At 66.4% G+C, this 57671-nt stretch carries 49 protein-coding genes (2 of these 49 only partly in view); 21 read left to right on the top strand and 28 right to left on the bottom strand.

Annotation, left to right across the window (positions count from 1 at the left end; translation table 11 throughout):
• From ACSF9G_RS22535 to ACSF9G_RS22525, 3 genes are all read right to left on the bottom strand, one after another.
• Positions 1 to 167, bottom strand: the start of a protein-coding gene (locus ACSF9G_RS22535; RefSeq protein ID WP_436644401.1) for a branched-chain amino acid ABC transporter ATP-binding protein/permease. 2344 nt of this gene lie to the left of the window's left edge; only the first 167 of its 2511 coding nucleotides appear in the window; it begins with the start codon at positions 165 to 167; its stop codon lies off the left edge, out of view.
• A gap of 4 nt (positions 168 to 171) precedes the next feature.
• Positions 172 to 1047, bottom strand: a complete 876-nt coding sequence (locus tag ACSF9G_RS22530; RefSeq protein ID WP_436644400.1) for a branched-chain amino acid ABC transporter permease — start codon at positions 1045 to 1047, stop codon at positions 172 to 174.
• Between the two features lie 70 nt (positions 1048 to 1117).
• Complete coding sequence (locus ACSF9G_RS22525; RefSeq protein ID WP_436644399.1) at positions 1118 to 2362, bottom strand: ABC transporter substrate-binding protein; 1245 nt, start codon at positions 2360 to 2362, stop codon at positions 1118 to 1120.
• 188 nt (positions 2363 to 2550) lie between these two features.
• On the opposite strand from ACSF9G_RS22525, the gene ACSF9G_RS22520 reads away from it, so the two are divergent.
• Both ACSF9G_RS22520 and ACSF9G_RS22515 read left to right on the top strand, forming a co-directional pair.
• Complete coding sequence (locus ACSF9G_RS22520) at positions 2551 to 3291, top strand: GntR family transcriptional regulator (protein ID WP_436644398.1); 741 nt, start codon at positions 2551 to 2553, stop codon at positions 3289 to 3291.
• Positions 3288 to 4055: an SDR family oxidoreductase gene (locus ACSF9G_RS22515; RefSeq protein WP_436644397.1), complete on the top strand. Its 768-nt coding sequence runs from the start codon at positions 3288 to 3290 to the stop codon at positions 4053 to 4055. Before ACSF9G_RS22520 ends, ACSF9G_RS22515 begins: the two co-directional genes overlap by 4 nt.
• Positions 4056 to 4179: 124 nt before the next feature.
• Here the strand turns inward: ACSF9G_RS22515 and ACSF9G_RS22510 are convergent, their stop codons facing one another.
• Entirely contained in the window at positions 4180 to 5430 is a 1251-nt protein-coding gene (locus tag ACSF9G_RS22510; RefSeq protein ID WP_436644396.1) for a Zn-dependent hydrolase, read from the bottom strand.
• A 143-nt stretch (positions 5431 to 5573) separates the two neighbouring features.
• Between ACSF9G_RS22510 and ACSF9G_RS22505 the strand changes: the two genes are divergently transcribed.
• The 5 genes from ACSF9G_RS22505 to ACSF9G_RS22485 are packed head-to-tail and all read left to right on the top strand — an operon-like array spanning position 5574 to position 11802.
• Positions 5574 to 7139 carry an ABC transporter substrate-binding protein gene (locus ACSF9G_RS22505; RefSeq protein ID WP_436644395.1) on the top strand — a complete coding sequence of 522 codons (1566 nt, stop codon included), beginning with the start codon at positions 5574 to 5576 and terminating at the stop codon, positions 7137 to 7139.
• 19 nt (positions 7140 to 7158) lie between these two features.
• The gene (locus ACSF9G_RS22500; protein WP_436644394.1) at positions 7159 to 8103 is read left to right on the top strand and encodes an ABC transporter permease; all 945 of its coding nucleotides are present in this window, start codon (positions 7159 to 7161) and stop codon (positions 8101 to 8103) included.
• Positions 8103 to 10025, top strand: coding sequence for a dipeptide/oligopeptide/nickel ABC transporter permease/ATP-binding protein (locus ACSF9G_RS22495; protein WP_436644393.1), 1923 nt, complete (start codon positions 8103 to 8105; stop codon positions 10023 to 10025). The genes ACSF9G_RS22500 and ACSF9G_RS22495 overlap by 1 nt, the downstream gene beginning before the upstream one ends.
• Complete coding sequence (locus ACSF9G_RS22490) at positions 10022 to 11023, top strand: ABC transporter ATP-binding protein (RefSeq protein WP_436644392.1); 1002 nt, start codon at positions 10022 to 10024, stop codon at positions 11021 to 11023. The genes ACSF9G_RS22495 and ACSF9G_RS22490 overlap by 4 nt, the downstream gene beginning before the upstream one ends.
• Complete coding sequence (locus ACSF9G_RS22485; RefSeq protein WP_436644391.1) at positions 11020 to 11802, top strand: FadR/GntR family transcriptional regulator; 783 nt, start codon at positions 11020 to 11022, stop codon at positions 11800 to 11802. The genes ACSF9G_RS22490 and ACSF9G_RS22485 overlap by 4 nt, the downstream gene beginning before the upstream one ends.
• A 15-nt stretch (positions 11803 to 11817) precedes the next feature.
• On the opposite strand, the gene ACSF9G_RS22480 is transcribed toward ACSF9G_RS22485, so the two are convergent.
• From ACSF9G_RS22480 to ACSF9G_RS22470, 3 genes are all read right to left on the bottom strand, one after another.
• The gene (locus ACSF9G_RS22480) at positions 11818 to 13185 is read right to left on the bottom strand and encodes an aspartate aminotransferase family protein (RefSeq protein WP_436644390.1); all 1368 of its coding nucleotides are present in this window, start codon (positions 13183 to 13185) and stop codon (positions 11818 to 11820) included.
• A gap of 56 nt (positions 13186 to 13241) precedes the next feature.
• Positions 13242 to 14732, bottom strand: a complete 1491-nt coding sequence (locus tag ACSF9G_RS22475) for an NAD-dependent succinate-semialdehyde dehydrogenase (RefSeq protein ID WP_436644389.1) — start codon at positions 14730 to 14732, stop codon at positions 13242 to 13244.
• A 150-nt stretch (positions 14733 to 14882) separates the two neighbouring features.
• Positions 14883 to 15371, bottom strand: coding sequence for an Lrp/AsnC family transcriptional regulator (locus ACSF9G_RS22470; RefSeq protein WP_436644388.1), 489 nt, complete (start codon positions 15369 to 15371; stop codon positions 14883 to 14885).
• Positions 15372 to 15435: 64 nt separating this feature from the next.
• Here ACSF9G_RS22470 and ehuR point away from each other — a divergent pair, with 64 nt between their 5' ends.
• From ehuR to doeB, 10 genes are all read left to right on the top strand, one after another.
• Positions 15436 to 16824, top strand: coding sequence for a MocR-like ectoine utilization transcription factor EhuR (gene ehuR / locus ACSF9G_RS22465; protein ID WP_436644387.1), 1389 nt, complete (start codon positions 15436 to 15438; stop codon positions 16822 to 16824).
• Positions 16825 to 17076: 252 nt separating this feature from the next.
• On the top strand, positions 17077 to 18087 hold the full coding sequence (locus ACSF9G_RS22460; protein WP_436644386.1) for a TRAP transporter substrate-binding protein: 1011 nt from the start codon (positions 17077 to 17079) through the stop codon (positions 18085 to 18087).
• 76 nt (positions 18088 to 18163) lie between these two features.
• Entirely contained in the window at positions 18164 to 18742 is a 579-nt protein-coding gene (locus ACSF9G_RS22455) for a TRAP transporter small permease (protein ID WP_436644385.1), read from the top strand.
• Between the two features lie 12 nt (positions 18743 to 18754).
• On the top strand, positions 18755 to 20041 hold the full coding sequence (locus ACSF9G_RS22450) for a TRAP transporter large permease (RefSeq protein WP_436644384.1): 1287 nt from the start codon (positions 18755 to 18757) through the stop codon (positions 20039 to 20041).
• Between the two features lie 11 nt (positions 20042 to 20052).
• Complete coding sequence (locus ACSF9G_RS22445) at positions 20053 to 20490, top strand: universal stress protein (protein WP_436644383.1); 438 nt, start codon at positions 20053 to 20055, stop codon at positions 20488 to 20490.
• Between the two features lie 13 nt (positions 20491 to 20503).
• Entirely contained in the window at positions 20504 to 21277 is a 774-nt protein-coding gene (locus ACSF9G_RS22440; protein ID WP_436644382.1) for an aspartate racemase/maleate isomerase family protein, read from the top strand.
• Entirely contained in the window at positions 21274 to 22272 is a 999-nt protein-coding gene (eutB, locus tag ACSF9G_RS22435) for a hydroxyectoine utilization dehydratase EutB (protein WP_436644381.1), read from the top strand. The genes ACSF9G_RS22440 and eutB overlap by 4 nt, the downstream gene beginning before the upstream one ends.
• The gene (eutC, locus tag ACSF9G_RS22430) at positions 22272 to 23264 is read left to right on the top strand and encodes an ectoine utilization protein EutC (RefSeq protein WP_436644380.1); all 993 of its coding nucleotides are present in this window, start codon (positions 22272 to 22274) and stop codon (positions 23262 to 23264) included. The genes eutB and eutC overlap by 1 nt, the downstream gene beginning before the upstream one ends.
• 21 nt (positions 23265 to 23285) lie before the next feature.
• The gene (gene doeA, locus ACSF9G_RS22425) at positions 23286 to 24473 is read left to right on the top strand and encodes an ectoine hydrolase DoeA (protein ID WP_436644379.1); all 1188 of its coding nucleotides are present in this window, start codon (positions 23286 to 23288) and stop codon (positions 24471 to 24473) included.
• Positions 24473 to 25477: a N(2)-acetyl-L-2,4-diaminobutanoate deacetylase DoeB gene (gene doeB / locus ACSF9G_RS22420; protein WP_436644378.1), complete on the top strand. Its 1005-nt coding sequence runs from the start codon at positions 24473 to 24475 to the stop codon at positions 25475 to 25477. Before doeA ends, doeB begins: the two co-directional genes overlap by 1 nt.
• A 157-nt stretch (positions 25478 to 25634) precedes the next feature.
• Here doeB and ACSF9G_RS22415 read toward each other — a convergent pair whose 3' ends face one another.
• The 9 genes from ACSF9G_RS22415 to ACSF9G_RS22375 form a co-directional block, all read right to left on the bottom strand.
• Positions 25635 to 26852 (bottom strand): thiolase family protein, encoded by a 1218-nt coding sequence (locus ACSF9G_RS22415; RefSeq protein ID WP_436644377.1) that lies wholly within the window; start codon positions 26850 to 26852, stop codon positions 25635 to 25637.
• Positions 26853 to 26889: 37 nt separating this feature from the next.
• Entirely contained in the window at positions 26890 to 28425 is a 1536-nt protein-coding gene (locus ACSF9G_RS22410) for an AMP-binding protein (protein ID WP_436644376.1), read from the bottom strand.
• A 60-nt stretch (positions 28426 to 28485) separates the two neighbouring features.
• The gene (locus ACSF9G_RS22405; RefSeq protein ID WP_436644375.1) at positions 28486 to 29208 is read right to left on the bottom strand and encodes an ABC transporter ATP-binding protein; all 723 of its coding nucleotides are present in this window, start codon (positions 29206 to 29208) and stop codon (positions 28486 to 28488) included.
• Complete coding sequence (locus ACSF9G_RS22400; protein WP_436644374.1) at positions 29205 to 31010, bottom strand: branched-chain amino acid ABC transporter ATP-binding protein/permease; 1806 nt, start codon at positions 31008 to 31010, stop codon at positions 29205 to 29207. The genes ACSF9G_RS22405 and ACSF9G_RS22400 overlap by 4 nt, the downstream gene beginning before the upstream one ends.
• Positions 31007 to 32050 (bottom strand): branched-chain amino acid ABC transporter permease, encoded by a 1044-nt coding sequence (locus ACSF9G_RS22395; RefSeq protein ID WP_436644373.1) that lies wholly within the window; start codon positions 32048 to 32050, stop codon positions 31007 to 31009. The genes ACSF9G_RS22400 and ACSF9G_RS22395 overlap by 4 nt, the downstream gene beginning before the upstream one ends.
• 115 nt (positions 32051 to 32165) lie before the next feature.
• Positions 32166 to 33308: an ABC transporter substrate-binding protein gene (locus ACSF9G_RS22390; protein ID WP_436644372.1), complete on the bottom strand. Its 1143-nt coding sequence runs from the start codon at positions 33306 to 33308 to the stop codon at positions 32166 to 32168.
• Between the two features lie 60 nt (positions 33309 to 33368).
• A complete protein-coding gene (locus ACSF9G_RS22385; RefSeq protein ID WP_436644371.1) occupies positions 33369 to 33887 on the bottom strand; it encodes a MarR family winged helix-turn-helix transcriptional regulator in 519 nt (172 codons plus the stop codon).
• Positions 33884 to 35434 carry a class I adenylate-forming enzyme family protein gene (locus ACSF9G_RS22380; RefSeq protein ID WP_436644370.1) on the bottom strand — a complete coding sequence of 517 codons (1551 nt, stop codon included), beginning with the start codon at positions 35432 to 35434 and terminating at the stop codon, positions 33884 to 33886. The genes ACSF9G_RS22385 and ACSF9G_RS22380 overlap by 4 nt, the downstream gene beginning before the upstream one ends.
• 14 nt (positions 35435 to 35448) lie before the next feature.
• Positions 35449 to 36597 carry an acyl-CoA dehydrogenase family protein gene (locus ACSF9G_RS22375; protein ID WP_436644369.1) on the bottom strand — a complete coding sequence of 383 codons (1149 nt, stop codon included), beginning with the start codon at positions 36595 to 36597 and terminating at the stop codon, positions 35449 to 35451.
• Positions 36598 to 36801: 204 nt separating this feature from the next.
• Between ACSF9G_RS22375 and ACSF9G_RS22370 the strand changes: the two genes are divergently transcribed.
• Complete coding sequence (locus tag ACSF9G_RS22370) at positions 36802 to 38889, top strand: ATP-dependent helicase (protein ID WP_436644368.1); 2088 nt, start codon at positions 36802 to 36804, stop codon at positions 38887 to 38889.
• A 58-nt stretch (positions 38890 to 38947) separates the two neighbouring features.
• Here ACSF9G_RS22370 and ACSF9G_RS22365 read toward each other — a convergent pair whose 3' ends face one another.
• Both ACSF9G_RS22365 and ACSF9G_RS22360 read right to left on the bottom strand, forming a co-directional pair.
• On the bottom strand, positions 38948 to 40135 hold the full coding sequence (locus ACSF9G_RS22365; RefSeq protein ID WP_436644367.1) for a DUF5624 domain-containing protein: 1188 nt from the start codon (positions 40133 to 40135) through the stop codon (positions 38948 to 38950).
• Between the two features lie 93 nt (positions 40136 to 40228).
• Entirely contained in the window at positions 40229 to 41260 is a 1032-nt protein-coding gene (locus ACSF9G_RS22360; protein WP_436644366.1) for a ligand-gated ion channel, read from the bottom strand.
• A gap of 286 nt (positions 41261 to 41546) precedes the next feature.
• On the opposite strand from ACSF9G_RS22360, the gene ACSF9G_RS22355 reads away from it, so the two are divergent.
• A complete protein-coding gene (locus tag ACSF9G_RS22355) occupies positions 41547 to 42239 on the top strand; it encodes a substrate-binding domain-containing protein (RefSeq protein ID WP_436644365.1) in 693 nt (230 codons plus the stop codon).
• A gap of 57 nt (positions 42240 to 42296) precedes the next feature.
• Here ACSF9G_RS22355 and ACSF9G_RS22350 read toward each other — a convergent pair whose 3' ends face one another.
• From ACSF9G_RS22350 to ACSF9G_RS22310, 9 genes are all read right to left on the bottom strand, one after another.
• The gene (locus ACSF9G_RS22350) at positions 42297 to 42824 is read right to left on the bottom strand and encodes a hypothetical protein (RefSeq protein ID WP_436644364.1); all 528 of its coding nucleotides are present in this window, start codon (positions 42822 to 42824) and stop codon (positions 42297 to 42299) included.
• Between the two features lie 28 nt (positions 42825 to 42852).
• Complete coding sequence (locus ACSF9G_RS22345; protein ID WP_436644363.1) at positions 42853 to 44994, bottom strand: cation:dicarboxylate symporter family transporter; 2142 nt, start codon at positions 44992 to 44994, stop codon at positions 42853 to 42855.
• A gap of 113 nt (positions 44995 to 45107) precedes the next feature.
• On the bottom strand, positions 45108 to 46253 hold the full coding sequence (locus ACSF9G_RS22340) for a TAXI family TRAP transporter solute-binding subunit (protein WP_436644362.1): 1146 nt from the start codon (positions 46251 to 46253) through the stop codon (positions 45108 to 45110).
• Positions 46254 to 46262: 9 nt separating this feature from the next.
• Positions 46263 to 47906 carry a hypothetical protein gene (locus ACSF9G_RS22335; RefSeq protein WP_436644361.1) on the bottom strand — a complete coding sequence of 548 codons (1644 nt, stop codon included), beginning with the start codon at positions 47904 to 47906 and terminating at the stop codon, positions 46263 to 46265.
• Positions 47903 to 50971: a PEP/pyruvate-binding domain-containing protein gene (locus ACSF9G_RS22330; protein ID WP_436644360.1), complete on the bottom strand. Its 3069-nt coding sequence runs from the start codon at positions 50969 to 50971 to the stop codon at positions 47903 to 47905. Before ACSF9G_RS22330 ends, ACSF9G_RS22335 begins: the two co-directional genes overlap by 4 nt.
• A 201-nt stretch (positions 50972 to 51172) precedes the next feature.
• The gene (locus ACSF9G_RS22325) at positions 51173 to 53248 is read right to left on the bottom strand and encodes a M13 family metallopeptidase (RefSeq protein ID WP_436644359.1); all 2076 of its coding nucleotides are present in this window, start codon (positions 53246 to 53248) and stop codon (positions 51173 to 51175) included.
• A gap of 16 nt (positions 53249 to 53264) precedes the next feature.
• A complete protein-coding gene (locus ACSF9G_RS22320; RefSeq protein ID WP_436644358.1) occupies positions 53265 to 53522 on the bottom strand; it encodes a hypothetical protein in 258 nt (85 codons plus the stop codon).
• Between the two features lie 13 nt (positions 53523 to 53535).
• A complete protein-coding gene (locus tag ACSF9G_RS22315; RefSeq protein WP_436644357.1) occupies positions 53536 to 54321 on the bottom strand; it encodes a CPBP family glutamic-type intramembrane protease in 786 nt (261 codons plus the stop codon).
• Positions 54322 to 54348: 27 nt separating this feature from the next.
• Entirely contained in the window at positions 54349 to 54996 is a 648-nt protein-coding gene (locus tag ACSF9G_RS22310; protein ID WP_436644356.1) for a hypothetical protein, read from the bottom strand.
• 516 nt (positions 54997 to 55512) lie between these two features.
• Between ACSF9G_RS22310 and ACSF9G_RS22305 the strand changes: the two genes are divergently transcribed.
• Positions 55513 to 56478 carry an AraC family transcriptional regulator gene (locus ACSF9G_RS22305; RefSeq protein WP_436644355.1) on the top strand — a complete coding sequence of 322 codons (966 nt, stop codon included), beginning with the start codon at positions 55513 to 55515 and terminating at the stop codon, positions 56476 to 56478.
• A 133-nt stretch (positions 56479 to 56611) separates the two neighbouring features.
• A complete protein-coding gene (locus tag ACSF9G_RS22300) occupies positions 56612 to 57157 on the top strand; it encodes a lipoprotein (RefSeq protein ID WP_436644354.1) in 546 nt (181 codons plus the stop codon).
• A 28-nt stretch (positions 57158 to 57185) separates the two neighbouring features.
• Here ACSF9G_RS22300 and ACSF9G_RS22295 read toward each other — a convergent pair whose 3' ends face one another.
• Positions 57186 to 57671, bottom strand: partial view of a DsbA family protein gene (locus ACSF9G_RS22295; RefSeq protein WP_436644416.1) — the 3' portion only. Its footprint extends 120 nt past the window's final position; 486 of the gene's 606 nt are visible here — the last part of the coding sequence; its start codon lies off the right edge, out of view; its stop codon occupies positions 57186 to 57188.

Genomic DNA, 57671 nt, shown 5'->3' with positions numbered 1-57671 from the left:
AAGCTCACCAGGCCGGTGCGGCCGGCAAGGATGTTGAGGCCCATGCAGGCGAGGCCGTAGACCACGACCTCGGTTGCCGACGTGTAGGTGAGGCCGGCGGCAAGGATGATGAAGGGCAGCACGATCAGCGCGACGCCCGCGACCAGAAGCGGATGACTGCGGATCATGGGGCTACTCGAAGCGGAGGATGCGCTCGCCCAGCAGCCCGCGCGGACGCAGCAGCAGGACGACGAACATCAGGAGATAGATGGCGGCGGTGGACCAGGACGACAGGCCGACGGCGACGAGAACGCCCTTGGTGAGGCCCACCAGGACGGCGGCGATGATAACGCCCCAGAAGGATCCGAGGCCCCCGATTACCACCACGACAAACGCCAGCGTGATGATCTCTGCCCCCATGGCGGGGTGGATGGTGTAGATGGGCGACAGCAGGACCCCCGCCAGGCCGGCAAGGCCGATGCCGATGCCCGCCACCACGGAAAGGTAGGGACGCAGCGAGATGCCGAGCGATCCCACGATCTCGGGGTTCTGAACGCCGGCGCGGACGATCCGGCCAAAGGACGTCCGGTTCAGAAGGACCCACAGAGCGGCCACGGCGGCGACCGCCACGGCGATCAGGAAGATACGGTATCGCGAATAGATGAAGTCGCCGAGAAAAACCTGGCCGCGCAGGATATCGGGCATGTTGTAGCTTTGCGGCGAGGCCCCGTAGATCCAGCGCAGCCCCTGTTCGATCACCATGGCGAGGCCGAAGGTCAGCAGCAGGGAATACAGCGGATCGACCCGGTAGAAGCGGGTGAAGAGCGACCGCTCCGTGAGCATCCCCAGCCCCGCGACGATCAGAGGAACGAGGATCAGCGCCCCGAAAAATCCGACGTAAGGCGTGATCGTGATGGCGAGATAGGCGCCGATGGCGAAGAACGCCCCGTGCGCGAGGTTGATGATCCCGCCCAGCGAAAAGATCAGCGACAGCCCCAGCGCGATGAGCAGGTAGTAGGTGCCGTCGAGCAGCCCGTTCAGAACCTGCGCGATGAATGCCCCCAGCATGGTGGCCCGATGCCTCCCCGTCGATTGTCCTTGGAGTCGGGGGCGGAGCTTGCTCCGCCCCCGGATCGGCTCAGAGCGAGCAGGTGCCGCCGGTGACGCTCTGAGCGAGCGTTTCGAGCGGTTCGTCCGCGCCGGGGAGCGGCTCGGAGGTGGTGAAGATGTCCCACTCGTTCTTCACCTCGTCCGCAGGCAGTGCGGTGATGGCGTAGATCTCCTGGATGAGCTGGTGATCCTCGGGGCGGAAATAGCCCTTGCGGTTCTTCATCAGGTCGAACTTTGCCTCGGAGTTTTCGAGGTAGTCCACCAGCGCGTCGCCGGAGGCATCGCCCGCCGCCGCCACGGCCTGCGCCATGATGAGGCCGGCGTTGTAGTCGCCCCACGCCTGGTTCTCGGGCGGCTTCCCGTAGGCATCGCTGAACGCCTTGACGAAGGCCTGGCTCGGGTCGTTCGGCACGAGGTGGTTCCAGACATTGGGCCAGGTGCCACGGAAGTTCTGCGCGCCCGCGGCCCATGCCGACACCGTGTCGAAGCCGAAGCCGCCCAGCGTGAAGTCGAGCCCGAACTCGCTGTACTGCTTGAAGAAGTTGGTGATCTGCGTTCCCGCGAGGTTCAGCGCCACGACGTCGGGCGCGGCCTGACGGATCTTCAGCAGGTAGGAAGAGAAGTCGGTGGCATCGGTCGGCACCAGCTCGTCACCGACGAGATTGCCGCCATTGGCATCGAGGAACGCCTTCGCCGCCGCCAGCAGATCGTGGCCGAAGGCATAGTCCGCCGTCATCGTGAACCAGTTCTTGCCATCGACCAGGCCTTCGCCCTTGAAGAACTGGCCCTCGGCGTTCACGTACATCGAGTTCTGCGTCTCGACGTGGAACATGTAGCGATTGCAATCCTTCCCGCGCAGGCTGTCCGAGTTGCCGCCGGTGTTCACGAAGCACTTCTTGTAGCGCGCCGCCACCTGGCTGATCGTGAGGCACGAGGCGGAGGAGATCTCGCCGATGATCATGTCGACCTGATCGCGCTCGAACATGCGCTCGGCCTTGGTCGAGGCGGTCTGCGGGTTGACGCTGTCCTCCATGATGAGCTCGACCTGCCGCCCGCCGGCGCCACCGTTGGCGTTGATGTGCTCGACCGCCAGCTGGATGCCCATCTGGGCGTATTCGCCGAGCGGACCGAGGAAACCGGTGGTGGGGGTGAGGTGGCCGATCTTGAGCGGCGCGGATTGCGCGCGCAGATAGGCCGGGGCCGCGACGGTCAGCGCAAGGCCAGCCGCACCCGTCAGCAGGAATTCCCTGCGGGTTTTGTTGGTGGTCGTCATGGTATTCCTCCTTGGTATCTTATGATTGCGGATCGCACCGCATCGGGCGCGCCCGATATTTCTGGCCGCGTTTCCTTGCCCGTCGGAAGATCAATGGTTGCAGGTATTGCCGTCTCGCCCGATACTGTGTGATCTGAGATCACAGTTGCAGAGGGGTGCGCTGGGAGTCAACAGGAGTTAACGGATTCATGGGCCAGCCGCTCGACCAGCTACGCCCCGCCCGTCGGCAGACGCTTTCCGATCAGGTGTTCGACACCCTGAGCGAGATGCTGTTGTCGGGCGCACTGAGGCCGCGCGACCGGCTCTCCCTGAGGGATCTTGCCGAGCGACTCGAGGTTTCGATGATGCCGGTGCGCGAAGCCGTGAGTCGTCTGGCGGCCAGTGGCGCGCTGGAGGTTTCGCCCAAGCGGGCTGTGATGGTGCCGCTGATGACGGCGGCGGAATTCGCCGATCTGACCATGGTGCGGATGCTGAACGAGGGGCAGGCGGCGCGGCTTGCGGCAGAGCGTGCTTCCAAGACGGAGATCGCGGGCGTGATCGCTCTGGCGGAGCGGTTCGACGAGGTGCTGGACAGCGCCTACGGAAGTCCGGCGGCAGTGGCGGCGAACAAGGACCTGCATTTCGCGCTCTACCGCGCGGCGGGGTCGGATGTGCTGATGGAGGTGATCACCATGCTCTGGCTCAAGGCCGGGCCGATCATCAACTTCGACATCGGTGTGGAGGCGGGCGTGCCCGCCGACGAGGAGATGACGCGGTCGCGCGGGCACCATTCGCGGTCGCATCACCGGATGCTTTGCGAAGCGCTCACGGCGCGCGACGGAGCGGCGGCGGCGCACGCGGTGTCCGAGGACATTCGCGTTGCCTCCGAGCTTATTCGCGCCCAGGCGGGCATGGATACGGAAGACAGCAGGAGGAGGATCATCACGTGAACCTGGAACTGGAGGGGGCGCGAGTCATCGTGACCGCAGGCGCGCAGGGCATCGGCCGCGCCATCGTCGAGGCCTACCTGGCCGAGGGCGCACGGGTGGCCACTTGCGATATCGCCGAGGACGCGCTCGCGACGCTGCCGGACGACGTCTTTCGTATGCATGCCGACATGGGGGATGCAGGTCATATCGAGCGCTTCATGGCGGCGGCGCTGGATCACCTGGGCGGGTTGGACGTGCTGGTGAACAATGCCGGGATCGCGGGGCCGACCGGGCCGGTCGACGAGATCGACCCCAACGACTGGGACACGTGTCTTGCCATCTGCCTGTCATCCCAGTTCCACTGCGCGCGTCATGCCGTCCCTGCCTTGCGCAAGAGCGACAACGCCTCGATCGTCAACCTGTCCTCGATCGCGGGGCGGGTCGGCTTTGCCATGCGCACGCCTTACGCCGCGGCGAAATGGGGCGTGATCGGTTTCACCAAGTCGTTGTCGATCGAACTCGGCCCGGACGGCATCCGCTGCAACGCCATCCTGCCCGGCATCGTTGCGGGAGACCGCCAGCGCCGGGTGCTAGAGGCCAAGGCCCAGCGAAGAGGGATGAGTTTCGAACAGATCGAGGCCGAGGCCTTCTCCTACACCTCGATCAAGCAATACGTGCAGCCCGCGCAGATCGCAGACCAAATCCTCTTTGTCACGAGTCCTCGCGGCCGGACGATTTCGGGGCAGGCGCTTTCGGTTTGCGGCGACAGCCGGATGCTCGCCTGAGGATCGGCTGCCGACGGCCGTGCCGCCGAGACCGCCTCAAGGAGGCAGGCTCTTGGCCTCGAAGCCGAACGCCGAATAGGCGGCAGGCCGAAACCACGCTGCAAATGGCGGCGGGCCCGGCCTTTTACGTCTGCGTCGCGAACGCGGCGATCGCGCGGGTCAGCACATTGGCGCCGCGCTCGATGTCCGCCCAGTCCGTCCATTCGGCGGGCGCGTGGCTGATGCCGCCGATGGAGGGAACGAAGATGAGCCCGGCGGGGCAGTGGCGCGCGAATGTCTGAACGTCATGGCCGGCGCCGGACGCCATCATCCGGGCATCCAGTCCCGATCGCCCGGCGATCTCGATGACCCTCCCGGCGACGGTGTCGTCGAGGCGGGTCGGCGGCAGCCAGCTTTGCTCGGTGATGTCGCTGCCCAGGCCGTTGCGGTCGGCGGCCTTCGAGATCTCCGCGCGGCAGGCTTCGGCGAGGTCGCGCATCACGGCCTCGTCGACGTCGCGTCCGATCACCGAAAAGACGGCGGTGCCGGCGATGCTGTGCGGAAAATTCGGTTCGAGCGCCACCTTGCCGACGGTCAGCCGGGCGTCCGGGCCGCCGGCGCGCGCCAGAATGGCCGGGATGGCGGCGCCGAAATCGGCGAGGCCGCGAAACGCGTCGCGGCGACCATCCATCGGCGTCGTGCCGGAATGGTTCGCCTCGCCGGTCAGCGTCACCGTCCAGTTGAACACGCCCGATATCGCATCGACGATGCCGATGGGGACGCCGGCGCGCTCGAGCACCGGGCCCTGCTCGATGTGGAGCTCCAGGAAGACGGCGATATCCTTGGCATCCCGGGCGATGGCGGCTTCGGGGTCGAGCCCATGCGCCCGCATCGCTTCGGCAAGCGGCCGACCCGTATCGTCGACGGCCCGCGCGATCCATTCCGGACCGACCTCGCCGCAGATCGCCTGACTGCCGAGCATGCCGCCGAAACGTCCTTCCTCGTCGGCGGTGCAGACCACCTCGACCGGCCGGGCGGGATCGATGCCGGCGTCCTTCATCGTCCGCACCGCTTCGAGCGCGGCACAGACCCCGAGCGTGCCGTCCAGCGGGCCGCCCTGCGGCACGGTGTCAAGATGCGAGCCGGCCATTACCGTCGCGGCGGACCCGCAATTCCAACGGCCGAACACGTTTCCGATCGCGTCCAAGCGCGCCTCGAGGCCGGCCTCCTCCATGCGGCCCATCAGCCACCGGCGCCCGGCCATGTCGGCATCGGAGAAACTGACCCGGTTTATGCCCGGCTGTCCCGCGATGCGGCCGATCTCGTTGACGGCCTCGATATCGGATTTCAGGCGGTCGAGGTCGATAGCCAGTGCGTCTGTTGCGGTTTTATTCATGGATTCAACCGGTAAGCCTGTCCCATCTGAAACCGTTCCCGGCCTTCTAGAATTATCATGATCAATTTTTGACTATAGTGCATTTATCATGAATAATTACCTCCAGTCCAACGGGGAACAGAACACCGACAGGAGGAACGTCCATGCTTTCCCATGTCCGCCGGATTGCCGCCGCGGCGGCAGTCGCGCTTGCCGCCTTGGCCGGCGGGGCATCCGCCCAGACGCCGCCCGGCGTCCTGGTCGTCGCCCAGATCGCCGAGCCGAAGTCGCTTGATCCGCATGCCGTCACGGCCGTCAACGACTTCCGGATCCTGATGAACCTCTATGACGGGCTGGTGCGCTACAAGTCCGGCACGCTTGAGGTCGAGCCGGCGCTCGCCACCGAATGGAAGATCAGCGAGGACGCCAAGACCTATACGTTCACGTTGCGCGATGGCGTCATGTTCCACGACGGCTCGCCGCTGAACGCCGAGGCGGTCAAGTTCAATTTCGACCGGATGCTGGACGAGAGCCATCCCTTTTACGACACGGGGCCGTTCCCGCTGAGCTTCTTCTTCTCCGCGGTCGAGTCCGTCGAGGCGCCGGACGACCGGACGGTCGTCTTCAACCTGAAGGAGCCGTACGCGCCGTTCCTGTCCAACCTGGCCTACCCCACCGGCCTGATCGTCTCGCCGGAAGCGGTGAAGGCGCATGGCAAGGAATTCGGCCGGAATCCGTCCGGGACCGGGCCGTTCAAGTTCGCCGAATGGGAATCGAACGCGAAGGTCGTGGTCGAGGCCAACGCCGACTACTGGGACGGCGCGCCGGGCCTGCAGGCCGTCGTATTCCGCCCGATCACCGACGCCAATACCCGTGTCGCCGAGATGCTGTCGGGCGGCATCGACGTGATGGTCGAGGTGCCGCCGGACAATCTGGCGACCTTCGCTAACGACGCCAGCTTCAATGTCTACGAGCAGGCCGGACCGCATCTCTGGTTCCTGATCCTGAACGCCAAGGAAGGCCCGATGGCCGACAAGCGCGTGCGCCAGGCGGTCAACTACGCGATCGACAAGACGGCGCTGGTCGAGAACGTGTTGCAGGGCACTGCCGAAGTCGCCGCCGGGCCGACGCCGCCGGCTTTCGCCTGGGCCTATAACGACGCGCTCAAGCCCTATCCGCACGATCCGGAAAAGGCCAAGGCGCTGCTCAAGGAAGCCGGTGCTGAGGGGGCCGACCTCACCTTCTATGTCACCGAGGGCGGCTCGGGTATGCTCGAGCCGGTCGCCATGGGGGCGGCGATCCAGGCCGATCTCGCCGAGGTCGGGCTCAACGCCAAGATAGAGACCTACGAATGGAACACCTTCCTCGGCAAGGTGAATCCGGGTCTGGAAGGCAAGGCCGACATGGCGGAAATGGCCTGGATGACCAACGACCCGGATACGCTTCCCTATCTGGCCTTGCGCAGCGGCGCCTTCCCCGACGAGGGTGGTTTCAACTCGGGCTACTATTCCAATCCGGAGGTCGACACGCTTCTGGAGGAAGCCCGCCGCGAGACCGATCAGGCCAAGCGGGCGGTGATTTACAAGAAGATGCAGGAGATCGTTCGCGACGATGCGCCGTGGGCCTTCATCGCCAACTGGAAACAGAACGCGGTGACCAGCAATCGAGTCGCGGATTTCGCGCTGCAGCCCTCGTTCTTCCTGCTGCTGCACGACGTGACGAAGAACTGAAGCCGCGCGGTCCGGGCGGATGTGGATCTATATCGGCAAACGCCTGATCGCGACGGTGCCGATCCTGCTCGGGCTCTCGGTCATCGTCTTCGCGATGATGGCCCTGATCCCGGGCGATCCGGCCACGGCGATCCTGGGGAGCTATGCGACGCCCGAGAACGTCGAACGGATCAACCGGCAGCTCGGTCTCGATAGACCGCTGGTCGAGCAGTACTTCATCTGGCTGGGCAATCTTCTGCAGGGCGACATGGGCCGTAGCTACGCCCTCAATCGTCCGGTCGCCGACGAGGTGTTCGAGCGCTTCGGCGCGACGCTCGTCCTTGCCGGGGCCTCACTCGTTCTGTGTTCGATCTTCGGCCTGGTCGCCGGTATCACCGCCGCCGTACGCCAGTTCGGCTGGACCGACCGGATTGTCACCTTCCTCGTCCTGATCGGCATCTCGACGCCGTCCTTCTGGCTCGGCCTGCTGCTCATCATGCTGTTCGCCGTCGAGCTGCAATGGCTGCCGGCCTCGGGCATGTTCGCGATCTATGGCGGTGGCGGGCCGCTCGATCTCCTCAAGCACCTTGCCATGCCGGCGGTGACGCTGGCGGTGGTGGCCACCGCGGTGATCGCCCGGCTGACCCGCGCCGCCATGCTCGAGGTGCTACGCCAGGACTACATTCGGACCGCCCGCGCCAAGGGCGTTTCGGAGCGGCGGGTGATCTACCGCCACGCCTTCAAGGCGGCGCTCGTTTCCGTCATTCCGGTGATCGGCATCCAGGCTGGCTTCGTGCTCGGCGGCGCCGTCTATATCGAGACCGTGTTCCAGTGGCCGGGCATCGGCCGGATGCTGGTCAACGCCATCTCGACGCGCGACCTGCTGCTCGTCCAGGGCGGCGTCCTGGTGGTGGCGGCGAGCTACGTCTTCTTCAACCTGCTTGCCGACGTCGCGCAGACGATCGTCGATCCGAGGCTGCGCTGATGGTGGCCCTTCCGTTCACGGCCCGGAAGGCCGCGGATCGCGGCGACCGGCCATCGCCGTTCAGGCTTCTGATCACCAACCGGCTGTCGGCCGTCGGGCTCGTCGTACTTGTCCTGATCGTGGTGCTGGCGCTGCTGACCCCCGTCTTGCCGCTGCCCGATCCCGACATCACCGATCCCGCCCAGCGGCTTCTCAGGCCCGGCGCCGAGGGGCATCTGCTGGGCACCGACCATCTCGGCCGCGATCTGCTGTCGCGGCTTCTGTGGGGGACGCGCGTTTCCATCGTCGTCGGCCTTTCGGCGACCCTGATCGCGGCGATCGTCGGATCGCTGATCGGGCTTACGGCGGGCTATGCCGGCGGGCGCACCGACAGCGTTCTGATGCGCGGCATCGACCTGGTCATGGCGTTTCCCTACATCCTGCTGGCGCTCGGTATCGTCGCGGTTCTGGGCCCCGGTCTCATCAACGCGCTCTACGCCATCGCCATCGTCAACATCCCGTTCTTCGCGCGGAACATTCGCGGCCTGACGCTCGGGCTGTCGCGGCGCGAATTCGTCGACGCCGCCCGCCTGTCCGGCGCCTCGCATCCCGCGATCCTGTTCGGCGACGTCCTGCCCAACGTCCTGCCGACCATCGTCGTCACGATGTCGACCACGGTCGGCTGGATGATCCTGGAGACCGCCGGCCTGTCCTTCCTGGGCCTCGGCGCGCAGCCGCCGCAGGCCGATCTCGGGTCCATGCTGGGCGAGGGGCGCAAGCTGCTGTTCACGGCGCCGCATGTGTCCGTCATCCCAGGCCTGATGATCTTCGTGCTCGTCATGAGCATCAATCTCGTCGGAGACGGCATTCGCGACGTCCTCGATCCGCGGCTGAAATCCGGCGCGCTGGCAGCCCCCGGCGCGGCGACGGCGGTGAAACGCGAGGCGGTGCCCGCGAAACCGACGATGGACGCGGTGCTTTCGGTCGAGGGGCTGCGCACACAGTTCCAGACCGGTTCGCGAATCTACAAGGCCGTCGGCGGGGTCGATCTCGACCTGGCGCCGGGCGAACGGCTCGGTCTCGTCGGTGAATCCGGCTCCGGCAAGTCGGTGACGGCCCTGTCGCTTCTCCGGCTCGTGCCGACGCCGCCAGGCACGATCACCGGCGGACGCGTGACGATCGGCGGCGAAGACCAGCTGGCCGCCGGCGTCGAAGATCTGCGCAGGCTGCGCGGAGGTCGGGTCGCCTATGTGTTCCAGGATCCGCTGACGACGCTGCATCCGCTGTTCACGGTCGGCCAGCAGATCGTCGAGGCCCTTCGGGCGCATCAGCCGTTGTCGCGTCGGCAGGCCGAGGCGCGGGCGATCGAACTGCTGGACCGCGTCCAGATCCCGTCGGCGAAGGCGCGTTTCGATGCCTATCCGCACGAGCTGTCGGGCGGCATGCGCCAGCGCGTCTGCATCGCCATGGCCCTTGCCAACGACCCCGAGCTGATCATCGCCGACGAGCCGACGACAGCCCTCGACGTGACGGTGCAGGCGCAGGTGCTGAACCTGATGCGCGGGCTCTCGGACGCGCAGGGCTCGGCCGTGCTGTTCATCACCCACGACTTCGGCGTCGTCTCCGAACTCTGCGACCGCGTCGCGGTGATGTATGCCGGACGGATCGTCGAAATCGGGCCGACGCAGGCGGTGCTCGACACGCCGGCCCATCCCTATACCCGCAAGCTGATCGACTGCGTGCCGGTGCTGGGCCAGCCGGAACGACGGCTCGACGCCATCGAGGGCCTGCCGCCGCCGGTCGATCGCCTGCCGCCGGGCTGCGCTTTCGCCGAGCGCTGTCCGATCGCCGAGCCCCGGTGCCGCGAGGGCGACATATCGCTCGACACCCTGTCCGACGACCGCGCCGTGCGCTGCATCAAGCCCTACAGGTTCGCGTCATGACGATCGCGGTCGAAGCGAAGGGGCTGACCCGCGTCTTCGGTGGCGGCCGCAAGCTGTTCGGCGGCCGGCATCCCGCGGTTCATGCGGTGCAAAGCGCCGACCTGGCCGTCCAGGAAGGTGAGACGTTGGGCGTGGTCGGCGAGTCCGGCTGCGGCAAGTCCACGCTCGCCCGCATGCTGGTCGGCCTGGATCGCCCGACCGCCGGCACGATCCGGCTCGAAGGGCGCGACGCGACGCAGGTCGCGGGCCGCGATCCGCGAGCGCTCGCCCGGCACATCCAGTATGTGTTCCAGGACCCGGTCGCCTCGCTCAATCCGCGCAAGACCATCCGCCAGACCCTGGAGGCGCCGATGCGGCGGCTGCTCGGGCTGGACGCGACGGCACGGGAGGAGAGGCTTGCGGAGCTGATGCGGGCGGTCAGCCTGCGCCAGGAGTTCCTCGAGCGATATCCGCACGAGTTCTCCGGCGGACAGGCGCAACGCATCGGCATCGCCCGGGCGCTGGCGGCGGACGCGCGGGTGATCGTGCTCGACGAGCCGGTGTCCGCCCTCGACGTATCGGTGCAGGCACAGGTGCTGAACCTGCTCGACCGGCTCAAGCAGGAATTCGGGCTGACCTACATCTTCATCAGCCACGATCTCAGTGTGATCGAAAGCGTCTGCGACCGGGTGGCGGTGATGTATTTCGGGCGGATCGTCGAGGTCGGCTCCGCGCGCGATCTCTACGCGCATCCGCGCCACCCCTATACGGCGTTGCTGATGCGCTCGGCGCCGACGCCGGGCGCGCGCCGGATCGAGGCGGAGGAGAAACCGGCGGAACTGCCCGATCCGCTCAATCCGCCGCCCGGCTGTGCGTTTGCGTCACGCTGCCCGCGCGCGGCGGCGAAATGCCGTGACGAGCGCCCGCCGCTTACCGTGGTCGATGCACCAAACGACGATACGCAGCGCGCCGCTTGCTGGTATCCTCTTGTCGAAGACACTTCCGCGGATTCCCCATGACGAAGACGACCGACCTCACCCCGCCAAGCGTGGTTTCCACGCGTCGTCGCCGTGAGGAGAGCATCAGCGAGCAGATCAAGGACATGATCATCGAGCGCCAGTTCAGGCCGGGCGACCGACTGCCCGCCGAGCGCGAGCTGATGGAACGGTTCCGCGCCTCGAAGGGCTCGATCCGCGAGGCGCTGAGCGCGCTGCGATCGCAGGGCCTGATCCGCACCCGGACCGGACCGGGCGGCGGCGTGTTCCTCAGCGAGATCGCGCCGCAACGGGCGATGGCGCTTCTGTCCAACTACTTCCTGTTCCGCACGCCGACGATAACCGACATCTATGCGGTGCGCTGCCAACTGGAGCCCGAGATCGCCGCCTCTGTCGCCGGCCATCTCTCCGAGGCCGACTTCACCCGGCTGGAGCGCACCATGCGCCTCTACGACGCGCCGCCGGTGACGGCCGAGGAGGAATATGCCCAGCGCATCGCCGAGCTTGACTTTCACAGCGTGCTGGCCGAGCTGTGCCCCAACCCGGTGCTCGGACTCTACTGCGGGTTCCTGCAGACGCTGTTGCGGGAAATGGTGGTCTGCCGGCGCATCTACGACGCGCCGCATCCCGAGCTGCGCGACACCGCGCTGCACTACCAGATCCGCCTGATGCGCGCGCTGCGCGCCGAAGACGCGGAGACGGCGCGCGCGATCATGGCCGAACACATGGACGCCGCTGAGGCTTACATGGTCGCGATGGAGGCCAGTATCGCCGGCGGCTTCCTGCGCGCCGACGGCGACTGATGCCGGCCGTCGCGATCAGAACACCGTATCGACCGCTTTCGCCATCCTGTCGACGATCTCGTCGGCCTCGGCGCGGGTGAGACAGAGGGGCGGGGCGAAGCCGACGATGTCGCCTTCGGGCATAGCCCGGCCGATGACGCCTTCGGCGAGCAATGCGGTGGCGACCTTCGGGCCGATCTTGTCGCCCGCGTCGAAGAAGGTGCGCGCGTCGCGATTGGCGACGAACTCGACGGCGGCCAGCAGCCCCTCGCCACGGATATCGCCGACATTCGGATGGTCGCCGAGACGGTCGCGCAGGGCGGCGAGGAAATACGCGCCGGTCTCGCCGGCATTGGAAACCAGGCCGAGGCTGTCGATCACGTTCAGGTTGGCGATTCCCGCGGCCGCGCCGATCGGGTGGGCCGAATAGGTCCAGCCGTGGCCGATCGGACCGGTCTCGTCGGTGCCCCGCATCAGTACCTGCCAGACCTTATCGCCGACGATCGAGCCCGACAGCGGCGCGTAGGCCGAGGTGAGGCCCTTGGCGATGGTGATGATGTCGGGCCGCATTCCATAGTGATCCGAGCCGAACATCGTGCCGAGGCGGCCGAAGCCGGTGACGACCTCGTCGGCGATCAGCAGGATGTCGTGCCGGTCCAACACCTCCTGGATCGCCCGCCAGTAGCCGGCCGGCGGCGGCACCAGGCCGCCGGTGCCGAGCGCCGGCTCGCCGATGAAGGCGGCGATCGTGTCGGCGCCTTCCGCCTCGATAAGCGCCTCCAGCTCGGCGGCGCAATGGGCGACGAAATCGGCCTCGCTCATGGAGAGGTCGGCGCGGCGATAGTAGTAGGGCGCTTCGGTGTGGATCACCTGCGAAAGCGGCAGGTCGAACTTCCGGTGAAAGAGGCCCAGGCCGGTCAGCGATCCGGTCATCAGGCCCGAGCCGTGATAGCCGCGCCAGCGCGAGATGATCTTCTTCTTCTCCGGCCGGCCGAGGATGTTGTTGTAGTACCAGACGAGCTTGACGTTGGTCTCGTTGGCGTCTGAGCCGCCGAGGCCGAAATAGACCTTGGACATGCCGGCCGGCGCGCGGTCGAGGATCATCTTGGACAGCGTGATCGAGGCCTCGGTGCCGTGGCCGACATAGGCATGGTAGTAGGCGAGCTCCCTGGCCTGCTCGGCGATGGCTTCGGCGATCTCGGTGCGGCCGTAGCCGACATTGACGCAGTAGAGGCCGGCGAAGGCGTCGAGCAGCCTGTTGCCGTCGCGATCCTCGATCCACACGCCCTTGCCGCCGGTGATGATGCGGGAGGGCGTCTCGCCGCGCGCATGCTGGGCGAGATGGGTGGAGGGATGAAAGAAGTTCTCGCGATCCCAGAGAGCCAGCATGTCGTTGGTAAGCATCGGTCGTTCCTTTCTGAGTGGCCGGATCTTGGCGGGCCGGATCTTGCGGCCGGGATTCAGGCCCAGTCGCGGCAGACGTACTTGATGTCGGTGAACGCCTCGAGCCCGTGGCGGGCGCCCTCGCGGGCCAGGCCGGACTGTTTCATGCCGCCGAAGGGGATCGGCGCGCCGGTGACCTTGGTGCGGTTGACCGCGACCATGCCGAAATCGAGCGCGCGGCTGAGACGGTAGATGCGCCGGGGATCCTGCGTGTGCAGATAGGCGACGAGCCCGTATTCGGTGGCATTGGCGCGCGTCACCGCCTCGTCCTCGGTATCGAAGGGGGCGATGGCGGCGACCGGGCCGAACGTCTCCTCGCTAAAGACCAGCGACGCCGGATCGACGTCGGCCAGGACGGTCGCTTCGTAGAACAGCGGGCCGAGGGGCGAGCGCCGGCCACCGGCGAGGCAGCGCGCGCCGCGCGCCAGGGCGTCGGCGACGTGCTCCTCCTGCTTGCGCACCGCGCCCTCGTTCATCAGCGGCCCCAGGTCGGGATCGTCGCGGCCGGCCCCCAGGCTCAGCGCCATCGTCGCCTCGGCGAAGCGGGCGCAGAAGGCGTCGTAGAGCGAGCGCTCGACGAGAAAGCGGTTGGCGCCGAGGCAATCCTGTCCGGTCGTGGCGAACTTCGCCTTGATCGCCTCGTCCACCGCGCGGTCGAGATCGGCGTCGGCGAATACCAGGAACGGGGCATGGCCGCCGAGTTCCAGCACCAGCCGCTTCACCGTCGCCGCCGAGCGGGAATAGAGCAGCTTGCCGATCTCCGTCGAGCCGGTGAACGACAGCGCCCGGACGCGCGGGTCGTCGAGCCAGGGCTCGACGACGTCGGCCGCGTTGCCGGTGATCACGTTGACGACGCCGGGGGGGAAGCCGGCCCGGTCGGCCAGTTCAGCGAGCGCCAGCGCCGAGAACGGGGTCTGCGAGGAGGGGTGTATCAGCACCGTGCAGCCAGCCGCCAGCGCCGCGGCGGCCTTGCGGGTGATCATCGCGGAGGGAAAATTCCAGGGCGTGATCAGGGCGGCGATGCCCACCGGCTCGCGCCAGAGTTCGACCTCGGCGTCTGGGAGATGGGAGGTGACGCCCTCGATGTTCGGGCGCTTGGCTTCCTCGGCGTAGAACTCGACGAAGGCGGCCGCGTAGTCGATTTCGCCGCGCGCTTCCGAGATCGGCTTGCCCTGTTCGGCCGTCATGATCTGCGCCAGGTCCTCGCGGCACTCGACCATCAGCTCGTACCAGCGGCGCAGGAGTCGCGAGCGATGTTGCGGCAGGGCCGAGGCCCAATCGGGAAATGCGGCATGAGCCGCGTCGACGGACCGGGCGCTCTCGGCCGAGGACAGGCAGGCGACTTCGCCGACGAGCGCGCCGTCGGCGGGATCGGTGACCGAGAGGACGGTGCCGCCGGCGGCGGCGGTCCAGCGGTTGCCGATATAGGCGAAGCTCTTGAACAGCGCCGGATCCGCGAGGGCGATCCCTTTCGGGGCTCCGTCGGTCGTCTTTGCAAGCGCGCTCATGATTCCTCCGCCGGTTCCGGGGGCCGCAAGGCCCGGGGCCCCGCAGGTCGTGCGGGCCATGCACAGCAGAATAGGGCGGTATCGGCAGAGGGATTTTTTGAAGATGGTCGTCGCGGAGGAGGATTCTTCCGAATTGCCGCCGCGACGCGGTCAGGTGTCCTGCCGACCGAGCAGGTGTCCCAGCGGCGGCGCGTCGGCCTTCACGTCTTTGGTGACGATGTAAGTGAAGTAGCGTTTCAGGCCGATCCGTTCGCCCAGAAGGGCGTCGACGAGGCGTTGATAGCTGTTGATGTCGGCCGTCACGATCTGCAGCAGGTAGTCGAAGCCGCCGCCGATCGCCCAGCAGGCGATGATCTCGTCGCGCCGGGCGATGGCCTGCTCGAAGATCCTGAAGTCGTCGGTGCGATGCGATTCCAGTTCGGCCACCACGAAGATCGTCACGTGCGGCGCGATCCGCGCCAGGGCGATCTCGGCGCGATAGCCGCGGATCAGCCCCTGCGCCTCCAGACGCTTGAGGCGTTCCCAACACGGCGTGGCCGACAGATTGACGCGCCGGGCCAGTTCGCTCTTCGAGATCCGGCCTTCCTGGCAGAGGATCTGCAGGATGCGAACGTCACGGTCATCGAGGGCGATGGGCATGGCCGCACGTACCGCCTCGCCGCTGTGCTTGTCAATTGTTCCGTTTCAAGGCAGATAATGTTTCATGACAATCTGGCCACCGAACAAGGACAGCTTGCGGCGCCCCGCCTACCGTTCGCTCGCCCAGAGTCTGATCGACGCGATCGAGGCGGGCGAGATCCGGCCGGGCGTGCGGCTGCCGACACATCGTGCGCTTGCCTACGATCTCGGTGTCAGCGTTCAGACGGTGAGCCGGGCCTATGACGAGCTCAGCCGTCTCGGCGTGATCTCCGGTCAGGTCGGGCGCGGCAGCTTCGTGCGGTCCGGCCGTCCGGATACCCGGATGCCCTGGCATCGCCTCGGCGGCAGCGACGATGTCATCGACTGCTCGATGCTGGTGCCTGTGACCGGCGAACTCCATTCCGAGCGCATGTCCGCCACGCTCGCGACGCTGGCCGACGATCTGCCCGGCAACGCGATACTGTCGTTCCGGCCGCGCGCGACGCTGGAGGCCCATTGCGAGGCCGCGCTCGGCTGGCTCGCCCGCTGCGGCATCGACACCCGCCGCGACCAGGTCCTTCCGGCGAACGGCAACACGGTGGCGATGACCACCGCGCTGATGACGGCGGCGCTGCCGGGCGACCTTGTCGTTTCCGAGGAGATCGGTCATCACACCCTGAAGTCGCTGACGACCGCGCTGGGACTGCGCCTGGCCGGACTGCCCCTGGACAACGAGGGTATCGTGCCGGACGCGTTCGACCGGGCGTGCAGGACGGGAGCCGTGAAAGTCCTGTTCGTGCTTCCGAGCGGCCTCGGCCCGACGGCGGCGATGATGGGCGGGAAGCGCCGGCGCGCGATCGTCGAAATCGCCCGGCAGCACGATGTCTGGATCGTCGAGAACGATGCGCTGGGTCCGATCCAGCCCGGCCGTCCGGAGCCGCTTTTCATGCTCGCCCCGGAGCGGACGTTCTATTTCACCGGCCTGGCGAAGTGCCTGCTGCCCGGGCTGCGTATCGCCTGGCTGGTGGTTCCGGACACGATGGTGGCGGCGGCGCGGACACGGCATCTGGTGACCAACTGGATGGCGACGCCGCTGATGGCGGAGATCGCCACCCGCTGGCTGGACGACGGAACGGCGGAGACGCTGTTGCAGTGGCAGCAGGCCCAGTTGTCGCGTCGCAACGACATCGCGGCCCGTCTGCTCCGCGGGCTCCCCTATACGGGCTCGCCCAACGGCATGCATGTCTGGATGCGGCTGCCCGACCCCTGGCGCGAGGACATGTTCGTGGCCCACGCCCGCAACAACGGCGTGGCGGTGGCGGCGGGGAGCAATTTCGCGATCTCCGACGACCAACATCATCCGGCGGTGCGCATCTGCCTGGGGGCCGGCTCCGAAGAAGAGCTCGAACGGGGTCTCAGCGTGATCGCGCGGCTGGTGCGCAGCCCGCCGGAGCCGGCCCTGCTGGCGATCTAGCCGGACGGTTGGCGGCGGCGGGCGATCGCGCATCGATTGTCATGGTTCAATAAAAAAATTGACTTGGTATTTCGTTTCCCCAACGCTACCGGCCTCTGGGGAACGGGATCTTGCCTGTCCAGACGCGGCGAGACGCGATCCCCTGGCACAAGAACAAGGGCGGGTTATCCGCCTTCCGAAAGCGTGCGCACCGATGCGAAGCGCGTCGGTGCGCGCGCGCCGGGGACAGGGACGACAGGAAGGAGACACTCAATGACAATCACGCGAGTTCTGGCCGGCGTCGCCGCCGCCGCATTCGCACTCACCTCGACCGCCGCCATGGCCGAAACCTGGCGCTACGCCTTCGAGGAATCGATGGATGAGGTGCAGGGCAAGTTCGCTCAGAAGTTCAAGGAAGAGGTCGAGGCCAACACCGACCATACGATCCAGCTGTTTCCCTATGGGACGCTGGGCGAGTCGGCGGACATCATGGAGCAGGCCCAGGCCGGCATCCTGCAGTTCGTCGACCAGTCGCCGGGTTTCACCGGCTCTCTGATCCCCGAGGCGCAGGTCTTCTTCGTGCCCTATCTGTTGCCGACGGACCAGGATCAGCTCGCCCGCTTCTACAAGAGCTCTAAGGCGATCAACGAGGACTTCCAGAAGCTCTACGCCGATCAGGGGCTGGAACTGCTGACGATGTTCCCCGAGGGCGAGGTCGCCATGACCACCAAGAGCCCGGTGGAGAGCTGCGCCGATCTGAACGAAGTGAAGTTTAGGGTGATGACCAACCCGCTGCTGGTCGAATCCTACCGGGCCTTCGGCGCGACGCCGACGCCGCTGCCCTGGGGCGAGGTCTATGGCGGCCTGCAGACCAACATCATCCAGGGCCAGGAGAACCCGACCTTCTTCCTCTACTCGACGAAGATCTACGAGGTCACCGACTACATCACGTATGCGGGGCACAACAATTTCACCACCGCGGTGATGGCCAACAAGGACTTCTATGACGGCCTCGGCGATGCCGACAAGAAGGCGATCCAGGCCGCGTCCGATACCGCCTACGACTACATCGTCGACTACCAGAAGGGCCTTGCCGATTCCGAACTCGAAAAGATCAAGAAGGCCAAGCCGGAAATGACGGTGACGGTGCTCACCGAGGAGCAGCGCAAGTGCTTCAAGGACGCCGCCGCCGATGTCGAGGCCAAATTCATCGAGATGACGGGCGAAAGCGGCAAGAAGATCCTCGACCAGTTGAAGGCGGATCTGAAGGCTGCCGCCCAGTAGCGGTCACAGGAGCCATCGCCTGGCGGGGCCTCGTCCCCGCCGGGCGTCTCTGACCGGCGGACTCGGGGGAAAAGCATTGACCGACCAGCCGCAAAGCTCGGAGCACGCATCGTCGCTGCCCGGATTCCTCGGGACGATCGACAGCCTGATCAGTCGCATCGAGTCGGCAATGCTCGCTGTTGGCGTCCTGCTCATGGCCGCCAACACCATCGCGAACGTGGTCGGTCGTTTCGTCTTCCAGTCGAGCATCTTCTTCTCCGAAGAGCTGAACCGCATCCTGATCATCCTGATCACCTTCGCCGGCATCAGTTATGCCGCGCGGCAGGGTAGGCACATCCGCATGTCGGCGATCTACGACGCGCTGCCGCCCCCAATGCGCAAGCCGATGATGATCGCGATCGCTCTGATCACCGCAGCCTTCATGTTCGCGCTGTGCTGGTATTCCTACGGCTACATCGTGACCCAGGCGGGCCGCGGGCGCGTGCTGCCGGCCCTGCAGATCCCGGTCTGGTGGACGCTGATCTGGGTGCCCGTCGGCTTCTTCATGACCGGGATGCAGTACCTCCTCACCGCCATAAAGAACGTCCGGGAGAAGGACATATACCTCTCCACCAACGTTCTCGAAGGCTATGCGGCCGACGAGCAGGAAATCTGAGGGGCGACGATCATGGCACTGACGATCTTTTCCATCATGATCCTGCTTCTGCTGCTCGGGTTCCCGATGATGATCCCGCTCATCGTCGGCGCCTTCGTCGGCTTCTACATGATGATGGGCGGCTTCGGGCAGATGGAGACCATGGTCCAGCAGTTCATGGCCGGCATCCGCCCCGCATCGCTGATCGCCGTGCCCATGTTCATCTTCGCCGCCGACATCATGACGCGTGGCCAGTCGGCCGACCGGCTGATCGACATGGTGATGAAGTTCGTGGGGCACGTGAAGGGCGGTCTCGCGGTCTCCACGGCCGCGGCCTGCACCATGTTCGGCGCGGTCTCGGGCTCCACCCAGGCCACCGTCGTGGCGGTCGGCGGGCCGCTGCGCCCGCGCATGCTGAAGGCCGGCTACAATGACAGCTTCGTGCTGGCGCTGATCGTCAATTCCTCCGACATCGCCTTCCTGATCCCGCCGTCGATCGGCATGATCATCTACGGCGTCGTCTCCAATACCTCGATTTCGGAGCTGTTCATCGCCGGCATCGGTCCGGGCCTTCTGATTCTGGTCCTGTTTTCCATCTACAGCGTCGTCTATGCTTACAGGAACGACGTGCCGACCGAGGAACGTGCGGGCTGGGGCGCGCGGTTCCACGCCGTGCAGCGCGCGCTCTGGCCCCTCGGCTTTCCGGTCATCATCATCGGCGGCATCTACGGCGGAATCTTCTCGCCGACCGAGGCGGCCGCCGCCTGCGTGCTCTACGCCCTGATCCTCGAGGTCCTGGTCTTCCGCTCGATGAGCCTCGGCGACGTCTACCAGACCGCCAAGTCGACCGGCCTGATCACGGCGGTGGTGTTCATCCTGGTCGCGGCTGGCGCGGCGTTCTCGTGGATCATTTCCTTTGCCCAGATCCCGCAGGCGATCCTCGGCGGCATCGGCATAGACGCGATGGGGCCGATCGGAGTCCTGTTCGTCATCTCCATCGCCTTCTTCGTCGGCTGCATGTTCGTCGACCCGATCGTCGTCATCCTGGTTCTTGTGCCGATCTTCGCGCCGGTGGTCGACTCGGTCGGGCTGGATCCGGTTCTGGTCGGCACGGTCATCACGCTGCAGGTCGCCATCGGCTCCGCGACACCACCCTTCGGCTGCGACATCTTCACCGCGATCGCCGTGTTCAAGCGGCCCTACATCGAGGTGATCAAGGGCACGCCGCCCTTCATCCTGATCCTGCTCGGTGTCTCGGTCGCCCTTATCTTCTTCCCGCAGATCGCGCTGTTCCTGCGCGACCTCGCCTTCGCGAAGTGAGGGAGGGCGACGTGTTCAAGCATATCCTCGTGCCCGTCGACGGCTCCGAGAACGCCCTCAAGGCGCTCGAGAAGGCCGTCGAGCTGAAGGCGCTGACGGGGGGCGAGCTGACGGTCCTGACCATCTACCGCCACCATTCGATGCTGGAGGCGTCCTTCTCGATGGTCCGCCCGGAGGAGCCCGGCAATATGGACGACCTCATGCGCGAGGCCGCCAGGGAGGTCGCGGAAAGCGCGAAGGCGCGCGCCGGCGAGCTTGGCGTCGGCGATGTGCGGGCCTTCGTGCGGAACGGCCCGGTGGCGCGCAATATCGTCGCGTTCGCCGAGGAACACGGCGTCGACCTGATCGTTATCGGCAGCCGCGGGTTGGGCTCGATCGAAAGCTACCTGCTCGGCAGCGTTTCTCACAAGGTGACGGGGACGGCCAAATGCCCGGTTCTCGTCGTCTGATCGGATCAGCGCAATGACCACAGTTGTCCCTTCGCCGGTCAGTCCGGACCTGGAGCCGAACGATGTCTCGCGCCTCGGACTGATCGCGCTTGCGACCGACCTGACGTCGGAACGCGACGCCTGGCGGGTGCTGCCGCCGGAGCGGGCGGCCCTGCATGTGACACGGGTGCCCTACGCCAACCCGACCACGCCGGAAAACCTCGCCCGGATGGCGCCGACATTGACGGCGGCAGCGGACCTTCTGGTGCCCGACGTCACCCTGGCGGCGATCTGCTTCAGCTGCACCGCGGCCTCGGTGGAAATCGGCGATGACGCGGTTGCCGAGGCGATCCGGACCGCACGTCCCGGCGTACCGGTCGTCACGCCGCCCGATGCCGCGGTTCAGGCCTTCGCCGCGCTCGGCGTCGGCCGGATCGCGTTGGTGACGCCCTATCTGCCCGAAACCACGGCGCCGATGGTCGCCTATTTCACCCGGCGCGGGCTGGACGTCGCGAGCGCTCAGTGCCTTGGTCTTTCCGACGACCGCGAAATGGCGCGGGTGTCGGCGGCGACCATCGTCGCGGCGGCCGAAGCGGCGGACCGGCCGGATGTCGAAGGTGTCTTCCTCTCCTGCACCGCGCTGCCGGCGCTGGGGGTTATCGACGCCATCGAGGACCGGTTGGGGAAACCCGTCGTCTCCTCCAATCAGGCGAGCCTCTGGCGGATGCTGCAGCATGCGGATCTGGCGCCCTTGCCGGGTGCGCCGGGAAGGTTGTTCGCGCTCTCAGCGACAAGTCGTGCCGCATGAGCGAGGATCCGTTTGTCAGTGTTGACGAGATCGTCGCCGCCCGGCGGACCATCGCCGGCGCGATCCGTCACACGCCGGTCGAACAGTCGGCTTCTCTGAGCGGGCGGACGGGCGTGACCGTCGCACTCAAGCTCGAGCACCACCAGCACAGCGGCAGCTTCAAGTTCCGTGGCGCCACCAACGCGATCCTGTCGCTCGCCCACGCCGAACGCGCGGCCGGGGTGGTCGGTGTTTCGACCGGCAATCATGGCCGTGGCCTTGCCAGAGCGGCGGCGGCGGCCGGCGTGCGCTGCGTCATCGCCATGTCGGAACTGGTTCCCGCGAACAAGGTCGAGGCGATCCGCGGCGAAGGCGCCGACGTGCTGATCGGCGGGCGCAGCCAGGACGAAGCGCAACATGCGGTCGACCGGCTGGTGGCCGAGGGGATGACCATGATCCCGCCGTTCGACGATCGCCGCGTCATTGCCGGCCAGGGCACGCTGGGGCTGGAAATGCTGGAAGACATGCCGGAGTTCGAGACCGTCGTGGTCCCGCTTTCCGGCGGCGGGCTGATCTCCGGCGTGGCGGCCGCCCTGAAGGCGCGGAAGCCCGGCATCCGGGTCGTCGGCGTGTCGATGGAACGGGGCGCGGCGATGCACGCGAGCCTTGCCGCCGGCCGGCCGGTCGAAGTCCGGGAGCTTCCGACCCTCGCCGACAGCCTGGGCGGTGGCATCGGGCTGGGCAACCGGCACACCTTCGCGATGGTGCGCGCTCTCGTCGACGACGTGGTCCTGCTGACCGAAGCGGAGATCGCCGCGGGGATCCATCATTGTTACTGGCACGAACGCCAGATCGTCGAAGGGGCCGGCGCCGTGGGCGTCGCCGTGCTGCTGGCCGGCAAGATCGCGCTTGAGGGACCGACGATGCTTCTGCTCAGCGGCGGCAACATCGGTATGGCGCTGCATCACCGGGTCGTTTCCGGCGAGGCGGCCGACGTCGCCGAAGAGGCTGCCTGATGCCGACGATCCGGATCCTAACCGAAACGGAGCTCCGCTCCGCCGTGCCGCTCGACGACGCGGCGGTCGGTTGCGTCGAGACTGCCTTCCGGGCGCTCGCGCGCGGCGGGGTCGTGATGCCGCCGATCCTGTCGATGGCGATCGCGGAGCACAACGGCGAGGTCGACGTGAAGACAGCCTACGTTCCCGGCATCGACAGTTTCGCCCTCAAGGTGTCGCCGGGGTTCTTCGACAACCCGAAAATCGGCTTGCCGTCGACCTCGGGCCTGATGGTCCTGTTCTCCGCGCGCACCGGCCAGGTCGAGGCGCTGTTGCTGGACAACGGCTATCTCACGGACGTGCGCACGGCGGCGGCAGGCGCCGTGGCCGCCCGCCATCTTTCGCGCCCCGACTCCCGACGGGCCACGATCTTCGGTACGGGCATGCAGGCGCGGCTGCAGTTGCAGGCGCTCACCCTGGTGCGCCCGATCGAGCGGGCGACGATCTGGGGCCGTGACGCCGGCAAGGCCGAGGTGCTGGCCGCGGCGATGACCGGCGCGCTCGGCATTGCCGTGTCGGCCGAGACCGATCCGGCGCGCGCGATCGCGGACGCCGATATCGTGGTGACGACGACGCCGGCGACGGCGCCCGTCGTGCGCGCCGACTGGTTGCGTCCGGGCCAGCACGTGACCGCCATGGGGTCCGATCAGCACACGAAGAACGAACTGGATCCGGCCTGTCTGCGCCGCGCCGATGTCTACGTGCCCGACCGGCTGAGCCAGACGCGCTCGCTTGGCGAATTGCGCAGCGCCATCGACGCCGGCGTGGTGGCCGCGGACGCGGAGTTTCCCGAACTTGGCGCCATTGTCGAGGGGCAGGCACCGGGGCGAACCGCCGCGGAGCAGATCACCGTCGCGGACATGACGGGAACCGGCGTGCAGGACACCGCCATCGCCACACTGGCCCGCGAGCGTGCCGCCGCGCGTGGCGCCGGGACCGACTTCACCAGCTGATACAGGAACGAGCCAAGACCGATGCTGGCACCGAGACTTCATTTCACGCGACAGGAATACGATGCCCGGATCGCCAAGACGCGCACCGCCATGCAGGCCGCCGGTGTCGATCTCATCATCGTCACCGATCCTTCGAACATGGCCTGGCTCACCGGCTATGACGGATGGTCCTTCTACGTGCACCAGTGCGTGGTGCTGGCGATGGATGGCGAGCCGGTCTGGTTCGGGCGCAGCCAGGACGCCAACGGCGCGCTCAGAACCACCTTCATGAAACCCGAGAACATCATCGGCTATCCAGACCACTACGTTCAGTCCACCGAGCGCCACCCGATGGACTATCTCGCCGCGCGGCTCGCCGACCGCGGATGGGACAGGCTCGCGATCGGCGTCGAGATGGACAATTACTGGTTCACCGCGGCCGCCTACGCGACGCTGCAGAAAGCGCTCCCCAACGCGCGGTTTTCCGACGTGACGGCGCTCGTCAACTGGCAGCGCGCGGTGAAGTCGCCGCAGGAGCTCGACTATATGCGGACGGCCGCCCGCTTCGTCGAGCGGATGCATCAGCGCATCTTCGAGACGATCGAGCCGGGCTTGCCGAAGAGCAGTCTCGTGGCCGAGATCTACGACGCGGGCCTGCGCTACGATCCCGCGATCGGGGTCGGCGGCGACTATCCGGCGATCGTGCCGCTGCTGCCATCGGGCAGCGATGCTGCGGCGCCGCACCTGACCTGGGACGACAGGCCGATGCAGGCGGGCGAAGGCACGTTCTTCGAGATCGCCGGCGTCTGTCACCGCTATCACTGCCCGCTGTCGCGCACGATCTTCCTCGGCAAGCCGAGCCAGACCTTTCTCGATGCCGAAAAGGCGGTCCTGGAGGGCATGGAGGCGGGACTGGACGCGGCGAAGGCGGGCAACGTCTGCGAGGACATCGCCAACGCGTTCTTCGGTGTCCTGGAGACGCACGGCATCGTCAAGGACAACCGCACCGGCTATCCGATCGGCCTGTCCTATCCGCCCGACTGGGGCGAGCGCACCATGAGCCTTCGCTCCGGCGACCGCACGGTGCTCCAACCCGGCATGACGTTCCATTTCATGACCGGCCTCTGGATGGACGACTGGGGGCTTGAGATTACGGAGAGCATCGTGATCGGCGAGAACGGACCCGAGTGTCTGGCCAATGTGCCGCGCCGGCTTCTGGTGAAGGACTGATGAGCGCGCCGCCGCGTCCCAGCCCGATCGTGCCGACCATCCCCTTCGACAGGGACGGCGCCCATTTCGGGTTCCTGCGCCTGCCCGTTAGCCGCGACGAGTCGGCCTGGGGCTCGGTGATGATACCGATCGCCGTCATCCGAAACGGCGACGGGCCGACTGCCCTGCTGACCGGCGCCAACCACGGCGACGAATACGAAGGGCCGATCGCGCTGCAGGCGCTCGCCCACGAGCTCAAGCCGGCCGAGATCCGGGGGCGCGTGATCATCGTTCCATTCATGAACACGCCGGCCTTCCACGCGGCGCGGCGCACCTCTCCCCTCGACGGCGTCAATCTCAACCGCTGCTTCCCCGGCCGGGCCGACGGCTCGCCGACCGAGAAGATCGCCGACTTCTTCCTCAACCAGCTTGTTCCTTTGGCCGACGTCGTGCTCGACTACCATTCCGGCGGGAAGACGCTCGACTTCGTGCCGTTCGCGGCGGCGCATCTGCTCGACTCGGCGGTTCAGCAGGACGCCTGTATCGCGGCGATGCAGGCCTTCAATGCCCCCTATTCGATGACCTTGCGCGAGATCGATGCGGTCGGCATGTACGACACCGTCGTCGAGGACGCCGGCAAGACCTTCGTCACCACCGAGCTTGGCGGCGGGGGAACGGCGACCGCCCGCACCGCCCGGATCGCGCGACGCGGCGTGCGCAACCTCCTCAAGCACGCCGGCATTCTGGACGGCGAGCCGGAGATCGGGCCGAGCATCGGCATCGACACGACGGTCGGCGACTGCTTCCACTTCTGCGAGCGGAACGGGCTTCTGGAAGTCCTCGTGGACCTTGGAGATCCGGTGGCCAAGGACGATCCGCTGGCCCTGATTTGGCCGGTCGATCACGTCGGCGGCGAGCCGGTCGTGGTCCAGTCGCGCAACACCGGCCTTCTGGTGGCGCGGCATTTCCCCGGACTGATCAAGCCCGGCGACTGCCTCGCCGTGGTCGCATCGGTGGTGGAATAGGTCGAACCTGGCCTGAAACGCGATTGGTCATACAGGCCGGAGACCGCCGGATCCCGCTCCCCCGCCGGTCCTTCGCGTTCCTGTTCGCTGCTTGCGAACCCTACGTGCCGTGGCGTTGCGCCTATTTTCTGATCCCGCGGCTGATTGCCTTGGGAGATCAGCCGCGGTCGGTAACCTCGACGACGACCGCCATCGCGGTGTCGCCGGCGGCGCAGCCGGTGAACAGTCCGCGGCCGCCGCCGCGCAATGCGAGTTCCTCGATCAGCTCGATGACGCCGCGCAGTCCCGTGGGGCCTTGCGGGTGGCCCCAGATCAGCGAACAGCCGAAATTGTTCATTGCCGAAGCGTCCAGACCGAGGTCGCGCGCAAGGACGAGGTCGTTCACCGCAAAGGGATTGTGCGTCTTGATCGCGTCCAGGTCAGTCACCTGAATGTCGGCGTTTCGAAGCGCTGCCCGCGTCGCGGGCACCGGTGCCATCGGCATGTGGGCGAGATCGGTGCGGGCGAGGCCGAAACCGAGAAGCCGCACCGCGATATCCGGATTGCGGCTGAGGTCGCGGGCGCGCTCCGGGGTTGCGAGGATCACGGCGGCGTTTCCGTCGGCGGGATGGGTCTGACCGCCGAACGTTACCGTCCCACCCTCCGTGACCGGCTTCAGGCGGGCCAGCCCGTCCGCGGAGGTCGGAAAGATCCCCTCGTCGCCCTCCAGCTCCATCGTCGGCGCCCGGGACCGGGACGCGGGCAAAGGAAACGGCAGGGTCATGTACCGGCGCTGGAAGGCCCGGTCGTCCGCGAGCGCCATCTCGTACTGCTCGCTTCGGCGCAACACGATCTCGTGCTGTTCGCCGGTGGAGAGACCGTATCGTCGTGCCACGTTCTCCGCCGTGGCGAGCATCGAATGTCCGCCGAGCGGATCGCAACCGAAATTGTCCAGGACCCAGTCTTCATTGGTGCCCGTTCCGCCCGGTGCGTCGGGGGCGGGATAGTAGACGTGCGGCCCGTTCGATGTCCGGTCGCAGGCCGCGACGAGGGCGCAGGTGGCCAGGCCGGCCTCGATTTCCAGCGCGCCGGTCTGGAGGCATCTCAAGCCGGTCGCGCAGGCCTGCGATATGGTCGGACCGCCAACCTGCGACGCGCCGACGAGGCCCGTGAACCACGGTAGTCCGTAGAACGATCCCTTTTGCGGGACGGTGAGCCCGAGCACGCCGAAATCGAACGATGCCGGCGATATCCCGCGACGCTCCAGTTCATCCCGAGCGACGGCGGCGGCAAACTCGACGCTGTGAAGATGGGCGAAGCTCCCCTGCCATTTGGCAAAGGGTGTCGACCAGTAGGATCCGTAGGGGATCTCCGCGCGATAGTTCAACTCTGTCATTCCTTCAGGTTCGGATCCTAGCCATGGCCAGAATGGTTCAGGGGTGGTCTGCGATCGCATGCAGCGCGGGCTTGTCGAGCTTGCCGATCACGGTCCGGGGCAGGCTGGGCAGCTGGACGAACCTGGCCGGCACCTTGTAGCGGGCGAGGTTGCGGCGGCAGTGCTCTTCCAGCGTGTCGAAATCGCGCTCGGCGCCCGGCCGCATCGCCAGGTAGGCGACGACGATCTCGCCGCGGTAGTCGTCGGGCCGTCCGATCACGGCGGCTTCCGCTACGGCGGGGTGGGCGTGCAGCACCTCCTCCACCTCGCGCGGGTAGACGTTGTATCCCCCGGTGATCACCATGTCCTTCTTGCGGTCACTGATATAGAGATTGCCGTCCGCGTCCAGCCGGCCGATATCGCCGGTGTAGAGCCAGCCGTCGCGAAGGGCGGCGGCCGTCTCCTGCGGGCGGGCCCGGTAGCCCGCCATGATCTGCGGGCCGCGCGCGCGGATCTCGCCGGCCTCGCCGACCGGAAGCACCGTGTGCCCGTCTTCGGGATCGACGATCTGGACCTCCGTCCCGGGCACCGGCCGCCCGACGGAGCCCGGAATCCGCGCCTCGCCCTCGTACTGGTAGGTCAGCACCGGGCCGGCCTCCGACTGGCCATAGCCTTCGTAGATCGGGCAGCCGACCATATCCTCCCACCGTTTCAGCACGGCTTCGGGAAGGGCGGCGGAGCCCGAATAGACGGCGCGGAGCGAGCCGAGGTCCGCCTCCTCGAAGCCCTCGAACGACATGAGCCCGGAAATGATCGTCGGGCCGGCCGGCAGCCGGGTCACCGCGTGCCGCATCAGGGCCTCGAGAACCAGGTCCGGCCTGTATCGCGGCAGGATAATCAGCAGCCCGCCGCAGTTGGCCGCCAGATAGAGGCACATCGACGTGGCGAAGACGTGGAACAGGGGCATGACGCACAGGACGACCTCGTTTTCGCCCGTGGGGAGCGCGGCTTCGCGCTGCGCCACGTTCACGGCGATCTGGCCGTGGGTGATGTTCACGCCCTTCGGCCGGCCGGTTGTTCCGCCGGTGTACTGCAGCGTCGCGAGGTCGTCCGGCCCCGGCAGGGAGGCGGGCGACGGCACGCCGGCGTCGTCCTTCCACGCATCGAGCAGGCGCTTGCCGGGACCGATGGCTTCGCCGGGCACGCCCAGCCCGTCCAGGAGCGGTCCGAGTTCGGCTTCGCGGGCGGCGTCGAAGAGCACGAGGGCGGGATCGGCGTCCTCGAGGATCTGCTTCAGTTCGCGTTCGGTATAGGCGGGATTGACCGGCACGACCTGTGCGCCCGCGGCGTGGACCGCGTAGAGCGCGATCGCGCAGTCGAGGGAGTTCTGCGCGATCAGCGCGACCCGCCCGCCGGCGACGCCGCGATCGCGCAGCCAGGCCGCGCAGCCGGCGACACAGCGGACGAGGCCGGCGTAGTCCAGCGTGCGATCGCCGTCGATCATCGCCGGCGCCAGAGGCGTCTTCCCGGCCCGGTCCAACAGCATGTGCACGACGCTCGGATAGGCGGTCAGGGAGCCCAGGCTCGCGCGCATCTGTTCACCTCCTCCAGGAAATGATCCGCAGGACGCGGCAGCCGCGTCCGCTGTTCCAGGTCACTTCGGTCCGCCGAGATAGGTCGCGAGAACGCGGGCGTCGTTCGCCAGGGCGCCTGCCTCGCCCTCCATGGCGATCTTGCCTTGCTCGATGACGTAGCCGCGGTCGGCCGCCTGCAGGGCCGCGCGGGCATTCTGCTCGACGACCAGAAGGGACACGCCGCGGCGCCGAAGTTCGATGATGATCCGGAAGATGTCACGCACGATGCGCGGCGCGAGCCCCAGCGACGGCTCGTCGAGCATGAGCAGGCGCGGCTTGCCCATCAGCGCCCGGGCGAGCGCCAGCATCTGGCGTTCGCCGCCCGACAGGGTTCCCGCTTCCTGGCCGGCGCGCTCCTTCAGCCGCGGGAACAGCTCGTAGATTTCCCTGCGCACGGCATCGATCGCCGCCGATCCGTCGCCGCGCCGGCCGAAGGCGCCGAGCTCGATATTGTCGCGAACGCTCATGCTGGAGAACAGGGCGCGCTCCTCGGGCACGAGGACGAGACCCATCTCGATGCGGTCCTCCATGGGCAGGCGATCGATGCGTTCGCCCATGAAATGGATCTCTCCGGTGCTCGGCTGGGCGCCGACGAGGGCGCGCAGCAGGCTCGACTTTCCCGCGCCGTTGGGGCCGATCGCCGTGACGATGCTGCCGGGGGCGACGGACAGGGAGACATCGGAGACCGCCACGATCTTGCCGTAGCTGACGCCGATGCCGCGTGCTTCGAGCAGTGCGGTCATGGGCGCACCTCCGCGAGCCCGTCTAAGGGCCCGTCGATCGGGTCGTCGACGCCGCCGAGATAGGCCTCGATCACCCGCGGGTTCGCGCGCACCGACGCGGGATCGCCCTCCGCGATCTTCACGCCGAAGTCGACGACGACGAGGCGGTCGACCAGATTCATCACGAAGTCCATGTCGTGCTCGACCAGCAGGATCGACAGTCCCTGCTCGCGCAGGTCGGACAGAAGGGCCGCGAGATCCTGCTTTTCCTGATGGCGCAGGCCCGCGGCCGGCTCGTCGAGCAGAAGCAGCGCCGGATCGAAGGCGAGTGCCCTGGCGATCTCGAGGACGCGCTGTTGTCCCAGCGCCAGATTGCCGGCCTCGATGTCGGCGAGGTGCCCGAGCCCGACGCGCTCGAGCTGATCCTGGGCGACGCGCAGGATCTGCGCCTCCTCCGCCCGGTCGGCACGGGCCATGGCGGCGAAGACGCCGGCGGACCCGCGGAGGTTGGCACCGAACGCGGCGTTCTCAAGCGCGCTCATCTGCGGGCGAAGCTGCACGTGCTGAAACGTCCGTCCCACGCCGAGGGCGGCGATGTCCCTCTGCGCCAGCGTCTCGATCCTGGTGCCCAGGAACCGGACGGTTCCGGAGGTCAGCGACGCGACACCGGTCAGCAGGTTGAAGAGGGTGCTCTTGCCGGCGCCGTTGGGGCCGATGAGGCCGAGTATCTCTCCCGCCTTCATGTCGAAGGAGACGTCGTCGACGGCGCGCAGGCCGCCGAAGACCTTGGACACGCAATCGACTTCGAGCAGGGGCGTGCCGCGCTCGGGAAGCGCGCGCCGGGGCAGGGCCGGCGCCGAAGCCGGCGCCTTCACGGGCTGCTTTGATGGCAGAAACCGCGAGACAAACGACATCAGCCCGGCGGGCGCGCCCTGGATCAGGATGATCACCAGGAGACCGAAGGCTGTGATTTCGTAGCTGCCCGTCCTGCCGGTCAGGAGCGGTAGCCATTCGCGCAGCCATGTCCGCACGGTCTCGAAGACCGCCGGGCCCAGGATCGCGCCGCCCAGGTTGCCGGTGCCGCCGATCACCGCCATGAACAGGTAGTCGATCGACGCGTTGACGCCGAAGGGCGACGGATTAACGACCCGGACGTAGTGGGCCTGCAGCCAGCCCGACAGGCCGGCCAGGACTGCGGCGAGCACGAAGACGATCAGCTTGAGCCGCGCGGTCGACACGCCGAAGCTCTCGGCCAGAACCTCCGAGGGGAGGCTGCGCATCGCCCGGCCGATGCGGCTGTCGAGCAGGTTGGTCACCGCGAGCATCGCCAGGCCGACGAGACCCCAGATGACCAGGTAGAAGTCGCGCGGGTCGGTCAGCACGGCCTCGCCGATCGAGACCGCCGGGATGTCGGTGATCCCGTTGAACCCGCCGAGAACCGGAATGTTGGCGAACAGGTAGAAGAGGGCGATGCCCCAGGCGAGCGTGCCGAGAACGAGGTAGTGACCGGCAAGGCGCACGGTCAGCGCGCCGAGCGCGACGGCGAACAGCACCGTCACCGCGAGGGCGACGGGCAGGGTCGCGAATACCGACCAGCCGTACTGCGTCGTGAGCACCGCGGTAGAATAGGCGGCAACGCCGCAGAACGCGGCCTGTCCGAAGGACGTCATTGCCGCGACGCCCGTCATCAGCACCAGGCCGATACAGACGAGGGCGGACAGGCCGATATAGGTGAGCGGCGTCACGTAGCCGATCGGCAGCACGAACGGCGCGAGCGCGAACAGGGCGACGGCGCCGGCGATGAAGAGGCGGCGCGGGCTCAATGCTCTTCGTCCTCATGACGGCGCGGCTGCGTGGCCGAGCGCCAGAGCAGGAAGGGGATGAGCAGGCCGAAGACGATCGCTTCCTTGAACGGCGATGCGTAGAAGGCGGCAAAGCTCTCCACCAGGCCGACGAGCACCGCGCCGAGAACGGCCAGCGGAAAACTCGCCAGCCCGCCGATCACCGCGCCGACGAAGCCCTTCAGCGAAACGAGGAATCCCGAGTCGTAGTAGAGCGTAGTGACCGGACCGATCAGCACGCCGGAGAACGCGCCGATGGCCGCGGCAAGCGTGAAGGCCAGCGCCCCGGTGGAATTGGTGCGGATGCCGACGAGCCGGGCGCCGAAGCGGTTCACGGCGGTTGCGCGCAGGGCCTTGCCCCACAGCGAGCGGCCGAAGAAGTGCCAAAGCGCGAGCATCAGAACGGCCGATGCGGCGAAGACCAGCATGAGCTGCCAGGAAACCCGCGTCACGCCGATGTCGATGCGCCCGGGAATGAATGGCGGCGTGCGAAAGCCCTCCGACCCGAAGAAGATCAGGCCGAGCCCGGTGAGCGCGTAGTGCACGGCGACGGCCACGAACATCAACGTGAGCGTCGGCCGGTCGGCCAGGGGCTGAAACACCACGCGGTAGACGATGTAGCCGATCGGCGCGACCAGTCCGATGACGAGCGCGACCTGGACCAGAAGCGGCGGTTTGATCGGCGCCAGCCAGAGCGACAGCGCCCCGGCGGCCAATGGAATTCCGAGAGACAGGAGCAGCGTCGTCGGCAGCCCCTTGGCATTGCCGCGCCGCCACGCGCGCCAGCCTTCCACCAGCGCGCAAAGGAGGCCGAGACAGCCGGTAAGCCACACTGTCCCGGGCACCACGCCTTGCTGGAACAGCGCGAGCGACAGCGCGCCGAGCATGAGGAAGTCGCCGGCGGGGACCCAGAGGACGCGGGTGACGACGAAGACAAGGAGGATGGACAAGGCCATCAGGGCGTAGACGAGCCCGTTCGTCAGTCCGTCCTGCGCGAGCAGCAGGGCAATGTTCGAGTTCATCGGCCGCGGGCCTCGGGTTCGGTTTTCAGGGATTGATCGCGGGCCCGATCCCCAGGCGCGGCCGCCGTTCCGTTTCCGGAAACCGACGGTCGCGTCCGGTTCGGACCGCGTCCGGCTATTCCGCCAGGCGGAAGCCGTCGCCCTTGACCTCGACGAGGACGCGCGCGCGCTCGTCGACGCCGTAGTGGTCGGTTTCGGTGAACGTGTAGATCGCGTTCGTTCCGGCCACCTCGGCTCCGCTCTGCAGGGCATCGCGCATCGCCGTGCGGAACTCCGGGGTGCCCGGCTCGGCCGTTTCGGCGGCTACCTTGGCGGCGGCGCCGACCAGCAGCATGGCGTCCCAGGCATAACCGCCCAGCGGGTTTGCCGAGCCCTCGCCCCACTTGCCTTCATAGGTCGAGATGAAGTCGAGCGAGACCGCCTTGATCGGGTTGGCATCGGGCAGGTCGTTTGCCGCGACCATCGGGCCGGTCGGCATCAACGCGCCTTCGGCCGCGGGGCCGGCGGCTTCGATGAACTTCTTCGTCACCGTTCCGTGCGTGTGATAGATCGGCCCTTCGAACCCCTGGTCGCGCAGGGTCACGTGGGGCAGCGCGGCCGCGGTGCCGGAGGCGCCGACGAAGACGGCGTCGGGATCCGCGGCAATGGTTTTCAGGGCCTGGGCGGTGACGGAGGTATCGGTGCGGTTGAAGCGTTCGCCGCCGACCACCTCGATGCCGTTGTCGGCCGCGACCTGTTCCAGGGCGGTCCAGTTCAGATCACCCCAGCCGTCGGCATAGCCGATGAAGGCGATGGTCTTCAGGTCCTTCTTGTTCATGTCCTCGATGATCGCCGAGACCATGATCGGCACCGGCTGGGCGAGATTGAAGACCCAGGCCCGCTTGTCGTCGGGGATCCGGATCGGGGCCAGGGCGATCATCGGGGTCTGCGCCTCGTTGGCGACGTCGACAATCGCGGCGGATGTCACGCTGGATGTCGAACCGAGAAGGACGTCGACCTTGTCCTCGTCGACGAATTTGCGGGCGTTCTTCGTCGCAGTCGTCGGGTCGGTACCGTCATCAAGCACGATCCATTCGACCGGTATGCCGCCGACCGTATCCGGGAACGTCTCGATGGCGTTTCTGTAGGGGATGCCGTTGGTGGCGTTCGGACCGGTGAACGTCCCGGTGATTCCGACTTTCAGGCCTTCGGCGGCAACCGGCGAGATCGCGAGGCAGGCAGCCAGGGTGAAGACAGCACTTCCCAGTTTGAATTTCATATTCACAGTCCCTCTGCTGTTGTCGTGCGGGAGCGGCTTGTTGGCTCTTGGGACCCGCGGTTACAGGCTTGTGCTGAGCGTGGCGCGCATCGCCTCCTTCAGCTCGTCCAGGCGCGAAACGAGATCCGCCTGGGATTCCACCGAGAACTCGGCGAAAATCTCCTCGATCCAACAGGCGTGGATCGGCGCCATCCCGGCGAAAGCCTCGCGGCCCTCGCTGGTCAGGCCGATGACAATGGCCCGACGATCGTCGGGCGCGGGGGAGCGCACGACGAATCCGCGCCTCTCGAGATCGTCGATCACCGCGGTCACATTCGATCCGGTCACGACCGTGCGCCGGGACAGTTCGCCCATGCGGATGCCGTCGGGAAACCGGTCGAGCTGCGACATCAGGTTGAAGGCGGTCTGGTTGATCCCGAACCGCTCCTTGATCCGTCCCTTCACGCGTTGCTCGGCGGTGTGGGCGCAGGCCAGCAGGCGCACCCACAGCCGCAGATGCTCCTTGCCGTCGTCGGTCCGGGTTTCGGACCGACCCTTCCTCGATTTCCGCGCGGCGGTGCCCGTGTCGACATCGGTCATGTGGTGCCTCCCACCAGGGCTCGTCGGTAAAGCTTGCCTGTCGGCCCGGTCGGAAGACTGTCGACCGGATGGATGTCCTTCGGCAGCTTCGCGGGGTGCAGAACCCCGTTCTCCCGGCACCAGCCGAGAATGTCGCCCGGATCGACGTCAGGGGCGTCCAGGACCACCCAGGCCTCGATGCGCGATCCCCACAATGGATCCGGTATTCCCGCGACCGCCGCCTGGCGTACGGCGGGATGGCGCATCAGGGCAGCCTCTATTTCCTCGGCCTGGACCTTGATGCCGCCGCTGTTGATCAGGTGGTCGGTCCGGCCCACGACGCGGAGGCCGCCGGCCTCGTTCAGGTAGCCGGTGTCTCCGGAATACCACCACCCGTCCCGAAAGCGCTCCGCACTCAGCGTCGGATCCTTCCAGTAGCCGGTCGCAAGCGAGGGGCCGGACAGCAGGATTTCACCGACGTCTCCCGGACCGAGGCCTCCTTTTGAAGGATCTTCCGGATCGGCGATGCGGACCCTTGCCGTGCGGGCGACAAGGCCCGGGGGCGCGTCGTCGGCTGCAAAGGCGTCCTCGTGAACCAGGACACCACAGGCGCAGGCGCCCTCGGTCGACAGATAGGCGGTGGTCACCCGTGCGGCGACGCGCGCCTGGATCTGTCCGACCAGCGCGCTCTCGGGCGGCTCGCCCGACATGAAGGCCAGCCGCACGGCGGACAGGTCGTCGCTGTCGCTCAGGGCACCGAGCACCATCCGCCACATCGTCGGAACCAGAGGCGCGATGGTGATCCGCTCGGACTGCAGGCCATCGACGAAGGCGGCCGGCTCGAACCGGCGCTGAAAGTGAAGGCGGGCGCCCGATGCGAGAAACGGCGGCACCACGTTGGCCCAGCCGCCGAAGGAGGTGCCGATGACGACGAGCACGCTGTCGCTGTCGTCGAGGTCGCGATAGACCTCCGGTCCGGCGGCGCAGGAGGCGAGAATGGTCCGGTGGGTATGGACGACGCCCTTGGGCCGCCCCGTCGACCCGGACGACAGGACGACGGCCACGGGATCGTCGGGGTCGGCGGCGTCCAGCGGCTCCACGGGGTCGGCGAAGGCGGCAGGAAAGCCATCCGGATCATCGAGCAGGACGACATTCGGCGGGCGGGCGGCCGCTTCGCGGATCCGGCTCGCCAGATCGGCGAATTCGCTGTCGCAGAGCAGGAGCCCGGCTTCCAGCCAGTCGATCGTCTCCGCCAGGCGATCCGGCGTATCCATGAGGTGCAGGCTGGTTACGACGGCCCCGCAGCGGACGGCGCCGAACCAGGCGACCGTGTGGGCGACACTCGGGCGGGCGATGAAACACACATGACTGCCGCGCGCGACCCCGAGTTGTTGCAGCGCACCCGCCGCCAGCCGCGTCGCCTTCTCCACGCCCGGCCCGTCCAGTCGGAGTTCGGCGTCGGTCAGGAACGCGCGGTCACCACGCAGGGCGCAGGCCGCCGTCACCATATCGCCGAGGGTCGCGGCGCCGGCCGGCCCTGAGCGATCGTTCGGTGCGGCGTGCTGCATGACCCGTTTCTTCCTCAGTATGTCCGGGAGATGATGTGTTTCATCACTTCGTCCGTTCCCGCCCAGATGCGGTGGACACGCGCATCCGTCCAGGCCCTCGCGATCGGGTATTCCCGCATGTAGCCGTATCCGCCATGCAGCTGGACGCAATCGTCGATCACCTGGTCGGCGAGCTTGGTCGTCCACAGCTTGGCCTTGGCCGCCATTCGTTCGCTCAGCCGGTCTTCGGCCAGGAGCGCGATGCACTGGTCGACGAAGGGGCGACCGACGGCGATCTCGGTCTCGATCTCGGCCAGCTTGAAGCGCGTGTTCTGGAACGAGACGACGGGCTTGCCCCACGCCGATCGCCCGCGCACGTAGTCTAGGGTCTGTTCGAACGCGGCCTCGGCCATCGCCATCGAACGGACGGCGACCACCATCCGCTCCTGCGCCAGCCCGTGCATGAGCTGTCGCCAGCCTTCGTTCTCCACGCCGCCGAGCAGGGCGTCCTCGGGGACGATCATGTCGTCGAAGAACAGTTCGGCGGTGTCCTGTGCGTGGTTGCCGACCTTCTTGAGCTTCCGGCCGCGCCGGAAGCCGGGCAGCGAGGTATCGACCAGGAACAGCGAGATCCCCTTCGGGCCGCGCTCGGGATCCGTCTTCGCGGCCAGCAGGACCAGATCCGAAATGATGCCGTTGGTGATGAAGATCTTGCTGCCGTTGATGCGGTAGCCGCCGTCGACCCGCTTCGCCGTGGTGCGCAGACCACCGAGGTCGCTGCCGGTGTGGGGCTCGGTCAGGCCGATCGCGCCGATCGCCTCGCCCGACGCCATCCGGGGCAGCCAGCGTTGCTTCTGATCCTCGGTTCCGAAATGCGTCAGGAACGGCGCAACGATGTAGCCGTGCATGTCCCAGGCCGGCGCGCCGAGGGTCAGGCGGCCAAGCTCTTCCAGAACGACGGCGTCGAACCGGAAGTCGCCGCCGACCCCGCCATAGTCCAGCGGGATGCTCGTACCCAGGAGACCGATCTCGCCGGCCTGGAGCCAGGCTTCCCGGGGCGTCCGCCCGTCCTCTTCCCACTGCGCGTAATGCGGCAGAACCTCGCGCTCGAGGAACCCGCGAACGGACCTCCTGAAGGCCTCGTGTTCTTCAAGAAAAACCGTTCGCGTCACTTCGAAGCTCATTGTTCGTCCGGTCCGTCGTCAGAAGTGGTTCAATTCTGAATATTTCAGTTTTGAATTTATCCGTTGTCAAGGGGCATCGTCCCGGGCATCCCTCAGTGAAGAGCCGCCGGTGACGGTCCGACTGACCTTGAATGAGAACGGGTGCCGGCGCCGCCCATGCGAAGGCAATTGCGGAAACCCGCCGGCCCGTGCTTGCTGGCAAGCATGTCACCGGCAAGTGATTCGGCCCCGATCGCGCACATCGACTATCTGGATGGATTGAATCCGGATCAGCGTCGTGCGGTCGAGCACGGACAGGACGGTTCCGCGATTCCCGGGCCATTGCTGGTCATCGCCGGTGCGGGCTCGGGCAAGACCAACACCCTGGCCCACCGCGTGGCGCACCTTCTGGTCCGCGGCACCGATCCGCGCCGGATCCTGCTGATGACCTTCACCCGCCGCGCCGCCGCCGAGATGACCCGCCGTGCCGAGGCGATCGCCGCGAAGGCCCTGGGAGCAAATGCCGCAACGCTTGCCGGCGGCCTCGAGTGGGCCGGCACCTTCCATGGCGTCGGCGCCAGGCTGCTTCGCGAGTACGCCCACACCATCGGGCTCGACCCGGCCTTCACCATCCACGACCGCAGCGACTCCGCCGACCTGATGAACCTGGTCCGCCACGAGATGGGCTTCTCCAGGACCGAGAAGCGGTTTCCGGCGAAAGCGACCTGCCTCGCGATCTACTCGCGCACCGTCAACGCCAAGGCGGGACTCGACGAGATCGTCGTGCGGTCCTTTCCCTGGTGCGCCTCGTGGCAGCAGGAGCTGCAGACTCTGTTCGCCGCCTATGTCGAGGCCAAGCAGGCGCAGGGCGTTCTCGACTATGACGATCTGCTGTTGTGGTGGGCGCAGATGATGACCGTGCCGGAGCTGGCCGCCGACATCGGCGCCCGCTTCGATCACGTGCTTGTCGACGAGTACCAGGACACGAACGGCCTTCAGGCATCGATCCTGCTCGCGCTGAAGCCCGAGGGCAGCGGCCTTACGGTGGTCGGGGACGATGCCCAGTCGATCTATTCGTTCCGATCCGCCGACGTGCGCAACATCCTCGACTTTCCGGGTCACTTCACCCCGCCCGCGCGCCTGGTGACGCTGGAGCAGAACTACCGCTCGACCCGACCGATCCTCGCCGCCGCCAATGCCGTGATCGATCTCGCCGAAGAGCGCTTCACAAAGAACCTCTGGTCGCAACGCAGCAGCGGCGACCGCCCGTCGATCGTCTGCGTTCGCGACGAGACGGACCAGGCCCGTTTCGTGGCGGAGCGGATCCTGGAAAACCGGGAGAGCGGAACTCAACTCAAGTCACAGGCGGTCCTGTTCCGTGCGTCGCATCACAGCGGGCCTCTCGAGGTCGAGCTAACCAGCCGCAATATCCCGTTCGTGAAGTTCGGCGGGCTGAAGTTTCTCGAAGCCGCGCACATCAAGGACGTGCTGTCGGTGTTGCGCTTCGCCGAGAATCCGCGCGACCGCATCGCCGGTTTCAGGGTGCTGCAACTGATACCGGGCATCGGCCCGGCGAGCGCATCCCGAATTCTGGAAGACATGGCGAGCGGCGTCGGGACCTTGCCGGCGGAACCGCCGCTGCGGGTTTCTCCCGAGGCCTGGCAGCCCTTCGTCGACCTGATGGACGGGCTTCGGGCCGGGCACGTCTCATGGCCGGCCGACATGGATCAGGCTCGGCGCTGGTATCAACCCCATCTGGATCGGCTTTACGAGGATGCAAGCGTCCGAACGACCGATCTGGTCCAGCTTCAGCAGATCGCCACTGGCTATCCGTCGCGCGAGCGCTTCCTCACCGAACTGACGCTCGATCCGCCGCAGGCGACAAGCGACCTGGCCGATGCGCCGATGTTGGACGAGGACTACCTGATACTCTCGACAATCCATTCGGCGAAGGGGCAGGAATGGAAGTCCGTCTTCGTGCTCAATGCCGTCGACGGGTGCATCCCCTCCGACCTGGGAGTCGGATCCAGGGACGAGACCGAAGAGGAACGACGGCTGCTCTACGTCGCCATGACGCGCGCGCGTGACAGTCTCGACCTGATCGTACCGCAGCGGTTCTACACGTCCGGTCAGTCCGGGCGCGGCGATCGCCACGTCTACGCCGGCCGCACGCGGTTCATTCCCGATACGATCCTCGAGCACTTCACCTTGACGGCATGGCCGGTCGCGGAGGAGGCCGGCGGGACGCATTCGCCGATAACCAAGCCGATCGATATCGGCGAGCGCATGCGGTCCATGTGGGCGCAGCGGTAGAACCGGGCGCGTGTGCAGCCAACCATGCGACATCTTCGGTCAGCACGGAAGCCGTGCATCAGCCGCCCGGTTCGTGTTTTCCGGGATAGGCAACGTTGGATAGACCCGGGATCTCGACCAATTCCGGGCGGCAATCGTGTTCGCATAGCCTGTCGATCACATAGTCGGCGACGCAGTTCGATATCAGTTGCCTCGGGTCCTCGAGAACGAACCGCAGCCGACTGACGAAGGCGAACATGTCCGAAGGCGAGGTGACCGGCGGCAGCTCGCTCACGGATTCGGTCGCGCGATTGACCGCTACGCCCGCGCGCGGCGTGAACGCGTAGCGCGGATAGGTCTCGAACATGCGCGAGGCCAGCCGAACATTTGCATAGGTGTTGTACCAGACCGTCCGATAGTGCTGCTCGACGTCGTGCCAGGGGTCGTCGCCACCATCGCTCGCGGGAGCGAGATCCGGTGCGTGCGGCACGATATAGAGCCTTTCTGAGGGAAGCCGCCCCTCGCTCGCACGCGACAGCAGGTGGCACATGTTGTTGCTCGACCAGGTCAATCCGGCGGTCGGACGGCCGGACTGCCCGACGATCAGGACCTTGAGCTGCTCCCAATGCAGCGCCTGCGCGCGGAGCCACCGGATCATCCGGGCGCTGATGTCGAGCGCGGTCAGGCAGAACGTCGCGATCATCACGTGATTGAACGGGACGGGGGGCGCGCCGGCTGCGGTCGCCTCGAGATAATGGTCGCGCAGGTGGTCGAAGGTGAACGGCGACTGGTCGGCCAACGCCGATTGCAGATAGTCCGATGTCACCGTGCAGGCATAATCGACGAGATCAACGATTTTGGTTTCGAAGCCTGCCCACGCGTCGACCGCTAAGGTGTCGCGCCAGAGCGCAAGCGTATTCGCCCCCTTCACGACGCGCAGCTGATCGGCAAGTCGCCGCGCATCGGCCCGCCAGGTGGTGCTTTCGGGATCGAGTTCTCGCATCCGGACCAGCGCGGCGACGGAGGGACCGAGATGCGAGATCGCGGCCATTTCCACGAACCCGCGGGTGCTCAGCCGGAAGCTCTCGACGACAGGAGGGCGATCGTCGCCGGAGAAGACAGCGATATCGGTGCCGGATATGACGAGGAGTTCGCCCGGTATAGTCCCGATCTCGGCTGCCTGGGTGAGATGGCTGCCGATGCTGTCGCTGTCTGCCGTGTAGGTCTTGAAGAGCTGCACGAATTCGGGCGACTGGGTGATTGGCACGGTGGTTTCCTCCTCGATCCGGCGCAGGCGGCCCGGCTTGGATAGTGCCGCGTCCCCATCGGCGTTGTCACGCGAATACGCGGCGCCTGGCACTCAGATCAGGATGAACGTCCATATGGCGACGAGGGCGGTCGGAAAGAGCCAGCGACAGACGTGGTCGAGCCTCAGCGCGCTCTCCGTCTTTCCCTTGACGATCAGAACCGACGTCATCGTCGCCTCGACCAGGGATCCGAACACCAGGATCGTCGAGCCCAGTATCAACTGGTCCAGAAGCGTGAAGTAACTGAGTTTCGGCAGCATGCTCGTCATCGCGAACTGGAAGGCGATCAGCGTCAGCATCGAGGTCGCGGCGAGCCCGATCTGCGGGCCGAAGCGCTCCGGCTCGATCCAGAAAACGGCAAAGGACATCAGGACGATCAGCAGCAACGGCAGCATGACCTTCCAGACGAAGTACTGCCCATTCCGGCTCGCGAGAATGTCGACGTAGAGGACGGAATAGGTGGTGTTGAACTCGGGAACGATTTCTTCGGCCACCGTCGTTTCGACGCCGTTGATCGACCAGTCGGGGATATTCAGCAGCGCCGCCAGCCCACCGAACTGCGGATCCAGCCGGATCCGGACCCGATCGGCCGGGTACTCCAGTATCGCGATCCTGATCCGCATCCGGTGGCTGTCGAAGGGAAAGTCGCGAAGGTTGTGGTAGGTCGCTACCGAGCCGAAGAAGCGCTGGTAGTACTCGACGACGCCACCTGACTGAATGTGGACCTGGTCGGCTCCGAACTCTCCGCGTGAACGCCGGAGCTGGTTCGAGTTCAGAACGTCGGTCACGGGAAACCACACCAGCGACCGGTGTAGCCGACATCCGCCAAGCCTCGCGAGGCGGGGGTCGCGCCAGGTCTTCCGGAGTATGAAGTCGCCTTCGAGAGACTGCCCCACGTCGTCGATCGCGGTGACGTCGGAGACCAGTATTCCGACCGTGATCACGATCGGGGCACCAGCCCCGTCGGGCGGCGTATCGGCATGATAGTCGGCCGGAAGGGCGCAGTTCTGCGCTTGCGCGGCCGCCAGGGGAAGCGCGCCGATAAAGACAAGCGTGAACAGACCGAAGGCGAGGATCCGGTTCAACGTCCCCTCCGGATTTCAGCCATCGCAACGCAACGCGTAGCCGAGAGCCAGATTCCGCACGGCTAGTTGGCGGCACCGCCGGACGATTTTCAAGTACGATCTATGGCGCGGATTGATCTCCCGTACGGTCGCCAACGGCTACGGTCGCGCTCGAATCCGATCCGATCAGCCGCCTATGCATCGATTTACGTGCGATGGCGACCGGCCTACGATCAGCCAACGTCAGTAGGAACCGAAATGCGGGTGAGGGGGCTCGGTTCCATAGGCTTCCGGGGGACGGGAAGGGATGGCGAGCGGGCTGCGCATCTTCGTGCCGGTGGCGATCCAGGCACTCATGGACCGTCTCAGGCCGCGCCTGGAGGCGACGGCGGGGCAGGCGCTGGCACCGCTCATCGACCTGAACCCCGTGATCCCCGAACGGATCGCCGCGGGGGAGGCATTCGATATCGGCTTGACCAATCCGCCCTATGTGGAGGCGCTGGCGACGGCTGGCCGTGTCGATGGCGCGAGCCATCGGCCCTTCGGCCGGGTGCCGCTTGCCATTGGTCGCAGGGCTGGCACGGACGGGTCGGTCCTGACCGGCGCGGCAGAGATCGCGGCCCTGCTCCGAAGTGCGGACAGCATCGGCTATACCGGTGCAGGGACGAGTGGGCGGACGTATCTGAACGTCATGGCGCGGCTCGGCCTGACCCAGGCGGTGGCGCCGCGCGGCCGGCCGATGGGGGCAGGCGAGCCGGTGGCCTCGGTCGCTGCGGGCGACACGGCGCTTGCCGTGGCGCCGCTGACCACGATCCTGTCGAGCCCTGGCATCGTTGCCGCCGCCATCTTTCCGGACGCGCTCGCAGCGCATATCGACATGTCGATCTTCCTGAGCCCCATGCCCGGGGCGGGCGCGGCCGCGGTACTGGAGCGTCTGACGGGACCGGAACTCGATGCCGAGCTCGCGGCGGCAGGGCTGGTTCGGTTTGCGTTCGACTGACGGTAGGTCGGAAGACCCTTGGCGGCGCATACGCGGCGTCGCGACGTGTCCGGGCTCCTATCTCTCGGGTGCGGTCAGGCGTCGGCCCTCGAAGCTGAAGGTCTCCAGGACCGCGCCGGGATCGGATATCGGGTCGGCCGCTTCCAGGTCGCCAGCCTCGGAGAACCGCAGCGAGATCGTACCCGAGATCGCGCCATCCGTCGTGTCCAGGGTCCCCTGATAGTCGACCCGGCCGAAGTTCGATCCCGCGCTTCCGGGCGGCGTCGGGAAGTTCAACGAGATCGCGGAGAACGCGATGCCACCAGCCTCGCCGGGACCGCACGACCATGCGCCCTGGCCGGCGGAGAACGGGTCGTAGACGCCGGTCTGCCCGCCCTGCCGGGAATCCGTCACCAGCAGGCCTCCCCCCGGCGCGAAGGTGACGATGCCGCGCGAGGCGAACACCCCTTCGATATCGGTGATCGTCGTCACGTAGGTCCCGGGCAGCAATCGGCACCCGAGCGGCTCCGCGGCGGCAGGCAAAGCCGCCGATGCGGCCGCGGCCAGTGTTACGGCGGACAATAGCGTCCGGCTCAGGTGCTGCATTCGCGTGTCCTCCCTGCCCGGTCGGCTTTCAGTCGGTCCATTGCAGGACGTCGCGAACGACGCTCCAGCGCGGCGTGGTCGGCTTCGCCCCCCTGCCGAGGATCCAGTACTCGTAAAGCCGGTGAAGCGTTCCATCGTTTCGCTTGAGTTGCAACCAGGTCCCGATATCGGCGGCGATCTGCGTGTCGGCCCGGGCGAACAGGATCGCGATCGATGCGGAGGTCTCGTCGTCGCGGGGGTCTATGACGGCGAATTCGGGATGGATCAGCGTCCAGGCGGATCCGCCCTCGGCCGTCGTCACCAGCGCGTCCATGCGCTCCGGCGGTCCTTCGAAGAACTGGCTTTCGGACCACAGCTCGACGATGCGCGCCTCTGGCAGGATCTGCCGGATGTAGTAGCCGAAGTAGCTGCCTGTCTTGATCCCGAGCACAAGGCCCTCGCCGGTGCCCAGCGCCGCCATGCTGGCGAAATCGCCGCGCTCGTGGTCCGCGCTCACGAACGCCAGGTTCACGTTCAGGTAGGGCTGGCTGTAGGTGGCATCCTCGTAGACCCCGACATTCACCGGGATACCCGACACGGCGACGTCGAAGTGATCCTCGCGGAGCTGATCGACCAGCGTCAGGGCATTGATGGGAACGAACTCCAGTTCGAGACCCAGGTCCCGGGCCAGGCGATGGGCGAGATCGATGTCGTGGCCGACCAGGTCGCCGCGCGCGTTGTAGTACGAGAATGGCAGGTTGTCGGGGTCGAAGCCGATGCGGATGCGCCGGCGGCGCTCGATGCGTTCCATCGGCGATTCGCCCGCAAGCAGGGCGTCGGTGTTCGGCTCGCTGACGGGCAGGATCGTGAACGGGCTGCGCTCCTGCATCAGGTTCATCTGGGCGATGACGTTCTCCCGGCTGAGGAAATCGTCGAAGAGCCGGCTCAGGGTCAGATGGGTTGCCCCTACGGTCACGACTGTCGCCACCAGGCAAAGCACCGCCGTCCCCGCGATCCCGGCACGTCTGAACACCAGAAGGCCGCTCATGGCGCAGGTCGTCAGCGACGTGAAGGCCAGCAGATGCGCCGCGCCGAGCATGTCGCTGAGCGGCCCCGCGACCGCGCTCGACATCAGGAACAGCCGGAAGATGTCGGCGGGAATCTCCTGCAGGTCCAGGAGGAAGGGGATCGTGACCGTCACCTTGCCGAAGCTGAGGAAGAGGCCCGACGTCGCGAACGGTATGTAGTCGGCGGCGTCCATCGGCCGGCCGTAGAACCAGGCGGCAAAGGGTATGAAGATCAGCGTCACGATCTTGCCGAGATGGGGAAACGGGTAGGCAAGCGGAATGACGAGGTCGGCGGCGTGTTCGAGGTCCTGGCGGCTTGGCCGGGCGCCCGATGAACCGAGACGGTCCACCAGCCGCTTCTGGCTCTCCACCAGCAACGGGATCACGGCGAAAACGCTTCCGATCGCGAGCGCCGTGATCAGGACGTTGCCCTGCGTCGCGATGATATCGACGTAGCGGAACGGCGTGACGGCCGAGACGATCAGCGGAAGCAGCACGAAGACGAGCAGGACCACCGCCGCGCCGTAGATCACGAAATAGGCCTGAAGCCGTCCGAACTCCTCCAGCGTGATGGTCCCCGCCGCGCTGGCCGCGATCGCGAACACGCCGATCGGGCTCAGTCGGGTCACGTAGTTGCTGACGCGCCCCAGCGTGTCATTCAGCGTCTTGAAGAGGGCGACGATCTCGGTCTTGTTCGGCGACTGCATCAGCGCGAAGCCGACGAGAATGCAGAACACCACGACGGCAGGGACGAAATTCTCCGACAGGGACCGGAACGGGTTCGATGGAACGAATATCTCCACGAAATCGAACTCGCGCGGCGGCGCGATCAGGCTGGTGCTGAAGAACGATCCCGAGGGCAGTACGGGCAACGCGCTGGCCAGCAGGGCAAGGGTCGCAAATCCGACGCCCCAGAGCACGAACAGGACCGCGAAGCTGATCAGGGCGAGCCTCTTGCTCTGGTCGATGGTCAGGCTGCCGATATTGCCGATGACCGAGCAGATGATGAACGGAAGCACCGTCATCTGCAGGAGGCCGACATAGACATCGCCCACCACGCGAAGCGGGGAGGCGATCTCGCCGAGAAAGATGCCGGTGCCGATGCCGAGCAGGAGCGCCAGCAAGATGCGTTGGAAGGGCGAGAGCGGCGCGCCGGTCCGCGGTGTCGCTCGCGATTGCGATCGTGCAGGCGCTGTCGGGCGTTGGTCCACCGGCGCCTCGCTTCAGGGTCTGGTCGTCATCGCCAGCCGCGCTCCGTGAAATAGGCCATCGCGCCGTCGTGGACGGGCGCGCCAAGACCTTCGGTGGCCATTTCGCGCGGTTGCAGCGATTCAAGAGACGGGTGGGCCGAACGCAGCAGCGGCAATTCCTCGAAGACGGCGGCCACGACATCGCGCACGACGTCGGCCGGCACCGCCTCCCGCGTCACGAGCCCGGCCCGTACGCCGATCGAGGGCGTCGGGTCGTGGATCCCCGGATAGACGTTCGCGGGAATGACGATTTCGGCCAGGTCGGCGGCACCCGCCAGCCAGTCCTCGATTTCCGGCCCCCGCAGCGGCAACAGTTGGGCCCCGCAGCGCTTCGTCGCGTCGAGGACGCTTGGGGTCGGCACGGCGCTCACCGTAACGAAGGCGTCCAGCCGACCCGAGCAAAGGGCGTCGGCGTCCAGCTCCATGGAAAACGTCTCGGCCATCGTCCCCTCGTCCAGCGACGCCCCGTAGGCTTCGACCAGTTCGTTGGTGAGCAAGCGGGTGCCCGACCCACGATTGCCTGAATTTATGTGCCGTGCGGACAGGTCCTGCACCCGTTCGATGTCGGAGCCTCGTGGCAGCACGACCTGGAGAATTTCGGGCTGAAGTGAGAGGACCGACCGCAGGTCCGGAACGCTCTTCACGCGCTGGGGATCGATCCCTTCAACCGCGGCACGCTGATCGTTTGCCTGCACGATCGCGAAGGTGAACGCGCCCGACGCGACCTGACGGACGTTGAAGACCGATCCTCCCGATGGTCCCGCACGGCAAATGGTGACGATCCTGTCGCCTCTGTCAGCGCGCCGTTTCGCGGCCCGGTTGACGGCTTCACAAATCGCCTGGCCGGCGGCGTAGTAGACGCCGGACGGGGAGCCGGTGCCCAGTGTGATGAAACGGTGCTGGACCGGCTCGCTGGCCGGGCGAGCCGGCGCGCCCGCCGGCACGGACAAAAATAACAATACCAGCGCGATATGCGCGCGGGAGGAAAACGCCTGGCCGCGAGTTCCGCGAGGTCTCATCCGATGGGACAAGTGGCACCTCACCTGCGCGGCCGATGGCCGCCGAAAATCGGCGACATCTCGCGGCGCGCCGCCCGGACATGTGGCCCGGGCAGGCGCCGTGATCTTCGGCAACGATGTCCCTCAGTCCAGGAACAGGGTCTTGGCATTCGCATCATACCCGATACCGAGACGCCGCAATTCGCGATTGAATTCCATCCCCGGCCGCGAGTCGAACGCGGCCGGCTTGAGCTGGTAGAACTGGATGGAGCCCGGCTCGAAGGGCGCCTCGTACAGGGGCACGTTGTCCAGCGAGCCGACTTCGTCGGCCTTCTTCAACCCTTCGAAGCGGCAGACGGGCACCGTCTTGAGGGCAGCGCCGCCATCGTCGGTGTAGACGACGTTGTCGCCATAGAGCCAGGCGTAGAAATCCTCCCGATTGTTCGGGCTGTACGCCTCGGTCGGCTCGTGTTTCTCGCTCTTGTAGGCGTGGAAATAGGCGACCCCCATGACCTCCTGCCGCCCGTCGCCGTCGATATCGAACACGTCGTAGCATTGGGGCAGGTTCCGGAAGACCGGGATTCCCGAGAGCCCCTCGGATGCCGAGGGAAGGGCGTTGCGGAATTCGCTCATCTGGCCTGAGTCCATCCGCGTGCAGCCATGCGAGGCCGGTCCCCGGCTCACCAGCCACAGCTGCTGATAGGGCTTGTCCGGGGTCACCTCTCCCGGCACGTGCCGCCACTGTTCAGGCAGAAAGCTGGTGCCGGAAGGCGTGCGGACGCCGGCATTGTGGAAGGCGTTGTAGTAGATGCCGCCGGCCGGCTGATAGGCGAGCAGGGGGATGAACCCGTAACCCGGGTTGGACGACAGGTAGTCCACCATTCCGGTGATGCCGCGCCCCTTGTCGCGTTCCGTCAGCGGCCAGACGCCGGTTACGCCGAAGTCGGGCAATTTGCCGTAGGCGGTATTCTTGTAGGCCTGCGCCGTGCCGACCGGATAGATCGCGGTGAACTCGATGGCGACGATGTGATCGTCGACCGTCGCATACTGGCCGTTCTTCGCCATATCCAGGAACGCGAGGGCGGCATCGCGAAACCCTGGCGAGTCTGCACCCGCCTTGGCCGCCTCGACAGCTCTGTCCAATGCCTGGTCGGCCTCGCCACTCAGTGTGAAGAGGTTCATTCGTCCGGGCAGCAATTCGTTCGCGGCATCGAGGCGTTCCCGAGTATTCGAAAGGTCCGCGCCGGACAGGTAGGCGTGCCATTCGCCGAGCACGCGGGTCAGAGGCATGCGAATCCGGAAAATGCGGCCCGGGTTCAGCGTCTCCATGACTTCGAGGGACGCCTCCCGATACTCTTCCGGCGCCAGGCTCTCACGCGCCACCAGAACGGTTTCCACGCCCGCGTCGCTCATCCGCGAGACGAACCGTTCGAACGACAGGTTGGTGGTGAGTTCTATGACGCCTTTCTCCACCAAGGCTTCGATGGTGGTTCGGCGCAGTTCCAGATCGTCCAGGTAGGTATCGATCTCGGCATTGCCGAGGACGAGGGTAAATCGGGTCTGATTGCCCCGGGACAACTCGATATGGGCCCGGTCCGGGTCCTGCGACTTCGGCGCGAAGCCCGTATAGAACGATGGCTCGTACCAGTAGAACCAGATGCCCGGGGCGGGTTTGGAGCCGTCCCAGACGACCTTCCCTTCCGCCGGCGCCGTCAGCACCGGGATCGACAGGATGGCCGCGATCCCGACCGATGCGATGGTCTGCGCGAAACAGCGTGGAACGATCATTGGGGAACCTCGTCGAAGGCGACGGTCTCCGACACGCTGGGGGGCGTATCGTCCAGTCGCGACAGGGCGGGCAGATTGGCGACTTCGTCGGAGCCGATGAACGGGCGTGTTTGAAACAGCCACAGCTTGCCGTCGGCGAAGCCGTACTCGATGTCCCATGGCCTCGGCGTTCCCGCGGCATTCAGGGTCGGCTCCAGGGACGCTTCGATCTTCCTGGCCGCGTCGGAGAGCGCGGCCACTTCCTCGTCGCTCAGGACGTATTCCCGGCCGGTGGACGCGATCACGTCGATGCCCCCTTCGGGCTTCAGCATGCGGCGGGTCGGCGACTTGAACATGGTGACCAGCTCGATGCCGTAGGTCGACCACAACAACGTTTCGGCGGGCGTTCCGTCCACCGCCCCGCCGACGCCTTCCGACGTCGCCATCAGGATCGCGTCGGGATCACCGGAATTGATGTCCGCCGTGATCGCGACACCGGATTTTTCGGAAGGAACCGACTCCAGGATGATGACCGAGGGGAGAACCCACTCGGGATCGTCGATCAACGTCTGCCGCCAGGAAAACGACCGGTAGCGGAAGGGCGAGGCCCAGACCTCCTTGACCCCGCTATAGATGTCGTCGAGCGAGACGAGATTGAAGATGGTCAGGTTCAGGCCGGCGCCATTGAAATTCTCCATGTCCTCGACATTGGTGTCGCTTCTGACGAAGCACCCGACCGTCATCGAAGGATCGTTCGGATCCAGCAGGCCCTGCTTGTCCAGTTCGGTCGCGATCGCGGCCTTCAGGCTCTCGTCGAGCGGGGTTTCGATGATCGAGGCCACGATGACGTCGAGCCGCGGCTTGATCCAGTCCGACAGCTCCTTTTCGCCCAGTCCGCTCGGGATCATCTCGCCGAAGAACCGGGCATAGGTCGCGCGCACGAAGTCCGGCAGCGGTTGGCCCGGCTCGGCGATGTCCTTGCCCGCCAGGTTCTCGGGCACGGACACGCGTGCGCGCTTGTAATGTTCGTAATAGACGCCGAAGGGCAGGACGACGCCGCGCGCCACGTTATCGGGGAACAGGTGCTTGAGTTCCCCCAGGAATGCCGCCTTCGGCCCGCTCAGGATGCCCGAGTCCTTGCGGCGCAGGCTGGTGAGGGGCACGGGCGCCGCGACGGAGAGGTCGAGCCGGTCCTTGTCGATGTGGAGCTTTCCGGCCCCGCCCGCATCGGCCAGCTCCCCGTCGTCGTCGCGGGAGACGTTGGCGGTGTATTCCGCGAGCACGTCCTTTTCCAGGTCGGTCATGTCGGCCGATTTCTTGACGATGACCCTGCCGTTGGGCGTCACGGCGTAGAACACGTCCTCCTGCGCCAGCGTGGCGACCGTATCGAATGGCTGCTTCGCCGCGACGGCGTTGGGAATCCCCAGCGCGCGCGCCAGGAGCTGGACATGGCTCACGACGTTGCCTTCGCCCTGGGTGAGGATTCCGGCCGTCGGCTGCAGGTCTTCCGGGGTCGCCGCGAGCGCGACCAGCTCGGATCGGGAGTAGCTGCCGCTCTCCGGGTTCAAGAGCAGCGGGCCGACGGCGAGCCCGGGATTGAGGGCGCGGACGCCGCCGGTGACTTCGGTTCCCGCCAGCTCGTGTCGTACGGCGCCGAGCCCAACCGCGAAGTCGGCCACTTCCTGGTGGGCGTCGGCGTAGAGCAGCAGCGGCGATCCCCTGACGATGTCGTCGGGCAGGCGACCGACCTCCGGCATCAGGTGCAGCCATTGGGACCACACTTCCGCGAAGGCGAGGATCGCGCTGTTCTGCGCCCATTCCACCACGCGGGCGGCAAGGGCCATGCGGTGCTTGAGTTCGGCCCGTGGCACCGTGCCGCCCTCCAGCCCGCCTTCCAGGAGCAGGATCTGCAGGTTGTTCGACGCCGACGCCCGCTCGCGCGATGACAGGAGGCCGACGCCGTAGGCGCCGTCCACCAGCGCCCGCATCATAGCGATCGTCTGCCCGATCGACATCGTGCCTTCGTCGCGCAGGCGGGATCCCTCGCTCTGCATGACGGCGGAGGCGACGATGTTCAGATCGATCGCGCGGCGCCTGTCGCCGGGCGAAAGCGTTCCGTCGGCGACGGATTCGCGGGCGACGCGCATCATCTCGCCGAGCGCCGCCATGGTTTCCACCCCATCGCTCGCCGCAGCCCGTACCGAAAGATTGGTGAGCAACTGCATGAGGCGCTGGTTCTCGATCGCGCCGATATCGTCGTCGAGCGCGGCAACGTCGAGGGAGGTCAGCGTTCGGATCTCGGCGATGAGTTCGTCGGTCAGCGCCTGGGTGCGCGCGTTGGCGTGGTTGTCGCGGTAGTCCTCCAGTATTGGGATGAGGGAGGCCGAGACCTGATTGTGCACCGCGTCGCGGAGCGGCTTGAAACCGCCGTCGATCCCCTGGATGCGCGACGCCATATTGCGCACCTCCTGCATCTTGCCGAAGCCGCCGCGGGAAAAGTGGCGTTTCTGCAGTTCGTAGGCGAGCAGGAAATGGCGGAAATCGTTGTAGTCTTCCGCGGCGAGGAAGCGCTCGTAGAAATCGCGCTTGGCGACGATCTCGTATTCCGCACCGGACAGGCCGCCATACTGGCGCATCTGCGACAGTTTGTTCTCCGGCGACGTGTCGATGACATAGCGTTCGAGAATATAGCCGCGGACCAGATCGAAGTGGTTGGCGATACGGTCCCATTCGTAGAGATCGCGCGAGAAGATGTTGGCGACGTAGACGCCGTCCGTCTCCAGATCCTTGCCCCAGTCCGCCTTGAACGCGGCACAGAACAGCGTCTCGTCGCCGCAAATGTTGCGGATCTCTCCGCTCTGGGTCAGAAGCGGCGCGCTGCGGCCGTCGTTGCAGACGCATGTATTCGGGCCAAACGGCCCCTTTATCTTCTGACGGCTGATGCTCCAGGCCTGGTCCAGACGCTCGGTCACGTCAGGCGAAAGTTTCTGCGCCTCGAAGCCGGAGGCGGGGCCCTCGGGTGTCGCCAGGCCTATCGCAGCGATGAGGCAGGCCGCCGTGACGCCGGGAATCTTGCTAACTACCATCGTCGTCCCACTTCCAGTGGTTTGCTGGCATCGTCACGCGAACGGTTCGCCGCCACGGCCGATGATGGCCGCAACCGGATCGTTGCGAGACGGCTTGTGTACGGGGCGACCGCGCGCCGGCTAACAACCGGTGCAGCCTAGAACGGCAGCGGATCGTCGGGCAAGCCGAACCGGAGCGAGCGGCTTGACCGGCCGGCCGGATCACCAGGCACGCACCCGCTTCTCGGGCGGCAGCCACATCGGATCGCCTTCCCCGATGCCGAAGGCCTCGTAGAAGGCATCCACGTGCTGGAGCGCCGCGGTGGCGCGGTAGTTGTTCGGCGGGTGTTCGTTGGTCATCACCTGGTTGGTGATGAAGGCGTCTGTGGTCTTCTCCGTCCAGAGTTGCGCCCAGGCGATAAAGCAACGCTGCGCAGGCGTATAGCCGTCGATCTCGACGTTCTGCTCGGGATGGTCCTGCAGCCAGGTCGTCAGGGCGTCATAGGCGAAGTTGATGCCGCCGACATCGGCCATGTTCTCGCCGACGGTCTGGGCGCCGCGGACGTTGAGGCCGGGCAACGCCTCGTAGGCGTCGGCTTGTTCGACCAGTTTCCGCGCCTCGGCGGTGAAGGCGGCCTCGTCCTCGGCTGTCCACCAATTGCGCAAGTTGCCCTTGGCGTCGTAATTGCGGCCCTGGCTGTCGAAGCCATGCGTCATCTCGTGGCCCAGGACCGCGCTCAGCCGGCAAAACCGCACCGGCGCATCCATATCGGGCTGGAACACCGGCGACTGAAGGAAGGCGGCGGGGACCTGGAAGCCGTTTTCCGCGGGGATGTAGGCCGCGTTGATGACCTCGGGCAGGGTCGACGGTGCGCTGAACGGGTCGTGCTTCACCGGTCCCGCGAAGTCGGCGACCGTTCGTTGCCAGTCGAAGCGCGCGATGTTGGTCAGATTGGCAACCGGATCGCTGCCGATCTCGACACCGGAAAAGTCGATCCACGCATCGGGGTACCCGACCTTGAAGTAGAGCGCCTCGGCCTTTTTCAGGGCCTCGGTTCGTGTGGCGTCGGTCAGCCAGACGCGGGTCGGGATACGGGCCAGGAACGCGGCGCGGACGAGCTCGATCACCTGCGCCGCCCTTTCGCGCTGGGCCTTGGAAAAATACGCGTCGACGTAGACCTGCCCCAACGGTTGCCCCAGGCTTTCCGTCGTCAGGGCCAGCGCCTTCTCTTCGCGGGTGGGCTCGATCTCGACGCCGGTCATCGTCGCCAGGAACGCCTGGCTCGGCGCATCGAAGTCGGTGCTCAGCACGTTGGAGAACTTCCGGATCAGCCGGTAGGACAGGTAGTCGCGGATGTCCTGCATGTCGTGATCGCGCAGGACCTGCGAGAGCACCGGGAAGTAGCGGGGCATGTAGAGCACGATGCTGTCCGGCTTCGAGAAGCCGAGGCTTGCGATGAACAGTGTCAGGTCGAGTTCCGGAATCTGCGACTGCAGTTCGTCGAGGCTCATCGGGTGGTAGCGGCTGTACGGATCGACCCGCTCGGCCGGCGTCGGCTCGCCGGCGTGCAGCTCCACCTCCAGCGCGTCGATCATCGTGGCAAGGTCGGCCTCGCGTCCGGGCGCATATCCCGCCACCTTCAGGGTGCCAGTAATGTAGGTCCGATAGGCCTCCCGCTGGGCCGCGTGCTCGGGCTGGTCGTAGACCGAGGCCAGCAGGCGCGTCAGCGCGAGGTCGCCGCCCAGCGCGAACAGCGCATACCGCGTATTGTCGGCTGCATCGGCGCTTGGGACGATGGCGGCGAGCGGAGGAAAGCCGGCCGTCTCGGTCCAGTGCGCGAGATAGCGCACGAGATCGTCGTTGGTTTCGATCGCCGCGATGGCGTCGAGCTCGGCGCGTATCGGCTCGACCCCGGCGGCATCGCGTGCGGCGGTGTCCATGTAGGCGGCGTAGAAGGCGCCGACCTGCTGCGCGGGGCTTCCCTTTGGGGCCGTTGCCGCGGCTTCGGCCGCCTTGGCCATCGTCTCGCGCAATAGCGTGCTCAGCCGCTCCTGCATCACCGCGGCCATTCCGAACGCGGCGAGCTTCGCCGGCCGTTCGACACGATCGAGCCAGCGGCCGGCGGCGAAGCGCTGGAAATCGACCCGCGGATCCGCGGTCAGGTCCATGTTCTCGACCGAGAATTCCAGCGCATCGGGGCCGCTTTGCGGCACCTCGGCATCCTGTGCGGCGGCGGAGCTTGTCAGCAGCGCGACGAAGGCAGTCATGCAACTAGCGCGGCGGATGGTCTCGTTCATATCCGAACTCCCAACTTCAATCTCCGTAGATCACGACGTCCGGGATTTCGTATCGCTCTTCACCGTTGATAGAGATCCGGTTCTGGTCCCCGGTCCGTTCCTGGTTGAATCCCAGCCCTGGATCACTTCCCACGAGTTTGCCCGCCTGGAGGTCGAGATCGCGCTCGTTGCCACTCGGCAGCGCGGCCTTTCTCAGATATCGGCCGGCGACCCAGCCGGTCAGCCGCTGATCCCCGCAAAGCGCGGTGCGGCGCCATCTGGTACTGCCATTCATCCGGCATCGGACCCTAGCCGTCACTACCGGCGCCGAGCAGCAGCGGAAGACTGAAAATGGCCCAGTCGTTCAGGACGTGGGCTCCGGTCGAAACCAGGACATTCTTGGTCATGATGTAGGGCACCAGAAGGACGAGGCGCGCCACTCCGACGCCGAGGAGCGCCTGGGCGAAGTTCCAGTTGTAGGTATTCAGGTGCGCCAGGGCGAAGATCAGCGCGGTGCCGAGACAGGCAAGCAATACCCCTGTATTGCGCGACATACCGCGGCGCGCGACGAGCCAGTACAACAACGCAAGGAATGGCAGGATCGAAAAGACCTCTTCGCCGAACAGCTGCAATCCCGTCTTGACGAAGAAGTATATCCGGTCGCTGGTCGATGCCGTGGCCACGACCTGGGTCGCCGGGTTCGGTGATGTCTCGAGCAGGTTGATCATGAGAAGGCCGACAGCCAGGACGACGACCCAGTTCAGGATGAAGAAAACGACCATCCAAACGAAATCGATGCCACGAAGCGGTCTGAAGATCGCGCTCCAGCCGCGGCCCGCCACCATGCCCAACGCCACCAGTGGAATTGCGAAAAACAGGATTGCCGGCAGAAACTGCAGAAGACCGGTCGAAAAGACCGCGAGCGTGAAGATCAGCACCAGGTATCCAGCTGCGACGCCGAGCATGACGAACCACCACTGGGGGCCGGTGATCTCGACCGGTTTTCCGCGGTAGTAGGGAAAATCATCGTCGCGTCGTTCGAGCCACATCAAGTGGTCGGGGCGCGCGGCGACGGTTGGCGCTTCGGCACTCATCCGGCGCCCCCGCGCACCGGGCTACGTTCATCGCAAGAGGACATAGCCGCCCTTGCCGTCCGACAATGCAAAGGGCACGGTAAATCCCTTTCCGGAGTTGTTCAGGCGAATCGTCGCGTTCCCGCGCGCGCCATTCGTGCAGGTGATGGGCATGATCATCGCCTTGCTGGTTCCGGGTGCCTCTTCCATGAGGCCGCTGCAGGTAAAACCGTCCTGGGTCGCAGTGATCAGAAGCGCGTATCTGCCGTGCCTGCCCTTGAAGAGGTGGCCGTTGGTGGGACCACCGCCATTGACGGTGCCGATTCCACGCAGGTCGACGTCGGCCGATGCCGTCCCGCTTGACGGTTCGGTCACCGAGGCCGTCTTGACCTGGCATATGCCATTGGCGCCACCCTTCGCCGTGTAGGTCACGGCAGGCGTTCCGTCCGGATTGATCGAAAGCGATATCGTTACGCCGGAGCCGCTGGCCTCATAGTAGTTCTCGTTGAAGGTCTTCAGTTGGGTTTTCGATCCGTTGATGAAGACGGGTCCCCCTTTGTCGGCGTGAACCTCGATCCCCTGCGGGCAGGTCGCGTTGAAAATCGGGATATCCGCCTTCGCCGCCGTTGCGCCAACGAAGGCCGTGACGATCACGGTCGCGAGAGGCGCGTACAGTGCGACGACGCCGCGCCTCATGCATCGGCGCCGTGCACCGAACGCCAATCCCGTTGTGAAGGTCCAGGCGGACAGCCTCGATTCAGACGCCACATTCATGATTGCCTCCGTCGGCATCTCTGCACGATGGGCGTGCTAGTCGATTGTTCTCCTGCCACAGACACCATCAGTCGACCCCGCCCCTACGGTCGGGGCAACGGAACCAGAGCGTTTGAACGACAGCGTGGTGTAGCCCGTGACCTCCGGTCTCAGCTGCAACACGATGAAGACTAGCGTTGCCAACGCGGCTAACAATCCACATCGCGAACTCGATTATCCGGATTGCGCAAAAGTCATTCCGGTAAGACCGCGTCGACACGGATACATCGCGACTGAATCGGAGGCCTCCCGACGAGATGGCCAATCCACGCGATTGTTCGATCGTTTCAAGGCTCGAACGATATACTTTGTTGGCTACTCAAATGATTAATGTATACAGTCAGAATTACAGCTCCAATGCCGGCCAGTCCAAAGCCGGCCGACGGGGAATCCGGATCGATGGCACTGACGACGAGGGAGTTTGGCGCCGGACGGGGGGGCGAGAGCCCGCTGGAGTCCATGATGTTCAGCCGGACCAACGCTTTCTCGTATTTCGACGCGCCTGACAAACACCTCAAGATCGAGAGCATTCGGCTGGGACCACGCGGCATCACCCTGTCGCGGGTCACGTCATCCGGACACGACGTCAGCCTGACGGAACACGATCACTTCACTGTTCTTCTGCCGACGCGCGGCCAGCTCCAGGTCACCGCGGGATCGCGCGAGTATCGCGCAGGAGCCGGGCAGTCACTGGCGTTCCGCCCCAATTCCCGCCGCACCCGAGTTTTCCAGGCGCCGGGTCACGACTACGTCGCGCTGGTGCTGATGGTGCCCATGAGCACAATCCAATCCGAACCGTTGGCCAGCGCGATTCCGGGGTTTGCGGCGCTGAAGGACGACGGTCTGTTTCTTGGCGGGGCCTTGGCGATTGTGGCCGCCCTGCGGGAGTATTGCGAGTATCTCATGGCCTGCCTCGCCGCGGATGTCCCGTTTCTGCGTTCGGCGGCGGCACTGGAGGCCGCCGAGATACTCGCCATGGAGCAGTTCCGCAGCTATCTGGCGACGGTATGTGACGACGACCGCAGGGTGATCGCCGGTCCGGCCCGTGTTGTGCGGAAGGCCGAAGATTTCATGCACGCCAACTATGGCGAACCGCTGTCCATCTCCCAGATCGCCAGTGCTGTCGGGATTGGGGCGCGTAGCCTTCAGGCGACATTTCGGCAGACGCTCGGCACAACGCCTGGCGCACGCCTCGCCTCGATACGTCTCGAACATGCCTACAGGAAGATTTGCCAGGGCGGCGACGGGCGAGGGGTCACGGAGATCGCGATGGCTTGCGGCTTCTTCCATCTCGGCCGGTTTTCCAAGGCTTACCGTGCAACATACGGGGAGCTGCCGTCCGAGACTTTGCGCAAATCAAGATGAGGCCTGGATCGCGTCTCGACTTCCGAGCAACGCGCCAAGGGCCGAGTTCGCTTCGCCGGCCCCTTCGGGGCTGGCGGCCGCGGGCACGGAGGGGCGACAGACAGTGAGTTCGAGTCGAGAGAGGAGACGACGGATGAAAAGGTCAATTGTCATAGCCTTTGCCGCGATTGCGCTCGCCGGGTGCCAGAGCGACACGACCAGCACGGTGCCGGCGGTGACGGCGACGAATGCGGCGGACCTGTCGGATCTGGTCGGCGCCAGGGGCTCGTCGGGGGAGATGGCGCTGCAGTCGCGCGGCTATGAACTCGCCCGCACCCAGGGCCTGACGGCGTTCTGGTGGAACAGCGCGTCGGGCACCTGCGCCCGCGTGGTTACCGGCGACGGGCGCTATCAGACGGTCGATACCGTGGCGCCGGCGGATTGTGGCCAGTCGGGCGGCGCGCCGGCCACGGCGACGGCTACGGCCGGCGGTCCGCCGGCGGACATCGCGGACATGGTCGGGGCCAAGGGCGGCCAGGCGGAGATGGGTCTCAACGCCCGCGGCTATGAGCTTGCCCGGACCAAGGGTCTGACGGCGTTCTGGTGGAATGCGTCGACGAGCACCTGTGCGCAGATCGTGACGTCGGACGGCCGCTACAAGACGATCAATTCGGTGGCGCCGAACAATTGCGGATCGTAACGCGAGGCGCCGTCCGGGCGGCGAAGGCTCAGCTTTCGCGCGCCGTGGCGATGGCCTCGATCATGGCGGCTCTGTCTATCGCCCCGCGGTAGATCTTCGTGCCGACGATGTAGACCGGCGTGCCGCTGAAGCCGAAGGCTCTCGCCTGGGCGGTGTTGCGGGACAAAATGCCGTCGACGCGCGGCCGGTCCTTCTCGAAGCGTCCATAGAGCGCGGTGGCATCGAGGCCGGCGTCCGCCAGGGCCTCGTCGACCTCGTCCCGCGACAGGCGCCCCGGCGTGGCCATCAGGGCGTTGAGGCCGGCCTCGTAGTCGTCGCCGGCGGCAAGGACGAGGCTCGCCGCGTAGACCGAGGCGCCACCGAAGATCGGCCAGTCCTTCATCACCAGGCGAACCTTGCCGTCCTCGCGGACGAGGTCGAGGAGATCGTCGTGACCACGCTTGCAGTAGGGGCACTGGTAGTCGAAATATTCCGCGATCGTGACGTCGCCCACGACGTTGCCCAGCACCGGGAT

It is taken from the genome of Microbaculum mangrovi (genome assembly GCF_051390635.1).
Lineage (GTDB): Bacteria > Pseudomonadota > Alphaproteobacteria > Rhizobiales > Tepidamorphaceae > Microbaculum.
This window is presented reverse-complemented; position numbering and strand designations above follow the sequence as displayed.

Coding starts and splice junctions, on each gene's coding strand:
- ACSF9G_RS22530 (WP_436644400.1), bottom strand. CDS start 1,047: ATGCTGGGGGCATTCATCGCGCAGGTTCTGAACGGGCTGCTCGACGGC.
- ACSF9G_RS22525 (WP_436644399.1), bottom strand. CDS start 2,362: ATGACGACCACCAACAAAACCCGCAGGGAATTCCTGCTGACGGGTGCG.
- ACSF9G_RS22520 (WP_436644398.1), top strand. CDS start 2,551: ATGGGCCAGCCGCTCGACCAGCTACGCCCCGCCCGTCGGCAGACGCTT.
- ACSF9G_RS22510 (WP_436644396.1), bottom strand. CDS start 5,430: ATGAATAAAACCGCAACAGACGCACTGGCTATCGACCTCGACCGCCTG.
- ACSF9G_RS22505 (WP_436644395.1), top strand. CDS start 5,574: ATGCTTTCCCATGTCCGCCGGATTGCCGCCGCGGCGGCAGTCGCGCTT.
- ACSF9G_RS22500 (WP_436644394.1), top strand. CDS start 7,159: ATGTGGATCTATATCGGCAAACGCCTGATCGCGACGGTGCCGATCCTG.
- ACSF9G_RS22495 (WP_436644393.1), top strand. CDS start 8,103: ATGGTGGCCCTTCCGTTCACGGCCCGGAAGGCCGCGGATCGCGGCGAC.
- ACSF9G_RS22490 (WP_436644392.1), top strand. CDS start 10,022: ATGACGATCGCGGTCGAAGCGAAGGGGCTGACCCGCGTCTTCGGTGGC.
- ACSF9G_RS22485 (WP_436644391.1), top strand. CDS start 11,020: ATGACGAAGACGACCGACCTCACCCCGCCAAGCGTGGTTTCCACGCGT.
- ACSF9G_RS22480 (WP_436644390.1), bottom strand. CDS start 13,185: ATGCTTACCAACGACATGCTGGCTCTCTGGGATCGCGAGAACTTCTTT.
- ACSF9G_RS22475 (WP_436644389.1), bottom strand. CDS start 14,732: ATGAGCGCGCTTGCAAAGACGACCGACGGAGCCCCGAAAGGGATCGCC.
- ACSF9G_RS22470 (WP_436644388.1), bottom strand. CDS start 15,371: ATGCCCATCGCCCTCGATGACCGTGACGTTCGCATCCTGCAGATCCTC.
- ehuR (WP_436644387.1), top strand. CDS start 15,436: ATGACAATCTGGCCACCGAACAAGGACAGCTTGCGGCGCCCCGCCTAC.
- ACSF9G_RS22460 (WP_436644386.1), top strand. CDS start 17,077: ATGACAATCACGCGAGTTCTGGCCGGCGTCGCCGCCGCCGCATTCGCA.
- ACSF9G_RS22450 (WP_436644384.1), top strand. CDS start 18,755: ATGGCACTGACGATCTTTTCCATCATGATCCTGCTTCTGCTGCTCGGG.
- ACSF9G_RS22440 (WP_436644382.1), top strand. CDS start 20,504: ATGACCACAGTTGTCCCTTCGCCGGTCAGTCCGGACCTGGAGCCGAAC.
- eutB (WP_436644381.1), top strand. CDS start 21,274: ATGAGCGAGGATCCGTTTGTCAGTGTTGACGAGATCGTCGCCGCCCGG.
- eutC (WP_436644380.1), top strand. CDS start 22,272: ATGCCGACGATCCGGATCCTAACCGAAACGGAGCTCCGCTCCGCCGTG.
- doeA (WP_436644379.1), top strand. CDS start 23,286: ATGCTGGCACCGAGACTTCATTTCACGCGACAGGAATACGATGCCCGG.
- doeB (WP_436644378.1), top strand. CDS start 24,473: ATGAGCGCGCCGCCGCGTCCCAGCCCGATCGTGCCGACCATCCCCTTC.
- ACSF9G_RS22415 (WP_436644377.1), bottom strand. CDS start 26,852: ATGACAGAGTTGAACTATCGCGCGGAGATCCCCTACGGATCCTACTGG.
- ACSF9G_RS22410 (WP_436644376.1), bottom strand. CDS start 28,425: ATGCGCGCGAGCCTGGGCTCCCTGACCGCCTATCCGAGCGTCGTGCAC.
- ACSF9G_RS22405 (WP_436644375.1), bottom strand. CDS start 29,208: ATGACCGCACTGCTCGAAGCACGCGGCATCGGCGTCAGCTACGGCAAG.
- ACSF9G_RS22395 (WP_436644373.1), bottom strand. CDS start 32,050: ATGAACTCGAACATTGCCCTGCTGCTCGCGCAGGACGGACTGACGAAC.
- ACSF9G_RS22390 (WP_436644372.1), bottom strand. CDS start 33,308: ATGAAATTCAAACTGGGAAGTGCTGTCTTCACCCTGGCTGCCTGCCTC.
- ACSF9G_RS22385 (WP_436644371.1), bottom strand. CDS start 33,887: ATGACCGATGTCGACACGGGCACCGCCGCGCGGAAATCGAGGAAGGGT.
- ACSF9G_RS22380 (WP_436644370.1), bottom strand. CDS start 35,434: ATGCAGCACGCCGCACCGAACGATCGCTCAGGGCCGGCCGGCGCCGCG.
- ACSF9G_RS22375 (WP_436644369.1), bottom strand. CDS start 36,597: ATGAGCTTCGAAGTGACGCGAACGGTTTTTCTTGAAGAACACGAGGCC.
- ACSF9G_RS22370 (WP_436644368.1), top strand. CDS start 36,802: ATGTCACCGGCAAGTGATTCGGCCCCGATCGCGCACATCGACTATCTG.
- ACSF9G_RS22355 (WP_436644365.1), top strand. CDS start 41,547: ATGGCGAGCGGGCTGCGCATCTTCGTGCCGGTGGCGATCCAGGCACTC.
- ACSF9G_RS22350 (WP_436644364.1), bottom strand. CDS start 42,824: ATGCAGCACCTGAGCCGGACGCTATTGTCCGCCGTAACACTGGCCGCG.
- ACSF9G_RS22335 (WP_436644361.1), bottom strand. CDS start 47,906: ATGATCGTTCCACGCTGTTTCGCGCAGACCATCGCATCGGTCGGGATC.
- ACSF9G_RS22330 (WP_436644360.1), bottom strand. CDS start 50,971: ATGGTAGTTAGCAAGATTCCCGGCGTCACGGCGGCCTGCCTCATCGCT.
- ACSF9G_RS22325 (WP_436644359.1), bottom strand. CDS start 53,248: ATGAACGAGACCATCCGCCGCGCTAGTTGCATGACTGCCTTCGTCGCG.
- ACSF9G_RS22320 (WP_436644358.1), bottom strand. CDS start 53,522: ATGAATGGCAGTACCAGATGGCGCCGCACCGCGCTTTGCGGGGATCAG.
- ACSF9G_RS22315 (WP_436644357.1), bottom strand. CDS start 54,321: ATGAGTGCCGAAGCGCCAACCGTCGCCGCGCGCCCCGACCACTTGATG.
- ACSF9G_RS22310 (WP_436644356.1), bottom strand. CDS start 54,996: ATGAGGCGCGGCGTCGTCGCACTGTACGCGCCTCTCGCGACCGTGATC.
- ACSF9G_RS22305 (WP_436644355.1), top strand. CDS start 55,513: ATGGCACTGACGACGAGGGAGTTTGGCGCCGGACGGGGGGGCGAGAGC.
- ACSF9G_RS22300 (WP_436644354.1), top strand. CDS start 56,612: ATGAAAAGGTCAATTGTCATAGCCTTTGCCGCGATTGCGCTCGCCGGG.